This is a genomic window from Amycolatopsis sp. cmx-11-51 (assembly GCF_047608665.1).
Taxonomy (GTDB): Bacteria; Actinomycetota; Actinomycetes; order Mycobacteriales; family Pseudonocardiaceae; genus Amycolatopsis.
Map to the genome: position 1 here is coordinate 1 of NZ_JADNQO010000016.1, position 56,218 is coordinate 56,218.

Here is a 56,218-nt window from a genome sequence, read left to right on the forward strand (position 1 = left end):
CCGGAACACACGGCTGGAAAGTGGCACTCAACACACTGATCAACATCTTTCCCGGACGCATACTTTTCTGATAACCTACAAACGTAAGCAATCACCTCTGGCTTACACAAAAAACGTGACAGGCTCCGAGCACCGCCGTCGCGACCAGGGAACGGACGTTCAAGTTCGACCTCCTCATTGACATTTCCTCATGCGGACCCGGCCGACAGGGCAAGCCGGTCTCATTTCCTTGTTGTCATGGCCTCACCCGGAGGGAACCACGCATGATTCCGGCTCGTGACGAAGACGCGGAGCCACACATTTGCGGGTGATCGACCGGAATAGCGGCAGCTCGTGCGCTTCCCCGAAAGCGCACCAGGATTAGAAAATCCCTAGCGACGCCCGACGGCCGGGCAGTCACTTCATACTGGGTGGTGTCCTATTACCGAACCATCCGCCGTTCGAGTGGAGCAGGAACCTGGCAACCACGAGGAGTGCGTGACTTGCCACGTCCTCGTCCAGGGAGATTGTTCCCACCGCCGTTCGCCGAGTTGTCCTGACCTACGTGGCGGATACGGGGCCCATACGCGGTCACGGGCTCAGGCCGGACGGTGCCGCTACCGCCGGTCAGCCATCGAGGGGCGGCACCCAGGGCCTCCCCGCATGGGGACCGGAGCAGACGCTGACGCCGCGATAGCAGGCAAAGTACTCGAGGCCGTCGTCGGGGTTTCCGCTGGTCATCCAGACATCGACCCCGGTGGCTCCGCCTGCGACGTCGGTGAAGAGGGGAAGGGACGCGGGCCCGGATTTGTTGTACCAGGTGCTGGAACCCCGCCAGCCCAGCCAGGTTGTGCCTGCCCACGCCTGCGCGTAGATCCGTCGGTACCCGCTGGCCTTGAACGCTCCGTCGACGCCGACCGACCGGTTGTACCAAGTGACCGTGCCTTTGTAGTAACTCGCGCCGACCACGATCGAGAAGGTACTGGTGGGATAGGCGGCGTTGGCGGGTGTCGCCGCGAAGACCATCCCGCCAACCGACGCGACCGCGGCCACGGCCGCACCGACCTTTCTCATCCGGTTCTTCGCCTTCGTTGTGTCCTTCGGTCTCACCATGACGATCACTTCCAGGTTCATCGGGTAAGGGGGCACGTTGTTCGGCGACACCACTCAACCGCGTGTGGGCCTAGCGCCGGAAAGCATTCGAGCCCGTTCAAATCCACCACGGCAGCTGCTACCGTCGGCGCGGTGCTCACGTTGCGTGTAGACGCCGACACGGTGTCCAGGACGCGGTGGTCGCCTTCCCCCGCATCGGAGTCCATGGCGTGGCTGAAACTCGCCGCCGCGTCGGGACGGCACCCGGTGTTCGGAGACCCCGGACCACTTGCCCGCGCGTCACTCGCCCATCCGGACGTCGCCCTGCTCGCGGACCTGTTGCCGCAGAACGGCGACACCTACACGCCCGACCTGCTCACCCCGCAACCAAAAACGGACGCCCGGCGCCGTGACCTGCTCGGTGAGCAGATCGCGCAGATCGAGGCGGCAACGCAGGACGACCTCGAAAACCAGGTCTTCACCTACACCCGGACCCACTGGAACAGACCACTGAGGGCCACGACCCGCCGGATCGCGGAGTCGGGGCGGATGCAGCGACGTCTCGCCAACGGTCTCGCGCGGTTCTGGCGGGATACCCTCTCCGATGGCTGGCCCGAATTGCGCTCGATCATCGATCAGGACATCGCCCACCGTGCGACGGCCATCGCCACCCAGGGCGTCGGCCGGACGCTCGGAGCACTCCACCCCGACATCGGTTGGGCCGGCGACGCGGTCACCATCGCCAAGCCTTGGCACGGCGAAATCGATGTCACCGGCCGGGACCTGGTCCTCGCCCCCAGTGTGCTCAGCTGGCCCGACGTCATCATCCAGGTCGACACCCCCGGGCAGTTCGTCCTCTACTACCCCGCCCAGCGGATCGGAACCAGCCAGGACCGCAGATCCGGAAACATCGCGCAAGTCGTCGGCAACGCCCGCGCGGCCCTGCTGACGGACCTCGAAACCGCCCGATCCACCACTGAACTCGCCATGCGGAACGGATACACCCCAGGCACCGTCTCCTACCACCTCAGCGCACTGCACCGCGCGGGCCTCGTCACCAAAGTCAGAGCCGGGCGCTACGTGCTGTACCAGCGGACCACACAGGCGGCAGGTCTGCTGGAAGAAGCCCGTGACTAGCCTGGGCCTGTGAACCGCCAGGCCGCCCTTCCCTGCTGTTCGAGCCGGTTGAAGCAGCGTTGCACGATGTTGCGTTGTTTGAAGACCGCTGCGCCGACTCAGGGTGGCGCGCGGATCGCGTAGCCGGAGGTGGCTTCATGACGAGCGAGTCCGAGGAACAACCGACCTGTCCGCGGGGGCAAGCTGGCCGGGCCGGTCGAGGCGGTGCCTGACGAGTTCACGTTCCCGGCGGTCGTACAGATCAACACCGACGTCTCGTCGACCAAAACAGTCGAGGCCCGCTGGAAAGCGGCGCGGTGACCGGGCGAGAACGGCGACGAGCCGCCATTGACCGAAAGGCACGCCGTGAGAACAACGGCGGCTGTAACGAACACGACAAACCGCGCGATCGCCGGCTCGTTTGACGACCGGTGCGAGGTGTGCCGCGGGATGTTTGCGGCACACCTGGCGGTTTAGTCGGTGGTGGGGAGTGTGTGGTTTTGGTGTTGTGCGTCGTGGAGTTGGTCTTCGAGGGTGATGATGCGGCAGGCGGCGTCGAGGCCGGTGCCGTTGTCGACTAGTTCTCGTACGCGTGCGGCGAGGCGGAGTTGGTGGCGGGAGTAGCGGCGGTGTCCGCCTGCTGAGCGTTGTGGTTGGAGGAATCCGGTTTCGTCGAGGCTGCGTAGGAAGTTTTGGGTTGTGCCGAGCATGTCTGCTGCTCGGCCCATGGTGTAGGCGGGGTATTGGTCGTCGTCGAATTTGTCGGTCCCACTGGGTGTGGGGGTCTCGCGTTGGTCTGGAATCATTCCACCTCCGCATCGCAAGGGACCCCGGATGCCGTGAGGCGTCCGGGGTCCCTGGGGTTAGGTTTCACCATTGTCAGTCGGCTGTGAGGCTGACTTCGTGTATCCACGGTGTCCGTCCGAGAGGCGGACGATGTGGAGATCGCTGAGTCGTAACCGAGAACCACCTACCAATCTGATGGGACTGCGGTACCCGCGCGGCAGTGCTGCCCAGCCGCGGCGGGCGATCCAATGATGTTCCCTGTCCCTTCTTTCCGGTGTTTCTTTCTTGCTGGGTACTTCCTGTGCTGCGTTTGTCGTGGACGTCACCGGCTGGAACCCTTTCACTGATCGGCCCCAGCACGCGTCACGCCGCTGGTCACTGCCCGGAGCCCTGTCCGAAATCGGCTCCGGCCACCTGACCGGTCCTGCACTGACCAACTTACGTACTGCTAACTGTCGTGCAACTGCGTACTGCTTGTGCTGCTAACTGTCGTGCAACTGCGTACTGCTAACTATCTTGTAACTGCGTACTGCTTGTACTGCGACTGCATTGCTTCGCCGGGATCGGCCTTGCCCTGTGCGTCTTTACTTCTCGATCCCGGAATACTGCTCCGGCCACCAGTCGAAACCTGTTCACAGATTGGCTTCGTCCTGCCTGGCCGCCTTGTCTCACTTCGCGGGTAGTTCCGTCATCTCCCGCGCCTGCTTGACGTTGTCTCTCTCGGTACGAGAAGAACACTACACGCACCCAAGCTTGAGAGTCTACCCTCGCCATCATAAGTTTGTTCGTGTTCCGGCGGGAAGCTCCTTCGGAAGCCCGGAACCGCGGGTCAGCGGCGAGGGGCATACGGCCAAGGACACTCGGAAGGGTGACGAGGGGAATGAGTGACTCGATCGCGCGGCAGGATCCGTTCGACCTCAGCGGAGTGCGCGACCACCGGGAGTACGCCCGCGCTCTCGCGGGGCTGGTCGACCAGGGCCGTCGGGAACGCTGCGTCGCGCTGCTGTCGGAGATCGAGGCATATGTGGTGGCCGAGTTGCTCGGTCAGTACGCCCAGGTCGACCCCACCTCGGAGCTCAACCAGCTGGCCGCGACCCTCGGCAGCCGTCTCTACAGCCGACTCGGGGTTTGATCTCCTCGCCTGATCGCGCGGACCAGCCCGTCGTTGCCCGGGAACGAAGTGTCCGGGCAATCACCTTCAGAGCTGTCGCTTGTCGAAGAGCGTCAGGCGTGTCCTCAGTGAAGGCGGACACCACTTGGATTCGCGTGTCCCAGGATCACGCGTGGCGTTGTCACCGTCGACCAGGGGTCAGGCGTTCCCGAGGAGTATTCGAGCGCTGCCGTCGACACGAGAGATCATCGTGAACGGTGCGCTTGCCGAGCCGGTCATGCTTGGGGCAAAGCGCCCCTCAAGCCGGCCTGGACGTCATGGGTGGCGACGGCGGAGTGAGCTGTCCGACGCGGTCGTCGTCCGCACGCAAGGCGCTGACGAAATGCGCGACCCGGGCCGGTGGCGGGGTGGCGGTGGTCCCGCCGAGATAACGGAGGACGATGAGGTCCTCGCCGGAATGGGTCTCGATCGCCGCGGCCCAGCCGTGCATTTCGTCCCACAGCAGGGCGACGTCACGCCCGGGGTGGCGGGGGAGCCGCTCGTCGAGGGCGACGTAGGCCGAGACCGGGCTGTCGTGGTCGACGGTGCAGGATTCGAGGCCGATTCCCAGGGCGGCGGTGACTTCGGCGAGATAGCCCCACACATCGTCGCGGGTGTGGGAGTGGCGGGCAGGCATGACGAGTGTCGTGGTCAACGAGGATTCCCCTTCTTCCCCGGTCTGGTCCGGTGCGGGGCCCGCGGACCCCGCACCGGACCAGACACTCAGGCCTGGATCTTCCTGCGGTCGGACTCGGTGCCGGTGATCTCGATGCGCCGTGGTTTGGCCCTTTCGGCGACCGGGACACGCAGCGTCAGGACCCCGGCTTCGTAGTCGGCCGCGATGCGGTCCGTGTCGAGGGCGTCGCCGAGGAACAGCTGACGGGAGAAGACGCCCAATGGACGTTCGGAAACCTGCATCTGCACGTCTTTGCCGGGGATCGGCCGCCGTTCCGCCTTGACCGTCAGGACGTTGCGTTCGATGTCCAGTTCGATCGCGTCGGCGGCGACGCCGGGAAGGTCGAAGCTGACGACGAACTCGTCGCCGTCGCGATAGGCGTCCATCGGCATCGTGGCCGGTTTGGACCAGGTTCCCGGGTTCGCGGCGCCGGACATCTGCTGGGTGAGGCGATCCAGCTCACGGAACGGGTCTGTGCGCATCAACATCGGGTTCCACCTCCTGGGTTCGTTGTCTCTGGTGTCAACACGCCCCACTGTTCTAACATGTCATCGGAAAGATGACAACTGTTGAGTCGTCGATGGGATGACAATGAGGGACGCAGACCCGGCGCGGATGATCCGGACCGTGCATGACGTCGTGGCCGAGGCCCGGTCCGGCGCGGCGGAACCGGACCGGCTTTTGACGGCCTTGGCCGCGCTGAGGGCGGTGCGTGAAGAACTGGCCGCGTGGGAGCCGGAGCTGATCGCGGCGGCCCGGGCGGGCGGTACCAGCTGGACCTCGCTCGCTCCGGCGCTGGGGGTCGCGAGCCGTCAGGCGGCGGAGCGGCGGTTCCTGCGGTTGCGGCCGTCCGTCACCGGCGAGAACACGGGGGAGGCGCGGGTCGACGCGGAACGCGAGCGGCGGGCGGGGGATCGCGCCGTGGCGGACTGGGCCCGGCGCAATTCGGCGATCTTGCGGCAGCTGGCCGGGCAGGCAGGGGCGCTGGACGGGCTGGACGCCCAGGCGCGGGAAAGCGCGGACCGGCTCAGTACCGCGCTGGGCGAGAACGACGTCACCGGTCTGCTGGCGCCGCTTGCCGACCTGCGCGTCCACCTTCCGCGCGAGCACACCGGTTTCGCCGAACGGCTCGGGGAGATCGGGGCGCACACCGATCAGGTCCGGCGGGACGCCGTCGATCATCGCCGGGATCGCACTGCCTGATTTGACCCGGGCGGAGGGACGGGTGTCACACGATGGGGTCGTGACGATCTTCTCGGACCCGGGTCTTAGTGGTGTGGAAGTAAGGATGGACTCCGTGATCTTCCGCTGAGACCACAGGAACCGAGCAGAGGAGAAGTCATGACGAATTCGACTGCCACCCAGGCTCCGAGCAAGTCGACCGCGGTCGAGAAGACCGGCACGGGCGCGTTGGAGTCGAGCAAGGGTGCCACCACCATCGCCGACACTGTCGTGGCGAAGGTCGCCGGCTTGGCCACCCGTGAGATCTCCGGTGTGTACGACCTCGGGGGTGGCGCCGCCAGGGCCTTCAGTGCGATCCGTGAACGCATCCCCGGAGCCACGGCCTCGGCGAGCCAGGGCGTGTCGGTCGAGGTCGGCGAGAAACAAGCCGCGGTCGACCTGCAAATCCTCGTCGAATACGGCGTGTCCATCGCCGACCTGTCACGCGCGATCCGGAAGAACGTCATCGGCGCGGTCGAGCAGATCACCGGGCTCGAGGTCGTCGAGGTCAACATCAACGTCTCCGACGTGCACATCCCCGGTGACGACGAGGACGAGGACACCAAAACCGACACCGGCCGCGTCCAGTGAGCCCCGGCGTCGAGATCGACGCCGACCGCATCGCCACCGCTGTGCAGGCCCGGCCCCACATCGCGGGTCTGCACAGCGGCCGGTTCGGCGAGATCGCCACCCTGCTGCGTGGACGCCGGATCCCGGGGATCCGCATCCGCGACGACGAGATCACCATCGGCGTCACCGGCCGCTACCCGGCGACCGCCGTCGAGATCGGCGACGACGTCCGCACCGCGGTGGGGCCGATCGATCGCCCGGTACATGTCCGGATCGGCGACATCGCCTCGCCGGCCGATGAACCGGAGACGGTGCCCGACGCGTCCCTTTCCTGATCCACGCCAAGGAGAACCCATGAATTCCACGCATCTCGGCCTGCTCACCGGTCTCGCCCTCGGGCTCGCGGCCGCTTTCGGCGGGTTCGGCGCGTTCCTCGTCGTCCTGGTCCTCGGCGCCCTCGGGTTGCTGGCAGGCCGCGTCCTCGACGGCAAGCTCGACCTGTCGCAGCTCACCGGCCGCGACAGGGGCTGACCGCCATGACCGCCACTCTGCCGAGCCCCCCACCTATGACGGCTCCAGCCGACACCGCGGACCGGGGCGTTCTCACCATCTCAGACAGCACCGTGGAACGGATCGCGGCTCATGCGGTGACCGAGGTCGACGGCGTCGGCGGCGCCGCGAGCCGTGTGCTCGGTGTCGCCGTCGGCGGCGAAGACCTCGACAACAGCGCCAAGGTCACCGCGAAAGTCGCCGGTGGTACGGCCACCCTCGACGTCCGGATCTCTGTCAGCTATCCGATGTCGGTCGCTCGCGCCACGGGAAACGCCCGACGGCATCTGATGCGCCGCATCGAAGAGTTCACCGGTCTCACCGTGTCGCAGGTGGACATCACCGTGACCGCGCTGCACACCGCCACCGCCGAAACCAGGAGGGTTCAGTGAAACGCCGCCCACGCCGTAGCATCCCCGCGACCCTCACCGCGATCGTCCTGCTCGCGGCCTGCGCCCTCGTCGCGGTCGTCGCGATCCAGATGCTCCTCGGTGAAACTCCCTGGATTCGCTACGACACAGTCGCCGGTGCGTTGCACGACACGCGCTGGAGCGACGTCATACCGGCCATCGTCGGCGCCGGCGTGGTTCTGCTCGGGCTGATCCTGATCTTGGCGGCGGCACTGCCGGGCAAGCCCACCGTCCTGCCGCTGCGGGGTGATCTGGACTCCGGAGCTTCGCGCCGAAGCTATCGCTCCACCCTTCGCGCCGCGGCCGCCGCGGTGGACGGTGTGTCCGGCGCGACGGTGAAACTCAAATCCCGCACGGTCGCCGCGAAAGTGAGTACCGGGCGGACGACCACCGATGGGCTCGCGGATGCCGTCCGCGGCGCGATCGCGCACCGGCTCGACCAGATCGATCCCGCCCTCCGCCCGGCCGTCAAGGTCAGGGTCCGTTCCGCCAGGAGTGCGTCATGACCAGTCTCAACCGGCCCGCCCGCCTCAATCGCACTTTGCTCGCCTTCTTCGGACTTGTGCTGATCGCGGCCGGCGCCTTCACCCTGCTGACCCATTTCGGCACGCTCACCGTCCTGAAACCGGAATCCGCGCTGGTACCAGGAACGGGACAGCCACCTACCTGGGCGCTCTATGTCACCACCGCGGTCGCGGTGGCGCTGGGCCTGCTCGTGCTGCGATGGCTCATCGCGCAGCTGACCCGCAAACCCAAGACCCACACCTGGCGCTGTGAAACCGACCCCGCCTTCGGCCGCACGGAGCTGGCCGCGAGCACCGCGATCGAGCCGTTCACCACCGAGGTGACGGACTATCCCGGCGTCCACGCCGCGCACGCGACGCTCGCGGGTACCCGCGACACACCGGCTGTCGCGCTGGTGATCAGTGCCGAGCAGGACGGCGACGTCACCGAGATCCGTCGTCGGATCGACACCGACGGCTTGCCCCGATTACGGCAAGCACTCGATCTCGACACGCTGCCGGCGACCGTCGAGTTCCGCTTTTCCGCCAAGACGGGCGCCCGCGCGCTCTAGCCGATCACAGCTGGAAATGAACGCGCATGGTCGTGCCGTGAACGTCAGTGTGGAGGCGTACGAGGTCGGCCATGTGGTTGACCAGCAGAAGGCCGCGGTTGCGCAGTTGGCCGGGCGCTGCGGGGCGTCGTCCGGCCAAGGGGTCCGTCATGGCGCCGTGGTCGTTGACCTCGCAGACGAGATGCCGGTCGGTCGTCCAGATCCGCAGCCGACCCAATCCGCCGCCGTGGTCGACGCTGTTGGCGATCAGCTCGGTGACGACCAGTTCCATGTCTGCCGCCTGATCATCGGACAGGCCGGCATGGTCGGCGTGGGTGCGCGCGAGGGCGCGGGCTCGGGCGAGGTTGGTGGCATCGACGGCGAGTTCGGTGGCGTCGGCCGGTTCGGGCAGCGGCCGGTTGTAGTCGGCGATGACACGCACGGGGTCATAGGCCGCGCTGGTCCGCCGTCCGGCGCCGTCGATGAGAAGCGGATGGGTCGCTTCGGCGTCGGTCAGCACCGCCGGTGCCAGGTTCTGCGTGTCGTAGGGGCACAGGATGGTGAGGTCCCGGCCGGTGAAAGCAAGGTTGATCAGGGCTTCGTGCTGGACGCAGGCTGGGTATTCCTGGTCGGTGCGACCCGGCCAGATGGGTTCGCCGATGATGCGGACGTGCTGCCCGGCATGGGCGTCGGCGAACGCGCGAAGGACACCAGGGATGATCCGTCCGGGGTTTCGCCCGGCGATGGTCATATCCAGAAACCGCACTCGTTCGGCGTCAGGGCCGAGTTCGGCCCGTAGCAGGACGAGGTTGTCTTCCGGCACTGCTACGGTGACGGGTTCCTCAGCGGCAATCCCGGCCAGGACGAAGGGGACAGTGCCGGCCAGGTACTCCTCGGGTCCTCGGTAGAACAGGGCGGGGTGAACGAACGACTCGGCGCCGGGTGCGCAGGCGAGTTTGCTCATGATGCCCTTTTTTCCTCGCCGATCACCTGCAGGCCTCTCTGGCCGGGAACCGGACCACATGGAGCTGGCTGGTGTGTGAGGAACTCACAAACGCAGCGTACGCCGGTCGGCCACGGCCGTGAGGCCAGTACTCTCTGTGCTCGCACTATCGACCGTCGGTACGTGGTCGGCTTGCGGTCGTTGAAGGACTTCGATGCTTTCGGGCTCCGGCTGCCACCATTCCCGGTGCTCGACGTGCCAGGCGTCGTCGTCACAGGTCAGCCACGTGCGCCGCTCCAGCCAGCGAGGCGGCCCGGCGCGAACCGAGCGTACGCGCAGGCCGTGACCATCGCCACGGCCCTGGGCACCGCGGAGCGTGGGACACCGGTGTACGCCGAGTGGCCGGTACCGTTCACTCCGGGCGAGGCCACTGACGACTACCGCGAGGAAGCCACATGGCTCGCGACGGTCGCCACCGCCTACAGCACGTCCACCACCGTCGCTGAGATCCTGAAGGAGACCAGCAGCCATGCCGCCGACCCCGTCCACTGAGTCCGCGACCAGCGAGACCCGGAAGCGCGCGGCACGCATCGCCACCGAAGTCCTCGCGCCCTGGGTCTGGGTCCTCGGCCTGCCGCTCGTCGTCGCGTGGAAAGTCACCGGCTACCACCTCGGCGAGACGCTGTTGTGGGGCTCATCGTCGGTGTCACCGGTTCGCTGATCCCGATGGCCGTCATCGTGCGCGGCGCCAAGCAAGGGAAATGGGACAGCCACCACGTCACCAACCGTGCCGGGCGCCTCATCCCGTTCGCCGCGTGCATCGGCTCCCTCGCGTTCGGTTTTGTCGTCCTGATCGTCGGCAACGCGCCGCACGAGATGACTGCACTCGCGGCCGCCGAACTCGCGTGCCTCCTGGTCGCGCTCGCGGTTACGTTCGGATTGAAGTTCAAGATCTCGATGCACGCCATCGTCGCGGCCGATGCCACTGTGATGCTTATGAGCGTCTACGGCCCCTGGCTCGCCCTGCTGTTCCTCGGCGTCGCCTGGGTCTGCTGGTCACGCGTCGAACTCAAAGACCACACCACCGCCGAAGTCAGCTTCGGTACGGTCGTGGGTCTTCTCGTCGGCGGTGGCAGCTACATCACTCTTGCCGCCGCACTGGCATAGCAGAGGTGGGGGCGCTGCTGTTACCAGTGCCCCCACCCTGGTCAGGACTTCTTCTCGTTCTGCTGCTCGTCTTCCTTGCGAATGTCCTCGAACTCGTCTTCGGCGTTGGGGTTCGTGGATTCGGTCTTCCACCAATCGTTGGGGACATACACGAGAGACGAGTCGGACGCGACCTCGATGGGGTCGCTCAGTTCCCGCTCGGTCTTTATGCGGTACGGGAGCGCGGCTACGAACTCTTCGAGGGTGATCATTCGTCGTCGTCCGCGCTCTTCGAGCTGCCGATCAATTCGCTGACGTCAACAATGTCCTCTCCATCGTCCCCGTCGGAAAGCCACCAACGAATTTCGAAGCGGGATAGCACGCGATCTCCTAACCTGATGAATCGAATTTCTTGCAACTAGAATGCCAGGACGCGATGTCCTGGACTGATTTTGGCAAGCTGGAACATTGGGCGTGAATCACATTCGCGCCCAATGTGCCCTCTATGGCCATTTTGATGATGTTGACGCAGGTAAATTGTGGAATGCACTGGATCAGTGTTCTTCTGCCCACTCGCTGCTGAGAATCGAGTAGAGGACAGAATCGCGCCACGATCCGTTGGTGAAGACGTGATCGCGGAGAACGCCCTCCCGTTTGAACCCGAGTCGGCCTACAACCCTCTGAGAGGCATGGTTGTCCGGGCCGATCGCTGCGGTAACCCTGTGCAGTTCCAGATTCGTGAATGCGAACTCAAGCATGGTCGAGACTGCATCCGATGCGAACCCTCGGTTCCAGCAGTCTGCGGCCACGGCGTATCCGAGCTTCGCGGCCTGCGCTCCTGATAGGGCGAGTCGGCAGAATCCGATCAGGGTGTCGTCGTCCCTGCGTGTGATCGCGAGGTAGTACTCGTTCCGAGGTTGAGATCGCGCACGCTGGACCGCGCCGTCGACCATGGCTTGTGCTGCTTTTTCATCGCGGCTGTCGAATGAGAGGAAATGCGTCACCCGATCATCACCGACGATTCGGTGCGCGGCAGGCCCGTCGGACTCCCGGAACTCCCGAAGCTGGGTCCTGGCGCCGATCGGTTGAACGCCCGTCCACGCTTCCTCTGTGCTCTTTGCGGTCACTGGGACAGCGCCAGTCGCTGAGAGGTGAACGCACGCATTGAATCACCCAACTCATTGAGGGTGCGGCCTTCGGCTTCGATCGTCGCGAGGCAGCGCTGTACGTACCCGACGGCTGTAACGACGCCGTGCGTTCGCTGGCCAATGGGCAACTCCAGGACCCCCGTCATTGCGTCGGCGGCCCCATCGAACTCGGTTCCGGCGATCCTCGCGATGGCGAGGGCGCACCGTGTTCCTGCCTCGTCGCCGAACGCCCGATCGCCGGCCGGAGCCGCTTCATAAGCGGCGATCGCTTCGAGCGCAAATCGCTCGGTCGCCGCGGCAGCGTCGTTCCCCGCCCAGGCCAACGCTTCCGCGGCGTAGTAAAGCTGGCGCGGCCGATTGAACGTGCAAAAGCCGCCCAGGTCGTCCAGATCATCGCTGCGAGCGAGTTCGCGCGCCTCGGTCGCTCTATCGACTGCCTGGCGGGCGTCGTCGAACTGGCCGAGTGCTGCTAGCGACCGAGCTTCCCCAGACGCGAGCCACACGGCGGACGTGTTCCTGCTTCGCTCCGCGAACTCGGTGCCTTGGCGCGCGTACTTGAGCGAATCGGAGTAGCGGCCAGCCCAATAAGCGATGAGTGACTGCAACCCCTTGGCCCAAGCCTTCAATCCGTCGTGCCTGGCATTGTCTGCGGCTGTAAAAGGTGCTCGCGCATGGACCATTGCTTCGTCCGACGCGCCGATATCGTGTGAAGCACGCGCCATGAGCCCGGATGCGACACCAGCGAGAAGATGGAGATCCCGACTTTGCTTCGGGCGTTGTCGACCTTCAAGTAGACCGAAGACCTGGTTCTGCGTTTCGCTCATGTCGCCCAGTAAGGTTTCCAATGGCTTCTGCTGGTAGGCCACTGTCAACTGGCGAACGTCGTCGGTCAGTTGGTCCAAGGTCTCTGCTCCCACGTTCGATACCTCCGTCCTGCTCAGGAACTCGCGTGCCCGCGTTGCGCTCCTCGCGATTACCTGTCGTTGCCAGTCGTACCGCTCGTGGTCAGGCGGTAAACCGCTTGATTCCATCGGGCTTGCCTGGAGGACGAGACCGCTCCCTACGGCCGGACCCAAGTGCCGAGAAGCGGCTTCACCGAAGATCTGTTCGAGTGCGGCTTGAGCGTGGGCGTAGGGCCGCTTCTTCAGGTCGCCGTTGACCCACCGGTACGCCTGGCGCTCCGACATCTCAGTTCCCGTGATCTCCCGAAACCGGTCCATCAGATCTCTGAGCGTCATGCGCTTCTGCTTCATCAGCTGGTCAAGGCGGGTACGCGGCAACTCACTGTCCACCATCACGCCCTCCTCTGCCCCGATGGCTTCAGATTAGGGCGAGTGCCCTCGTCGGGGCGAGCCCAGCTGGCAGAAGGCAGAAGAAGGCAGAAGAAGTCAGGGATCACGGCATTCCGAAGTCAGAGTCCTGCGCGCCAACCTGGAGGTATCCAACACGCTGCGTTACCAGCGGTGATAGGCGAACGACCAGGAGCAGCACATGTCTCAGCTGCAGGATCAGAAGCACGGCGCCGCCACAGGCCACGTCGCCGAAGACGTCGTGGCGTGCGACCGGGGCGACCTCGGACTGCGGCAGGGAGCCCGACGTGGGAACGGCTGGGACTCACAGTGACCCGAGACGGGATGCACGGACTCTGGCTCGACCAGTCGGATAGCTCGACCCACTGGAACCTGCCTGACGTTCCGGCCGCTCGGTAGCGGATGGGGGTGGAGTGGCTCCACCCCCATCACACCGGCTTCAAAGCCTGAATGCCGCCATGCTGCGAGACCAGCCTAAGTGCCTCTGAACTGCGGTTATGTGGGGAACGCTTGAGGTGTCAGTGCCAACTTGACTTTGGGGACGCTCAACGCCGCCAATGTCACATTGGGGGCATCGAACGAGTCACCGGTACGCCACCTTCGCCTTACCGCGCCTCGAAATGAGTCACCTTGGGAAGAGCGTCAGCTCTGAACCAGGCTGTCGTCGCGACCGCGGAACTGCCCGCCACGCACGTACCGGGTGCTGTTTTCGCCGAGTTGCACGGCGCCGTAATCTTCTGCCTCGACTGGTTTGGGCCGAACCCCGGGTTCGGACGGCGCGACCGGTATCGCGCCGGCGGCCGTCGACCTTGGTTGACCAGGGCCTGTGGGGGAGCGGCCATGGTGAGGCGACGATCTTCGTGATCACCTGTGTTTCATGAGGGAGCGCGCGTCCGGAAGCGGTGTGCCGCGGGCTGTTGCGGCACACCTGGCGGTTTAGTCGGTGGTGGGGAGTGTGTGGTTTTGGTGTTGTGCGTCGTGGAGTTGGTCTTCGAGGGTGATGATGCGGCAGGCGGCGTCGAGGCCGGTGCCGTTGTCGACTAGTTCTCGTACGCGTGCGGCGAGGCGGAGTTGGTGGCGGGAGTAGCGGCGGTGTCCGCCTGCTGAGCGTTGTGGTTGGAGGAATCCGGTTTCGTCGAGGCTGCGTAGGAAGTTTTGGGTTGTGCCGAGCATGTCTGCTGCTCGGCCCATGGTGTAGGCGGGGTATTGGTCGTCGTCGAATTTGTCGGTCCCACTGGGTGTGGGGGTCTCGCGTTGGTCTGGAATCATTCCACCTCCGCATCGCAAGGGACCCCGGATGCCGTGAGGCGTCCGGGGTCCCTGGGGTTAGGTTTCACCATTGTCAGTCGGCTGTGAGGCTGACTTCGTGTATCCACGGTGTCCGTCCGAGAGGCGGACGATGTGGAGATCGCTGAGTCGTAACCGAGAACCACCTACCAATCTGATGGGACTGCGGTACCCGCGCGGCAGTGCTGCCCAGCCGCGGCGGGCGATCCAATGATGTTCCCTGTCCCTTCTTTCCGGTGTTTCTTTCTTGCTGGGTACTTCCTGTGCTGCGTTTGTCGTGGACGTCACCGGCTGGAACCCTTTCACTGATCGGCCCCAGCACGCGTCACGCCGCTGGTCACTGCCCGGAGCCCTGTCCGAAATCGGCTCCGGCCACCTGACCGGTCCTGCACTGACCAACTTACGTACTGCTAACTGTCGTGCAACTGCGTACTGCTTGTGCTGCTAACTGTCGTGCAACTGCGTACTGCTAACTATCTTGTAACTGCGTACTGCTTGTACTGCGACTGCATTGCTTCGCCGGGATCGGCCTTGCCCTGTGCGTCTTTACTTCTCGATCCCGGAATACTGCTCCGGCCACCAGTCGAAACCTGTTCACAGATTGGCTTCGTCCTGCCTGGCCGCCTTGTCTCACTTCGCGGGTAGTTCCGTCATCTCCCGCGCCTGCTTGACGTTGTCTCTCTCGGTACGAGAAGAACACTACACACACCCAAGCTTGAATGTCTACCCCCGCCGCCACAGATTTGCTCATGGCTTCGCGTGGAAGAACCTCCTCGCCGCAGATCCGCAGGTCAACGCGGGGTGCTGCCAGATGACATCACTCGAAAGAGCAGGACCGGGTAACCGACTCGACCGCGCGGCGGGACCCGCACGGCTTCACCGGCGTGCGCGACCACCAGGAGCACGCCGACGCCTGCTGGGTCAGGGCCGTCGCGAGCGGTGTGTCGCGCCGCTGCCGGAAACCGAGGCACAGGTCGTGGCGGAACTGCCGGGTCAATACGCCCCTCTCAAGCCGCCCTTCTCAAGCCCACCGCGCAGCTCGGTCAGCTCGCGGCCACTCTCGCCGGACGGCTCTACAGCCGGCTCGGCACGTGCGCACCTGGTCGGGGGTGTCGCCGTTTCTCAGCCGATCCGGCAACGGATGCGAGGCCCGATCCGGCGTCGTATCGTCGGAGACAGCCCGCAAGGTTCAGCCCTGGGTGCCCTGCGGGTCAGTGGTGACCATCCCGGACTGCAGCCGGGACTCCCCGCGTGACGGAGGAGCGGGCTCCGGACCCGGGCCCGCTCCACCTCCATGGTTGTCATCAGGTCGAGCAGTGAGATCGATGAAGGGACGAGCCCGAGGCGTCGGCGGGCTCATCGGTCAGCTCGCCCTGGACCGCTGGATCGTCGCGTACGCCGCGCTCATTACCGGTACGGAGTGCTGCCGATCCGCGCGTGAGGTTCATTCGCGCATCGCCGAAGTTCCGACGCATCGGATACGAATCCGCCATCAGCTTCCGGACGGCGTACGGGAGTGAGTGTTCAGCTTGCCTGCTGACGGTAAAGCCGGTCCCCAGGAAGCGTTGCGCTGGCCTGAGTCCTCCCTCGGAGTAGCTGCGCGAGTTCAATCCTGAGCGGGTAACCGAGGGCATCAGGACACGCAGTCATCCGAAGTGGAAGCCAACCAAACTGAGTGCCCTTGGCACGCACCAGTTTTTCCATCAGCTGGCTTACGCGTGGCAGCGGCTTCGCGTCGCCTGGCCTGTGGGCAGCGGGACAGGTGGTCCGATACCATCCGGCGTCCGGGGGGCTTGTGGTGGAGTTCTTGTTCGTGCCGTATCAGGCGCATGGGCATGTGGCGCCGATGCTCGCTGTGGCGTCGAGGCTTGCCGCTCGTGGCGTGCGGGTGCGGATGGTGGCGGGCAGGCAGTTCGCCGCCTCGGTGCGCTCGGCCGGGGTCGTGCCGGTGGACGTCCATTCTGCTTTCGAGGTTCGTGTGCTGGCTGGATGGGGTTGCCGTGATGTCGCCGAACGGCACCGGTTGTGGCTTTCGCGGCGTCGGTTGGCATCGGATATGGCCGCTGTTTGCCACGGCGAGATCGCTCGTATGGGGGCAGGCGTGGTCGTGGTTGATCCGCATATGGCGTGGACCCGGAACCTCCGGCTCCCGGAGCGTGTTCGGATGGCCTGGGTGTGTACGACGTCGGGGCGACGGATTCCGCGAGGGGCGAGTTCGGTCCTGGTCAACGGAGTGGCGGAGCTCCTCGGCGATGCCGTGGTGGGTGATCGCGTCCGGTTCATCGGTCCTTTGCTGGGTGCTCTGTCCGTCCCGGATCCCGGCATTCCCTGGGATCGTGTGCGGGGGACGAGAGTTCTTGTCGCCGCCGCGGGAACCGTGTTCACCCAATCCGTTGAACAGCTGCGAAGCCTGGTGGCCGCTTTCGCCGACTCGGAATGGACGGTCGTCCTGGCGACTGGCCGGATTCCGGCGGCGGCATTGGGGCGCCTCCCGAACAATGTGTTGGCCTATTCGTGGATACCTCAGGCTGAGGTGCTCGGTCACGCGGATATGTTCCTGACCCACGGTGGGATGAACTCCGTGCTGGAAGCGATGGCGTGCGGTGTGCCGATGGTGGTGCATCCAAGAATCGCGGAGCAGCGCAGGAGCGCGGTGAGACTCGAGAAGCTCGGAGTCGCCAAGGTGGTCTCGTTCAGGGCGGGGCTGCGTGAGCGGATCGAGCAGGTCGCTGATGACAGGCAGATCCGGATGTCCGTGAGCCGGCTTCGGCAGAAAATACTGGAAGCGCCCACGGCGGACCGGGCCGCCGACGAGCTGTTGGCACTTGCCTGGGTCGTCTGAAGTGTCGAAGCTGTCACTCTGTGCCGCGAAAACCGGTAGGGTCGCCGACGGTGTGACAACGGAGGGGAGCCGTGGTGACCGATCGGCCATCGAGTCCGATGAACCTGCCGAAAAAGCCCCGGTTGATCAACCGGCTCGTCGAGGTGGACGAGGTCGCGGCCCTGCGAGCGACGGCGCTGGCGGAGGGCGAGCCGCTCTTGGTGCTGCTGACCGGGCCGCAGGGCATCGGCAAGACGGTCCTCGCGGTCAGTCTCGGCTATCGGTTGGCAGGCGACTTCCCCGACGGGGTCCTGTATTGCGAGGCACGGGGTTCGGACCTGCGTGACGCCGCCAGCGCTGACGAACTGGCCCGGCGGCTGCTCGTCCTGCTGGGCATTCCCTGGACCGAGGTCCCGGCCGCTGCCGTCGACCGGATCCAGGCCCTGCGCACCGCCATGTCCGGTAAACGGCTGCTGTTCATCTTCGACGATGTCGCGGTCGCCGCGCAGATCGAGCCGTTGCTGGGGGACGTATCCCGCGCCGCGGTGATCGTGACCAGCCGGAACAGGTTGAAGAGCCTGGAAATCAACCACCAGTTCGTCCAGGTCCGGTTACCGGCCTTCGACCAGGCCGCGTCGCTACAACTCATGGATTCCATCGCCGGCGACGCCGTCCGAGGTGTGCCTGAATCAGTGCTGGCCCGAATGTGCTCGATCTGCGGAGGGCTGCCCCTGGCTCTCGCGGTCACCGCGGGCAGGCTCGTCGACGGTGACGAAACCCTCGCCGATGTCGTCGACCAGCTCACCCGCAATGCCATGGAAGCACTCGACATCAACGGCGACTTCGTGGTGAAGGGCGTTTTCGACCAGGTCTACCGCGAACTGCGTTCCGACGACCGGCGGGCGTACCGGCAGCTGAGTCTGTTACCCGGGCCCCATTTCGGACCCGCGGCGGCGGCCGCGGTATTGGACATTCCGGAACACGCGGCGAAACGGCTGCTCGCCCGATTCGTCAGCTCGAATGTTCTGGAAGACGCGGGTGCGGCGCGGTATCGCTATCACTTCCTGATGCGCGAGCACGCGCTGGGGATAGCTCGTGACGCTGGTGTCGAAGGTGTCGAAGACAACGGCGACGCCGACGAGGAAATCGCGGCCGTCACCAAGGCGGACCGCTGGTACATCCGCCGCGCGGCCGCACTCGATCGGTCGTTCGCCGCACGCCCCGTGCCGCAAGGCTCGGCGGAGCTCTACGCGACGGTCGACCCGGCGTTCTCCGGTGCGGGGCAAGCCGCCTCGGCGGCGACGGAATTCGACGTGGAATGGCCGAACCTGCTCGCGGCCACTCGCCGGTGTGCCGACTACGGGGACTACAGCTCGGCCACGATCATGGCCACCGCCCTGTGTTCGTACGCCTACCAGTCGGGACGCTGCACCGAGGTGATCGACGTCTATCGCCGAGTCCTCGATCTGGTGACCGCCGAGCCGGTGCGGTGGCAGGTCTACCGTGACCTGGCCCAGCTTCACGAACGACTCGGCGAGTACGAGCAGGTCGAGCAGTACGCGTCACTGGCGGAGGAAATCCACCCACCAGGCCGCGCCAGCGCGATCGAATGGCGGGCACTGTCCTACGAGAGCCGTGGACTGCTGGCTGAGGCCCAGGAGGCGTTCCGCGTGGCCGCTGACGCTGTCCCTCTGATGGGTGATCCGGCGCAACAGGAACGGGCGAGTGCTCTGCTGCTGATGCATCGCGGACGGGCCGGGGTCAAACGAGGCGTTTTCGACGATGCGTTACCCCTGGTGAGTGCGGCGCTGCGATTCTTCGGCCGGTCGGGGAGGGACGGGTCGAACGTGGCTCGCTGCGAGGCTCTGGTCGGTGACGTCGCCTGGGCGCGCGACGACTTCGCCGAGGCCGAACAGCGCTGGACCAACGCGGCCGATACCTTCGCCGCACATCACGTCAGGGCCGACGCGGTCAAGACGTACGACAAGCTCGCCGCGTTGGCCGAGAAGCTGAACAGGCAGGCCGATGCCGCTGCCTACGGTGCGAAAGCCCGCGAAATCGAGAATGGCGGTGGCGTCTAGCTCGCCACCGACACGTCGTGGACTTCTCCGCCGAGTCCGAGGGAGAACCCGGGCTCGAGCGACCGTGCGGGGAGCCCCGCGGCATGCCACAGGTAGACGGCCGACGCCAGGATTTCACCCGGCACTCCAGCTGCTCTGAGGGTGATCAACGCGCCGTCTCGTGTTCGGACCTGGGTGTTCCTGTCGCCCGGAACCGAGGCCACGACGCAGGTCGGGTGCCGTAGCCAGAACTCGCGCCACCAGTGCTGGGGAGCTGGGCCGGGATCTGTCTCGCGGGCGGTCAGGACCGCGGCGTTGGCCACCAGTGACCGCGCCGGGTGGTCGATGGAGCAGTGCACATGCTGCTCGTCATCACCGGTCGGCCGGGGGCCGGCGCCTGGCCGGAGGGTCTCAGCAGGTCGGCGCTCCAGCTCGATCAGGCGTGAATCCGCGTCGACGTGCCCGGTGACCAGGTCCGCGAACACGTCCGGCTCCGATGGCTCCATCGACAAAGCCGGAATGGCCTCGATGGTCACCTCGGAGTCCGGTTCGCCGAGTTCGAGCAGCCGGTAGAACAGGCTCCGGAGTGTTGTCAGGGAACGTCCCGGCAACGACGTCACCCGATCGGCGACCGAAGCGAAACGGTCAGGCTCGTGCTCCTCGATCGCCGCCAGGAGATGAGACATGAACGGCCCGCGCGACGGCAGGCGGCGGGCTGTGTCGCCCAATGCTGAGATCGGTGTACCCGGTGGAACATCGTCGAAGGTGGCGAGGAGTGTCGGCTTGCCGAGTGCGGCGGCGTATCCGGTGACCGAGCCGTGGTCCCCGAGCACGACGTCCGCGGCGATGAGCCCGGCGCGCCACCCGTCGAATTCGGGCAGGAGCAGCATCCCTGCCCGGAGACAGTCCGCGTACCATCGCCGCACCTGGTCTGGTCCGTGCTCGTGCTGAACATTGGGATGCACCGCCGCGGCGACCGACCAGGAATCTCGTGGGAGCTCGCTCAACAATTCCCGAAGCAAGTGCGGGCGAGAACCGAGAAGTGATGAGCCGGACCACGTTGAGGACACCAAGACCAGCCGACGGCGACCGACATTCAGCGCGGCGCGATAACGGTTCCTCAGCAGGGAACTCGCGACGATCCGGTCGTAGCAGGGATCGCCGACCACGCAGGAATTCGGCAGAGCGGCAGGAGCGTTCTCGGCCACCGACTCGAGCTGGTCTTCATGAGAAAGACAGAATGCTTCCGCCCGCGGTTTTCCATGCTGGAGCAGCCATTCAGTGGAAAGGCCAAAAGCTGCCCGCTGCCCGCTGCCCGCTGCCCGCTGCCCGCTGCCCGCTGCCCGCTGCCCGCTGCCCGCTGCGGCGAGTATTTAGTATAGCCAATACCGTGTGAAAGGACCACGCGCGGAGCATTGACGCTGTCGAGTGCTCCGTGGTGGCTCGCTGAAATCGCCAGGTCGAATGATTGCCCTTTTGCTTCTTTCCAGGGAAGGATCAAAGCGCCGGCGTTTGTCATCGCTTCGTTCAGGCCGTGACGGAACGGGTCGCCTGCCAGGTGGGTGAAGAACAGTTGCACTCGTTCGTCGTTGTCGAAAGCCGGTATCACGTCGAGTAGCCGGGTCAATGTGGTCACGTTGTGTGCGGCAACGAGCACCTTCCGCGTGTATTTGAAGGTCGTCCAGCGGTGGGCGCCGGGCCTGGTGGGACCGTCGACTCCGTTCTCGCTGCTCATCGTGCTGTGCTCACCCTCGACTTCCTGTCTTCCCCGCTTGACCGTAGCCGATGGGTTTCGAGGGCGATCGGATCGCGGGCGGGATTCGCTCGCCGAGTGGCGCATGTAACGGATGCGGGGGCCCTGTGCGCCCCGTGCGGAACTTTCCTGTCGAAGGTGCAGGTGTGCGACTCGTGGGCGGCCGGCCCCGGACTACGTATCAACTGTCACTTTGCGGGGTGATGGGCCGCCCGGCGAACGATGTGAGAGAGACGACCTTGGTATCAACGACTTGGTCCTCGTCGATCTCTTGGCAGGATGAAGTTTCCTCTCATTTCTGTTCCAGCTGCCGGACTGCCTGATCGAGGATTCGAGCTCGTTCCTTGTTGTCTCGCACGCTCCACGCTGTGGTCTCCTCGCCGACTCGCTTTCCTTCCTGGAACCCGCGCTCGTGCTGACGAAGTCCCCGTCGCCGGACCTGCGCGACCGTTAGGAGCGCACCAGTCGCGCGATCGCTTCGGAGGCTTCTCGGATCTTCCTGTCCGCCTCGGGGCCGCCTTTCGCGGCTGCGTCGATCACGCAGCTCGCCAGGTGCTGTTCGAGGAGTTCGAGGGAGAACGACTGCAGGGCCCGGGTCGCCGCGGAGACCTGAGTGAGGACGTCGATGCAGTACTGGTCCTCTTCGAGCATTTTCTGCAGTCCGCGGACCTGTCCTTCGACGCGTCGTAGACGCTTGAGCTGACTTTGCCTGCCGGCGCTGTGCTCAACCACGCTCACTCCTCGAGTCCCGATTCCGCGTACGCCTCGATCATGCCCGCTGGGAGGCGGTGCGTCGAAGGTGGCGGTCGGGGAAGCCGAGCGTGGCATACGTCACCGGGGTACGCGGGTTGCCCTACCCCCCTAGGGTATGTAACGTCAGGGTCAGGAGGACAGAGGATGTACGGATACACGCGAGGCAGAGACGAATACCTGACCCGGCTGCGGCGGGTCGAAGGACAGCTTCGGGGCCTGCAGCGGATGGTCGAAGAGGACAAGTACTGCATCGACATCCTGACGCAGGTTTCGGCGGCCACGAAGGCGCTGCAGTCGGTGTCGCTGGGGTTGATGGACGAACATCTCGGGCACTGCGTGTCCGACGCCATCGCCAAGGGTGGCGACGGGGCCGACGAGAAGATCCAGGAGGCGAGCGACGTCATCGCCCGCCTTGTCCGTTCTTGAAGCAGTGCAACGAAATCGGAGGAGAACCACGATGCGCGAGACCACCTACACCGTCACCGGCATGACCTGCGGCCACTGCGTCAGCTCGGTCACCGAAGAGGTCGGCAAGGTCGAGGGTGTCACCACCGTCCGGGTGGATCTGCCCACCGGTGCGGTGACCGTGACCAGCTCTCAGGAACCCGAGGTCGCGGATGTGCGTGCGGCCGTCGAAGAAGCCGGATACGAGCTGACCGCCTGATTCACGGTTCGCTCCCGAACGCGGGGACCACCCTGCACTAAGGACTTCACGATGAACACAGCAGCGAAGCTCTCCGCCTACGGTGTGGCGCTTGCCCTGGTCGCCGGTGGCGCCTGGGCCGCAGGCACCGCTGTCGGTCCTTTCGCCGGCGCTGCCGGCCTGCCCGGTGGCGAGGACGCCGGGCACGGGGACGCTCACAGCGGCACCGTCGCGGAGGCGGCGCAGAGCGACGAGCCCGGCGGGCTCGCGTCGTCCAGGGGCGGCTACACCCTCACGCCCACCATCACGACGCTCACGCCGGGGACCGATCAACCCTTCTCCTTCAAGGTCCTCGGACCCGACGGCATGCCGATCACCGGCTACGACGTCGAACACGAGAAGCGGATGCACCTCATCGTCGTCCGCCGCGACACGGCCGGTTTCCAGCACGTGCATCCCGAACTCGCGTCCGACGGCGTGTGGAGTGTTCCGCTGGCACTGCCTCAGGCAGGCAGCTACCGGGTCTTCGCCGATTTCAAGCCGACGGGCGGCTCAGCCACGACGCTGGGTGTGGACGTGGCCGTGGCAGGGGAGTTCAAGCCCGTCGAGTATCAGCCGTCGCGCGTCGCGGACGTCGATGGCTACCAGATCCACCTGGACGGTGAACTGACCCCGGGCAAGTCGTCGAAGGTGACCTTGACGGTGACCAAGGACGGCCGCGACGTGACCGATCTCCAGCCGTATCTGGGCGCCTACGGACACTTGGTGGCGCTGCGCGGTGGCGACCTCGCCTACCTGCACGTCCACCCGGACGGTGAGCCCGGTGACGGCCGCACCGCACCCGGTCCCACGGTGACCTTCTTCGCCGAAGTCCCCTCAGCAGGGACGTATCGCCTGTTCCTGGACTTCCGGCACCGGGGGAAGGTCCGCACCGCGGAGTTCACCGTCGCCACCACGGGCACGCCCGTTGCGACCCCGGCTCCCTCGGCGACCCCGAACCAAGCCCCACCCCCGGCGGCCGATGACGGTCACGGCGGACACGGCTGACCGCGGAAGTTCGAAGGGAGTGAGCACGATGACAGCCGACGTGGACCAGACCCGGACAACCGAACTCGAACTCGCGATCACTGGGATGACCTGCGCGTCCTGTGCCATGCGCATCGAGAAGAAGCTGAACAAACTCGACGGCGTCACCGCGACCGTCAACTACGCCACCGAAAAGGCCAAGATCACCTACCCGGTCGACGTCGAGCCGCAGCGGTTGATCGAGCAGGTGGAGGCGGCAGGCTACTCGGCCGCCGTGCCAGCCCCGGCGAAGACGACCGGCCCGGACGACTCTCGTGAAGAGGCCGATCCGATCGCGCCGTTGCGGCGGCGGCTGATCGGTTCGACGGTGCTGTCGGTGCCGGTGATCCTGCTGGCGATGGTACCCGCGCTCCAGTTCACCTACTGGCAGTGGATCTCCTTGACGTTGGCCGCGCCGGTGCTGGTGTGGGCGGCGTGGCCGTTCCACAAGGCGGCGTTGGCGAATCTGCGCCACGGTGCGGCCACAATGGACACGCTGATCTCGATGGGCACACTGGCGGCGTTCCTGTGGTCGTTGTACGCCTTGCTGTTCGGCGGTGCGGGAACGCCGGGGATGACGCACGCCTTCGAGTTGACTGTGCGGCGGATGGCCGGTGACGGCAACATCTACCTCGAGGTCGCCGCCGGAGTCACGACCTTCATCCTCGCCGGGCGGTACTTCGAGGCGCGGTCCAAGCGCCGGGCCGGTGCCGCGCTGCGCGCGTTGCTGGAGTTGGGCGCGAAGGACGTCGCGGTCCTCCGGAACGGCAAGGAAGAACGTATCCCCGTCGACCAGCTGGTCGTGGGTGACCGGTTCGTGGCCCGGCCAGGGGAGAAGATCGCGACCGACGGCGTCATCGCCGAAGGCGGTTCCGCCGTCGACGCGAGCATGCTGACCGGCGAGAGCGTCCCGGTCGAGGTCGGACCCGGTGACGCCGTGGTCGGTGCGACGGTCAACGCGGGCGGACGGCTCGTCGTCCGTGCGACGCGGGTCGGCGCGGATACGCAGCTGGCGCGGATGGCGCAGCTGGTGGAGGACGCGCAGACCGGAAAGGCTCAGGTCCAGCGGCTTGCCGACCGGGTCTCGGGCGTCTTCGTGCCGATCGTGATCGCGCTCGCCGTCGGCACCCTGGCGTTTTGGCTGGGTGCGGGTGGCACGGCGTCGGCCGCGTTCACCGCGGCGGTGGCCGTGCTGATCATCGCCTGCCCGTGCGCGTTGGGTCTGGCGACTCCGACCGCGTTGCTCGTGGGCACCGGGCGGGGCGCGCAGCTCGGGATCCTGATCAAGGGACCGGAAGTGCTGGAGTCCACCCGGTCGGTCGACACGGTCGTCCTCGACAAGACCGGCACGGTGACCACGGGGCAGATGTCGCTGGTGGCGGTCCATGTCGCCGAAGGCGCCGACGAGGAGACGACACTGCGACTGGCCGGCGCGCTGGAGAACGCTTCCGAACACCCGATCGCACAGGCTGTCGCCAGGGCGGCACGTGAGCGGGTGGGCGAGCTGCCCGCTGTCGAGGAGTTCGCCAATGTCGAAGGCCTTGGTGTGCAAGGGATCGTCGATGGCAAGGCGGTGCTGGCCGGGCGCAGTGCGCTGCTGGAAGAGTGGGCGCACCACCTGCCGCAAGACCTCGCCGAGGCGAAGGCCGCCGAGGAGAAGGACGGTCGTACCGCGATCGTCGTCGGCTGGGACGGGAAGGCCCGTGCTGTTCTCGTCGTCGCCGACACGGTCAAGCCGACTTCCGCCGAGGCCATCACGCAGCTGCGGGCGCTCGGCCTGACCCCGGTCCTGCTCACCGGGGACAACGAGGCCGTGGCCCGCGCGGTGGCGGCGGAGGTGGGGATCACCGAAATGATCGCGGAGGTCTTGCCCAAGGACAAGGTCGACGTGGTCAAGCGGCTGCAGGCCGAGGGCAAGGTGGTCGCGATGGTCGGCGACGGCGTCAACGACGCGGCCGCGCTGGCACAGGCCGACCTCGGCCTGGCGATGGGCACCGGCACCGACGTCGCCATCGAGGCGTCGGATCTCACCCTCGTCCGCGGCGATCTGCGGGCCGCGGTGGACGCGATCCGGCTTTCCCGGCGGACCCTGCGCACCATCAAGGGCAATCTTTTCTGGGCCTTCGCCTACAACGTCGCGGCGCTGCCACTGGCGGCGGCTGGGCTGCTCAACCCGATGATCGCCGGCGCCGCGATGGCCTTCAGCTCGGTCTTCGTGGTCACGAACAGCCTGCGGCTCAAAGGATTCCGCAGCACCGCGAGCTGATCGTTTCCCCAGGCGCTCGCGCGGCACCACTCGGTGCCGCGCGGGCGCCTCATCGCTGTGCCCAGAACGCCGCCCGAATCGACTGTCCTCAGTGGGTTGATTCGGCAAGCCTGTTCGCGGCGTCGGATCCACCCGTGGCCGTGCCGATGTCCGCGTGCTCGAGGTACGTGAGGACTCTTTGCCGTGCAACGGGTTTGCGAGAAAACGCCGCCTGTGACGGTCACGACGTTGATACCCCCACAGGGTACTTGTGCGGCGATGCGAACCGGTCTACCTTCAACTCCGAAATACCCCCTAGGGGTAATGGAATCCTGAAAGGACACCTGTCATGGCGGAGACAATCCCGGACCCACGACGGTGGTGGGCGCTGGGACTCATCGCGTTGGCCCAGTTCATGGTCATCATGGACACCTCGATCATCGGCGTCGCACTGCCCGCGATGCGGCAGGACCTCGGGTTCTCACCTGGCGACCTGTCGTGGGTGTTCAACGCCTATGTCATCGCGCTCGCCGGGCTGCTGCTGCTCGGCGGGCGCCTCTCGGACCTGTTCGGCGCGCGGAAGACGTTCACCGCCGGATGGGTCGTCACCCTCGGCGGTTCCGTGGTCGCCGCGGTGGCGGGCACCGCGTGGGTCGAACTGCTCGGCCGAGTCCTGCAGGGGGCGGGAGCGGCCCTGATCGCGCCGTCCGCACTGACCCTGCTGATGATGCTGTTCGGCGCGCGTCCGCGTGAGCTGACCAAGGCACTCGCGCTCTATGGCGCGGCCGCTCCCGCCGGTGGTACCGCCGGGGTGTTCCTCGGCGGCGTGATCACCGAATGGCTGTCCTGGCCGTGGATCTTCTGGCTCTACGTCCCGATTTCGCTGGTCGCGGTGCTGGCCACCGGGAAGCTGATGCCTTCCGCGCCCGCCCGGCGTGGTTCGGTCGACCTCGCCGGCGCCGTCGCGGCGACTGCGGGCCTCGGCCTGACCGTGTTCGGCGTCGTCCGCGCGCCGGAAGCGGGCTGGGGCTCGGCGGGTACCTGGGGCGCGTTGACGGGAGGCATCGCCCTGCTCGCGGTGTTCGTGGCGATCCAGCGCGGGCGTGAGGTCCCGTTGGTACGGCTGGGCATTTTCCGGACGCCGAACCTCGGCGGCGCGAACCTCGCCCAGTTCCTGCTCGGCGCGGCGTGGATCCCGATGTGGTACTTCCTCAACCTGTACCTGCAGCAGGTCCTGGGATACGGGGCCTTCGCCAGTGGCGCCGCGTTGCTGCCGATGACCGTGTTGATCGTCGTGCTGATGGTCGCCGTCGCGCCCCGGCTCATCGGCCGGTTCGGGCCGAAGAAGATGATCATCGGTGGTCTGTGGGCGCTCGCCGCGGGGCTGGGGTGGCTGTCGTTCGTCAGTCCGACAGGCAACTTCGTCGTCGACGTCCTGCCTGCCTCACTGATCGCGGCACTCGGTCAGGCGCTCGCGTTCATCCCGTCGCTCGGCACCGCCATTTCCAGCGCGAAACCGGAGGAAGGCGGACTCGCGTCAGGAATCGTGAACACCTCGTACCAGATCGGATCGGCACTCGGTCTCGCCGCGATGACCGCGGTCGGTGTGTCGTTCGGCGCTGGACAGGCCGGTGACCCGGTCGCGCTGGCCGGCGGGTACTCGGCCGCGTTCCTCGGCGCGGCGGGGATCGCGATCGCCGGTGGCCTCCTGACCATGGCCACCCTGCGCACTCCCCAAGGCGGGCAGGCGAAGGAACTGAGCGACGTCACCGGAGGTGGCCGGGCGGTGCCGCGATGACCGGCGTGGCGGCCCCTGAGGCTGTGCGATCATGCGGGACCGGTCATCGCCACCGAACCAACGTTCTAGGCGACATCTCATCGGTGATGACCGTTGATCGGCGGGAAGATGCTTCGGTGCCCGGAGAAGTCACTGCCGAGATCCGGGCAGGGTGAACTGCCCGAAGTGGAAGTCGAAGTGTTGTGCGCCGGACGGTATCCGCTGTTCTGGATGTCAGCACCGTGAGGGGCGGATATTTTCCGTGAGCCGGGCGGGCCGGTCGGCCAGCGGTCCACCGGAGCGCAGCAGGCTCTCCAGTGTTTCCAGCGGTGAGGCGACGATCCTGTACCAGCTCCACGTCCCGCGCCGTTCCCGTTCGAGGATACCCGCGGTGACGAGGACGCGCAGGTGATGGCTCAACGATGGCTGTGGCATGTCGAACTCTTCGGCGAGGTCGCAGAAGCAGGCCTCGCCGCCAGGGGAGTAGCGCACCATCGAGAGCAAACGAATCCGTACGGGGTCCGACAGGGCTTTGAACAGCTTCGCGGCTGCCTGGGCGTCGGCCGGGTCGACGACCGCGGCGGGTTCGGCCATGAGCAGCGTGACGGCGACCGGTTTCCGGGTGCGACTCTTCTCGCTCGCCACGTGCACTCCTTCGCGCCAGGTGCTGTCGGAGTCCATCGTACCGGCTGAATTGACAAAGCTCGATGCACGCTCTTCAATTGCATTGATAGAAGTCGATCCAGCGGCTCGTGAGGAGCTGTCCGCGGGACTTGGGACGACATCGGCCGCCACGTCCGGCACCTGCTCGACGAACTCGCCGACTGACCCCTCCAGAGAAAGGAACCGGGCATGACCCGCACGCCTGAAGTGCTGTTCGTCTGCGTCCACAACGCGGGCCGGTCGCAGATGGCCGCCGCGCTGGTGCAGCACTACTCGCTCGGCCGCATCACCGTCCGGTCCGCGGGCTCGGAGCCCGCCGAGAAGGTGAACCCAGCCGCCGCCGCGGCGCTCGCGGAATGGGGACTGGACATCACGGCCGAGGTGCCCAGCAAGCTGTCCACCGAGGACGTCGAAGCCTCGGACGTGGTGATCACCATGGGCTGTGGTGACACCTGCCCGGTGTTCCCCGGCAAGCGCTACCTCGACTGGCCCCTGGAAGACCCGGCCGGACAAGGCGTGGACGCCGTCCGGCCGATCCGCGACGAGATCGACCGCCGCGTCCGCGGCCTGGTCGCCGAAATCCTCGACGCCTAACCCCTCGACTTCCCTTCGCGAGACTCAGGAGAACCAGCACCGTGACTCACACCGCCGACAAGGCCGGTGGCCCGGCCGACGCCGACGTCCTGCACAAACTGTCCTTTCTGGACCGCTTCCTTCCCGTCTGGATCATCGTCGCGATGGGGGCCGGGCTTCTGCTGGGCAGCGTGATTCCCGGTCTGCAGGGTGTGCTGGACGCGGTGAAGATCGGGCAGGTGTCCCTGCCGATCGCGCTCGGGCTGTTGCTGATGATGTATCCGGTGCTGGCGAAGGTCCGCTACGACAAGCTCGACACGGTGACCAAGGACAAGCGCACGATGGTGCTTTCCTTGGTGCTCAACTGGATTCTCGGCCCGGCCTTGATGTTCGCATTGGCGTGGCTGATGCTGCCGGACCTGCCGGAGTACCGGACCGGGCTGATCATCGTCGGTCTCGCGCGCTGTATCGCGATGGTGATCATCTGGAACGACCTGGCCTGCGGTGACCGTGAGGCTGCGGCGGTGCTGGTCGCGCTGAACTCGGTCTTCCAGGTGATCATGTTCGGCGTGCTCGGCTGGTTCTACCTCGACCTGCTGCCCGGTTGGCTGGGGCTGGACGCGACGACGCTGGACTTCTCGCCGTGGGAGATCGCGCTCAGCGTGATCATCTTCCTCGGTATCCCGCTCGCCGCCGGTTATCTCTCGCGCCGCATCGGCGAGCGCAGCAAGGGCCGCGACTGGTACGAGGGGCAGTTCCTGCCGAAGATCGGCCCGATCGCCCTCTACGGTCTGCTGTTCACCATCGTGATCCTCTTCGCCCTGCAAGGCGACAACATCACCTCCCGCCCGCTCGACGTCGCCCGGATCGCACTGCCACTGCTGGTCTACTTCGCGATCATGTGGATCGGTGGCTATGCGCTGGGCAAAGCTTCCGGTCTGTCGTACGAGCGCACCACGACGCTGGCGTTCACCGCCGCGGGCAACAACTTCGAACTCGCGATCGCCGTCGCCATCGGCGTCTTCGGCGTCACCTCGGGGCAAGCCCTCGCCGGGGTCGTCGGGCCCCTGATCGAAGTGCCCGTGCTGGTCGCCCTGGTCTACGTCAGCCTGTGGCTGCGCAAACGCTGGACCGCCAAGGTTCCCGCCGAATAAGCGATTCCGCGCAGGTAGTGGTCATCGACGGCGGCAGCGGGCTACCACCTGCGACGCGCCGGTGGTCGGCGGTCGCCCGGTATGTGATGCGCTGCCCGCAGCGAACAGTGCTGACCAGTCTGAACTCGGCAAGGCGCAGTGACGTCGTCGTCGATCGACCACGTACCGCCGGGGGTATCGACGCCCAGGCGCTACGGAATCTGCTCGGTCCGGCACTACGGATGGCCGGGGCGGTGCCGGTGGACCTGTCGGCGGTGACGTATCCCTCAGGCCCCGGCCGTCGGATCCTGAGGGATCGTACTAAGCCGGGTGGGCCGGAGCCGGCGCGGCAGACGGGTGCTGAGGCCGTACGGTTGCTCACCGAGCAGGAGGACCCGGCAGGGTGTGGGTCTACCCCCGCGGGGGTAGACATTGGTCATGGATTCTCACGAGGAGCAGCGGCAGCGCGATGACGAGCCGGGCGGGTGGGACGGTGACATGGTGACGATCACTCCGTGTGTGAACGGCCCATTGCTGGTGCGCGGAACGGTCGCGTTGCGCACCCAGGCCGGGGAAGTGATCGAAGCGGGCCGGGACACCATCGCGTTGTGCCGGTGCGGCCGCTCGGCGATCAAGCCTTTCTGCGACGGCACCCACAAGGTCGCGAAGTTCCAGGCCGCCAGCGGCCCCACCCGCGACCCGCTGCGCCCCGACGCCGGCTGATCCGTACGGCGTCGTCACGAACATCCGGCGGCGCGGCGCGGGTGCGGGGGTCAGGCGGCGTCGGACGGCGCCCAGGCCTGCGTGCGCAAGGAGCTGTGCCCGGCTTGCCAGCTGGTGAGCACATGCTCGGCCATGGCGTTGTCCACGGCCAGCGCGCACGCGGCGCCGAAGAGGAGGTCGCCGGTGGTGGAGGGGTAGTCGGCCGCGTAGCCGCCACACAGATCGTGGGCTGCGATCTGTTCGTGCACCGCGTCGGCCTCGACGTGCTCGTCGTAGAACAACGTGGTCGCGGCGTCGTAGCCCAAACGGCGCAGGCCGTTGCCGTAGCGGCGGTTCGGCAACGACGAGGTCATCTCGAACACCGCCAGATGACCCAGCAGCGCCGGTGTCCAGCGGCGGTGCAGGCCGAACAGCGACATCGTGTTGCTCACGGCCAGTGTCACCCCGGGCACCTGGTCGAGAAACGCGCCGTAGGTGTCGTCGAGCCCGAGGTCGCGCATCATCGAACCGAACAACTGGGAATGCATTCGCTCGAACCGGCCGCCGCCATACTCGTCGGCCTGGATCTCCACCAGCGCCGCTTTCGCCCGCCCGCCGACGCGCGGGATCGCCCAGCTATGCGGATCGGCCTCCTTGAGGTGGTAGATCGAGCGATGCGCGACGAACTCGCCGAACTGCTCGGCCGTGGCCTCACGCTGCAGATACGTCGCCAGCGGCGGGCCGTTGTCGGCGTCGATGAGAGCGGTGAGCGCCGCCGGGACCGCCTCGGGCGCGACCCGTTCCCGAGGCGCGTCCGCCGTGACGTGCTCCAACGCCGCCAGCAACCGGCGCTCGAGGACACGGCGCAGCGCCAGTAGCGAGGGTTCGGTTTCCCACGCGTGGTCGACGTCGTCGAAACCGCGATAGCTCAGCTCGTAGCAGACCCACAGACTCAGCTGCAGATCTTCCTCACCCAGAGCCGCCCCCGCGTCCCCAGTACGCGATTGCCGCGCGGCGTGTTCCACGGCGGGTGGCAACGCGTGTGGCGGGCGGGTGAGATGGGCCAGCAGGGTGGTGCTGACCGGACCACGAGGGCGGGGTGTCCGCATGGCGTCAGGTCCTTTCTCGACTGTTCCGACTGCCTGGTGATACCCCGGTAACCGATCTTCCACGCGCGTTGTAGCTGCGAGTCACACGTGGGGGCGACCACTCCGAGTCGAAGGCCCACTCGCCACGGAAGAACTTCCGCGACCTGAACGAGGTTCTTCCGCACTCGGACTGCGCGGCGGGGACTTCCCGTTGCAGACTTGCCGGAGCTGACAGCGCTAGCGAATGGGACAAAGAGCGATGTTCGAAGGGTTCGAGCTCGAAAACGTCGATGTCGGCGACGTGACCCTCAGGGTCCGCCACGGCGGGTCAGGGCCGCCTCTCGTTCTCCTGCACGGTCACCCCCGCACCCACACCACCTGGTACGACGTCGCTCCCCGGCTCGCGGACGTCTTCACCGTCGTCTGCCCGGATCTCCCCGGCTACGGCCAGTCCTCGAAACCCGAGACCACCGAAGACCACTCCGCCCACTCCAAACGCGCGATGGCCCGGCACATCGTCGCGCTCATGCGGCACCTCGGCCACGAACGGTTCGCCGTCGCAGGCCACGACCGGGGCAGCTCGGTCGCCTACCGGCTCGCCCTGGACCATGCCGAGGCCGTCACGAAACTCGCAGTTCTCGACGGCCTCCCCATCGGCGAGCACCTTTCCCGCGCCGATGCGGCCTTCGCTCAGGCCTGGTGGCATTGGTTCTTCTTCGGCCAGCTCGCGAAACCCGCTGAGCGGGTGATCAACGCGGATCCGGACGCCTGGTACGGCGGCGATCCCGAAGCGATGGGTGCCGAGAACCACGCCGACTTCCTGCGCGCGATCCACGATCCCGAGACCGTCCACGCGATGCTCGAGGACTACCGCGCGGGCCTCGGTCCTGACCGCGACGCCGATGACGCAGACAAAGCGGCCGGGAACAAGATCACCTGCCCCGTCCTCGTGCTGTGGTCCAGCCGCGACGACCTCGAAGACCTCTACGGTAGTCCGGTCACCGTCTGGCAGGAGTGGGCCGGGGACGTCCGCGGGCATGCCGTCGATTCCGGCCACCACATGGCCGAGGACAACCCCGCCGACCTCGCCGCAGCGCTCCGCGCATTCTTCGGATGAGCAGCGTTCGGGCGAGCCGACAGCGGCCCGTTGGGAAGTCGCCGCGCACGATCTACGGCGGTCGCGAGAGCGTTGGATGGGGGGATGACCACGCTTCCGATTCGTGATCGTGCCGGCAATGTCTTGCTCGGCGTTCGTTTCCTCGGGGAAGAGGCGTTGGCGGTCTCTGCCGAGCGGGCGGTCATGCCCGCGTCGCTGGTCGTTGTCGTTCACGCGGGCTCTGTCCTGACGATGTTCGACAGCCGGCGCAGGCAGTGGGAACTGCCGGGCGGCATGCGAGAGCCCGGAGAGGCCCCGCGTCAAGCCGCTGTGCGGGAACTACGCGAGGAGACAGGCATCGACGGGGTCGACTTGACCTTCGTAGCGGTTGCCGAGTTCGCTCTCGTGGAGCCGGCGCGTCGGGAACTGCTGGCCGTCTACCGGGGTGAGCTCCAGGTGGTGCCTCGGCTCGTTGTGAACGACGAGGCACTGGGCTTCCGGTGGTGGCGGCCAGCGGAACCGGTGAGCGAAGAGATGAGTCCGCTGGACGCGGAAATCGCCAGGCGCGTGTTTCTTCGCGACCAAGACGGTGAGGGTGGCCCGTTCGTTCAGGAGACCGAGTAGCGGTGGCTGTGCTCGAGCGGATTTCGGCGATGCTGATCTGAACGATCCGGTCGGCGCCCAGGTCCCGCGGCCGTTCCTGGTGGTCGCCGAGATCTTTGAAGGCGAGGCTCTCGTCGCGAGCGTAGGCGGAAGGGGTGGCGAGGGCGCCTGTCAGTGTCGTTGTCGTTCTCGTCATCCTTGTGTCGCGTTCAGTTCGGCTCGACCGGCGAATTCCTCTTCGCGGGCAGGCGAGGGGCAGGGAAAGACCAGGCAGGAGACCGCCGCGATGGCGGCGAGTACGGCGATGGTGACCGCCATCGCGGTATGTCCGTCGCCCATGCCGACGAGCGGTGAGACGACGGCCGCGAGTCCGAACTGCGCCGCGCCCAGTACGGCCGATCCGGTTCCCGCTGCTCCGGGCACCGCGTCCAGGGCGATCGCGGTGGCGGGTCCGAGGATGAATCCCAACGACGAGACCGCGAAGAAGATCGGTACAGGCAGCCAAGCGACGCTGATCGGCAGCAGTGACATGACGAGCAACACGGCCGAAGCACCGGCGAGCCAGCTGACGCCGACGGTGAGGACGCGGCGCGGTTCGGTGCGCCGCAGTGACCGCGCCGCCGCCGCGCTGCTCAGCACCAGGCCGAGTGCGTTGAGTGCGAACATCAGCCCGTAGCCGACGGCGCTCATGCCGATGACCGTCTGATACAGGAAAGGTGACGCCGAGATGTAGGCCATCAGCACGGCGAAGGAAAAGACGAGCGTGACCGTGGCGGACAGGTACGCACGACTACGCAGTGCTCGGAGCCCGCCACTATCAGAGCGCCCTCTTCTTTCCTTCGGAAGGCTCTCTCGCACCATCACCGCGGACCCGGCGAGCATCGCGACGGCCAGCCCCGCCAGGACACCGAGGATTCCGCGCCAGTGGATCGCTTCGATCAGCAGGCTGCCCAGCAGCGGCGCGACCACCGGCGCCACCCCGCCGACGATCATCATCAGGCTGAACGCGCGGGCGGCGGCGCGGCCGGTGGCCAGGTCGGCGATGACCGCGCGGCCGATGACCATACCCGCCGCGGCGCTCAGTCCCTGCAGGAGTCGCGCCGCCAGCAGAACGGCGATCGTGGGTGCGATCACCGCGAGGACGCTCGCGACGACGAACACCGCCGAGCCGACGAGTAGCGGTCCTCGCCTGCCCCAGCGGTCGGATACGGGGCCGAAGATCAGTTGCCCCGCCGCGAGTCCGAGCAGGAACGTCGTGAGGGTCAGTTGGATCGCCGTGTCGCTGGTCCCCAGGTCCACGGCCATCCGCGGGAACGCCGACAGGTAGAGGTCGATGCCGAACGGGGCGACGCTGGCCAGCAGGGCGAGCACGAGGAGCAAGGGGACCGGGATGGTGTCGCGGGACGAAGCGTCCACCAGTTCTCCTATCAGATGATAGCTATCAACTGACAGGAAATGTACCATTGCCTGGTGGACGAGGAGCAAACGTCGCGGCTGTTCGAACTCGCCGACCTGATCCTGGCGGTGGGCCGTCAGATCCACGCGTCCAAGGAGTTCGCGAACAGGGAGTTCGCTTCCGAGTCGTGGACGCCGCTGGAGAGCGCCGTGATGCGGTTCATCGACCGGAACCCTGGCACGTCGGCGCGCGCCGCGGCGGAGGCCACCCAGCTGATCTCCAGCAACTTCAGCAGGGCGGTGCGAGGACTGGAGAAGAAGGGTCTCGTGCACCGCGAAACCGATCAGGACGACGCCCGGCGAATCCGTCTCTACCCCACCGCCCGCGCCCACGAGAACCTGCGGCAGCTCCGCGAGATCTGGAGCGGGCTGCTCGACGGGATCGTGTCCGATCCGGACGAAGTCGACGCCGTCACCTCGGTTCTCCGGCGGGTCGAAATCCAGCTCACCGCGAAAGCCGCCGCCACGGACATCCCCGGGAAATCCGGATAGCCACGGCCGCCGCGAATCTTTCCGGAAAATGACGGGATCGCGAAGAGCGTTGCCCTCGCGGATCGCCGGTGTTCCGATTCCCTCCGACATCGACAGCTGGAGGGAACCCATGGAAATCGGTAAGCCGTCGGCACGTTCGAAGCCGCGACGCAAGGTCTTCGCCTTGGCGCTTTTCGCGCCTCTCGTAGCTCTCGTCGCGGTGCCCGGCGCGGCGGCCGCCGAGACGGCGGTCGACCGTACGATCAAGGTCGTCACGTACAACGCGGGAGACGCGAGTGGTCTCAAGGCCGACCTCGTCCGTCTCATCGAGACCGAACGCCCCGCCGTCCTCGGCCTGCAGGAGGTCGCCGACCGCGAGGACGTGGTGAAGGAGGCGGCGGCCGCGACAGGGTATGTCGCCATTTACGAGGCCGACCGCCGAGCGGTCAAGCACAACGCCATCCTCGTGCGCGGAAACCTGACCATCGCCGGCCATGGCGCGCGCGAGATCTCGCCCGCGTCCAAAGTGGACCCCGCCACACCTGGTACCGGGCCCGCGGAGCCCGGTGACTGTGGCTGCTGGGTACCGCCGAAGTACGTCAACTGGGTACGGGTCGGAGGAGCGGGCTTCGAGTGGGTCGTCGGCGTCGTGCACCTCACCCCGTCCGCGCAGCGGTTCGACCTCAACCGCGAACTGCACAACCGGCAGGTCCGCGAAAGCGCGGACTGGTTCTCCTCTCGCGCGGCCGAGCCGGTGCTCATGGGTGACTTCAACGCCGAACCGCGCTCGGATCTGATGGCGGGGCTGCGGCGCGTGGCCGAACCCTCCAGCGCTCCGAGCCATGACACCAAGTCCATCGATCACGTGTGGGCGAAGAAGGACTCGACCGGATCCGAGACCGATGCCCTCCCCGGCTACGGAAGCGATCACCGCCCTGTCCGTGTCCGTGTGACGGTGACCCGATGAGGCGCGCCCTGTTCACCGTCGCGGTCGTCGCGGCCCTGCTGGCGGCCGTACCGAGCGCGACGGCGGCCCCGGCCGAAGCCGGGCCGCGCGACGAGTCACTGGACTTCCGATTCCCGGCGGCGGATCTGATGCGAGTGCCGGAGACGAACACCTACCTGGCGATCGGTGCGAGCATCCCCGGCGTCAAGCTGCCCTACGCGATGGTCGAGTTCGGCAAGGGGGCCTTCCAGCGCCGCGGTGCGATCGACGGCGACGCGTGGGACGGTGTCACGTTCCCCGCCGGTTACTGGGCAAGGCCGGACTCTCCACTGTGGACACCGGCGATGCTCGCGCGTCAGGAGGACGGCAGGGTCGTCTACTACGTGTTCTACAGCGCGGCACTACCCGGCCCCGAGCCCGCCGGCCAGGCGAAGCACTGCATCGGCTACGCGACGTCGTTACGCGCCACGGGCGAGTTCCTCGCCAATGCCGATCCGCTGTTCTGCCCGGAGCGCGGGTGGGCGATCGACGCCGACGTGAGCAGGGGACAGGGTGAGGTCTGGCTGACCCTGCGCAACGGGGCGTGGACGCGGGACCGGGTCACCGCCCTGGGTGCCGCCAAACTGGACTTCGACCGCTCCCGCCACGTGCGGCGGTTGTCGGAAGCCGATGCGAAGAAGCTCCTCGACAACGCGAATCTCGAGTGGACGTGGCACAACAGCCCGCCGGACGACGTCCTCACGATCGAGAATCCCAACGCCGTCCGCATCGACGGGGAGTGGTACCTCTTCTATTCGGGGAACAACTGGTACGCGAACCGCTACGCCACCGGCGTCGCCTACTGCGGTACGGCGTTGACCGACAACCGGTGCACGCCGATGTCCGAGCAGCGCGCGTACTTCTCCTACGAGCCCGACCCGGACGGCGAACCGCGGTTCCGGCCGGGCCTGCCGGACAAGTACCACAAGAAGAACCTGCCGGGTAACAAGCGAGGGCCCGGCGCGTTCAACGCGTTCCAGGCGCCGGACGGCTCTTGGTGGGCCGCATGGAACTACATCACCGACGCGAGTCCGCTCCCGGGGGAAGACCCGTCTCCGGAACGACGGAGCAGAATCGCGCGGCTGACCAAAACCGGCGGTGGGGCCACCGCCGAGTTCACCGTGACCTGGTGACCGGAGACCTCGGCCGCCTGCTCGCGCGGAGCAGGCGGCCGAGGTCCTCTCCACCTGACGCCGAGGAGACCGTCGCGGCACCGTGAATCAGGCGATCCGGTAACTCGATGTCGTCGTCCGGGTGCGGCGCGTCCGGCCCAGTCCACTTTGGACGAGGGCGACCGGCGCCCGCGCGGTCCGTGCGCCCCTCTGCCGGTCTGTGTGCCGGGGTGTGGCTGACAGACTGCGGGGGTGATCGTCGGATATGTGCTCGCGTTGCTGGCGGCGTTGGCCTCGGGTAGTGGCTCGGTGCTGGAGTCGGTCGGTGTCCGCCGCGCCGGCGCCTTTGGTGGTAGTGCGCTGGACCTGGTGCGCCTGCGACGGCAGTGGATCTACTTCCTGGGTATCGGCGTCGACCTGGTCGGGTTCGCCTGTGCGGCGGCGGCGTTGCATCGGCTGCCGCTGTTCCTCGTGCAGTCGGTGCTGGCGTTCAGTATCGGGGTGACGGCCGCCATTTCGGCGTTCATGGGCACCCGGTTGGCGGCGGGGGGCTGGGTGGCGCTCGGTGTCGGGGCGGTGGGCCTGGTGCTGCTGGGAATGTCGGCGCAGCCGGGTCCGGCGAAGGTGCTGCCGGCGGCGTGGCGGTGGGTGCTGCCCGCGATGGCGCTGGTCGTGGGGGCGATCGCTTGGTATGTCCGGCGGTTCGACCGTCCGTGGACCGCGCAGGTGCTGGGTTTCGCGACGGGTGTCGGCTTCAGCGTGGTCGGTGTGTCGGCGCGCACTTTCGCGGCTCCGTCGTCGGGCTGGGCGGTGCTGGTGGAACCGGCCGTGTGGGGGATGGTCCTCAACGGCCTCGCGGCGGCGGTGGCGTTCGCACTGGCGCTGCAGAAGGGTGGTGCGACGGCGGTCAACGCGATCATGTTCACCACGAACACGGCGTTGTCCTCGGTCATCGGCCTGGTCTTCCTCGACGACCGTATCCGTGACGGCTTCGCCGCCTTCACGGTCGCGGGACTGATCCTGGCCATGTCGGGCGCGATCGTCACCGCCCATTACGCCACCCACGCCAAGGAACCCTTCCGCGCGGCCCCAAAGGGTGCGTGAGCGACGTCATAAGCCGGAAACCGACCTTCCGGTTGGTAAGGTTTTACGTGACCAACTCGCGTGAGCGCATCCTCGACAGCGCGGTGCGGCTCCTACGGTCCGGCAGCACGCTGTCGCTCGAATCGGTGGCCGTCGAGGCGGGCCTGATGCACCATCACCGCACCAAACAGGCGCTCCGCTCGAGGTGAGGGGAGTCCGTGAAACGGGAGTTGGCGGTCGCGGCCTTCCCCGTGTCACCGCGGATCACCTCGGCGGGTGGAGGCCGCGTTCTTCACCGGAGAATTGTTTCCCGCGACGCCGGCTCCAGCTGCACGCGGAAAGGAGCGAGGTGGCGGCGACCGCCCCGCCCACCATGAGAACCGGAATCGGGTTGCGTCAGGGAGCCGGCGGTGCGGAGAGTTGCTCGATGGTTCGATCCGCCCTGCCCCCCCACGGGCACGATCTCGGCCCGCTTCGCAACCCTGCTCGGACAAACCGCTGACCGAGGTCGCCGCGGTGAGACAGAGCCGGTGTGCCGGCAGGGCGAGCCCCGACGGCACACCGGCGACCGCGTGGATCGCGCCGCGACCGGTTACGGAATGACGCGGTTGCGCAGATTGTTCGGGTACGGCCCTTCGCCGTGAATGTTCAGCTCGTTGCCCACCTCGAAACTGTAGAACGGGTGCGAGTTGAAGTAGCTGTCCAGATTGGTTCCGCCGAAGCAGATCAGATCCGCGCCACCGCCCGAATTGGGGCCGTTGCACAGGCTCAGCGTCGGATACCGGAACGAGTCCAGCGGCCGGAAACCGGCGCCGCCGGGGCCGGGTACGGGCAGGTGCCCGATCAGTCCGCCGGGGTCGCCCGGCCAGTTCGACTCGACGGGCTGCCGCCGACCGTCGGCGAACAGCACACCCTGGACGTTCCGTCCGGGCGGCTCGGTCTCCAGCACGGTGCCCGCGACGAGGGCGCCGAGGCTGAACCCGACGATGTACACCTTGGTGTCGAGGTCACAGCCGTAGGTGACGTAGAGGTTGTAAAGAGCGGTCCTGAGGTTGGCGACGCCCGCGTCGACGTCGGCGTACAGGTTGATGTCCCCGGCGCCGTTCGGGTACGGGATGCGCACCGGGTTGGCGCCACCCGGCGCGAGCGCCGGGTCCAGCAGTTTCTGGGCGCCGCCGTCCTGGTATCCGGGCACGACGAACATGACCGGCCCGCACGCGCCGTCCGGCTTTGCGGCGGCCGCCTGCGCCGCCCCCGAACCGGCGACCGCGCTTGCCAGGGTGATGACGGACAGGACGGCGGTCGCGAGCAAACGCGCTCCGACTCTTCTCATCGGTTTCTCCCCACTGTCGAATTCCCATGACGAACGGTAATGAGCGCCGATGAAATATCGATGAAATGCCAGGCCCCGCTGAATGTGTCATCGAAATTCCAGAGTGGCCATGCCGGGCTTCGTGACGCACATTCCGGTGGCTACGGGAGGGCTCATACGGGATGGGGTGTCGACGCGATCATCGAGCCGGTGGTGGGCATCGCGACCAAGTTCCTGGCGGAGACATCGGACCCTGCTGAGCAACGCGGAGGCGACCGCGAAGTCGCACCAGAGTTGAGCCTCCGCCGCGACGGCGGTCTCGTGCCGGCGTTCCGGGCGATGCGTAGTCAGCCCATCGTGGCTCTGCGGCGCTAGCCGGCCGCGAGGTGTCAGGTTTCTCGATCGGGTAACCGGCGGCTGTTTACGGTTCGTTCACCAGTGAATCGACGCCTCGGAGGTTCGTCCCTTGCCGGAGAGGTCTGACACGGCGGCCACGCTCACCCATCAGGCGGCCAGACTCGGTGAGTCGGATCCGGCGCGCGCCCGCGAACTGCTGGGCGCCGCGCTCGCGAACGATTACGACTACGAGCCCGCCTGGCGCTGGCTCGCCGAGCTGGTCACCGACGACGGCGAGCGGCGGTTCTGCCTCGACCGTGCCTACGCGATCAAGGTCGATGCGGCGACCGCCCGTGCCCGCAAGGCGCTGGCGGCCGTGCCGTCGACGCCACCCGCCGAAGTCGCCGACCTGATCGACCCGCCGCCGCCCGCCACGGCCACGGCCGTGCCCGGCCGCCCTCGAAAGACGCGGTGGGTCGCGGTGGGCGTGGCCGTGGCCGTCCTGCTCTCGGTGCTCGGGATGTGGGCGGCGTCGGGGGACGAGCGGGGCGAGCCGGTCCACGTGGCGCTCGTGGCGGGGATGACCGGTGACAACGCGGTGGCCGCGTCGCAGATGGAACGCGCGGTACGGATGCACCTCGACACGGTGAACGCCGAGGGCGGTGTCCACGGGCACCCGGTGGAACTGCTCGTTTACGACGACGAGGACACCGTGGCCGCGGCTGTCGGCATCGCCCAGCGGATCGTCCGCGAGAACAAGGTGATGTACGTGATCGGGCACGCCGGCAGCGACACCACGCTCGCGGCGGCACCGATCTACCAGCGGGCCAGGATCCCGGCCATCACCCCGTCGGCGGGCGCGTCGATGATCACCGACGGCAGCGACTGGTACTTCCGCAGCATGTTCGGCGACCGGACGCAGAGCGACTTCCTCTCCGTCTACATCTCGCGTGTCCTGGGTTCGGCCACCGCGGCCGTCGTCCATGAGGAGGACGAGGACGGCCGGTCCGGCCGGGAGACGTTCCTGGAGTCGTTCGGCGAGTTCGGCCGCGTGACCGCCGATCTGCCGATCGCCATGGGCCCGGGAGCACACGCGGCGTCGGTCCAGGCCGCGGTCACCGAGCTCGGGACACACGACCCGCGTGAGCCGATCCTGCTCGCCGTCAAGAAGAAGAGCGGCCTGGAGCTGATCGAGGGGCTGCGTTCGGCAGGTGTCACGGCGCCCATCGTCGGTGTCTCGGCGCTGAGCTCGCGGGCCTTCCACGCCTCACTGGTCGACGCCGAACGGAAGCGGAGCCTGCCGGGCTCGCTCACCGGGGACCTGTTCATGGGGACGCCGATGGCCCACGACTCGCTGTCCGGGACCGCCCAAGTCTGGGCCGACGCCTACGAGCGGCGCTACGGGGAACGTCCGCAGTGGCAGGCCGCGACGGCCCGGCAGGCCGTCAACGTCGGCCTGCACGCGATGCGGGCCGGAGGTCTCGACTTCGGTGAGGACCACCTCGGACAGGACCGCGAACGGGTGCGCGACACGATGGCGTCGTTGAAGGACAAGAAGAACTCCTTCCCGGCACTACTGGGGCCGCTGTACTTCACCGCGAACGGGTCGGCGCAGATGGCGGTGTCCGTAGTGACCAGTGACGGGGCCCGGTTCGTCTCGGCGCCGACCCAGTTCACGATCCACGAGCCGCTGACCGAGGAAGCCCTGAGGGCCGATGTGGCGGACGGGAACGTCATCGCGGTCAAGAACCGGTACCTCAGCCGCCGTCAGGTCGTGGCCACCGGGATCAACATCAACGAGATCCGCGAACTGGACACCGCGGCGGGCACCTACTTCGTCGACTTCTTCGTCTGGTTGAAGTACACCGGCGACCACGTCGCGGCCGACGTGCAGTTCGTCAACGCGGTCCGCCCCGATCTGACGCTCGGGGAGCCGCTGCGCGACGTCACCAAGAATGGGCACACCTACCGCCTCTACCGGGTGGCCGACCGGTTCAAGAGCGCACTGGAGTTCCGTGACTTCCCGTTCGACCGTCAGCGGCTCACCGTGCTGCTGCAGAACCGGACCCAGACCGCCGACCAGGTGTCGTACGTGACCGACAAGGAGATCCTCGACCAGGACCCCCGGGTCTACCTGCGCAGCGGCGCCGACGCCACCGCCGACATCAACCAGGTGCCGAACTGGGTCGCCTCGTCGGTCCGGTTCTACCGGCAGACCGTCGGCAGCAGCGACGCCCTTGGCGACGGCCAGGCCACCGGGACCACGACCGGTATCCACTACAGCCAGTACGCGGGCGAGGTAGAGCTCAAGCGGGACACCCTGCCGTTCCTGATCAAGAACCTGCTGCCGCTGGTGCTGCTGATCGGCGTCACGTTCCTGTGCCTGTTCTTCAAACCGGACGACGACCGGGGCGCCGTGTCGATGGGCGTCACCGCGATATTGAGCACCGCGGTCCTGCTCAACAACGTGACCTCCCAGCTCCCTTCGGTCAGCTACATCGTGGCCTTGGAATGGGGCTACTACTCGTTCATCCTGCTCGCCGGCATCTGTGTCCTGATCACCATGGTGCGCAAACGCCTCGCCGTGACGAAACGCGACCACGCCGAACAAGTCCTGAGCAGAACCGCCCGTATCGGCTACCCCGTCTACCTTCTCGCGGTCGTGGCCTGGTTCGCGCTCGTCTACGCGTGAGACTCGACCCGTGCGGTCCTGTGGGCTTGACATTTCTGGTGCCTGCGAGGCCGAGTGGGGAAGATTTGGGACGTTGAATGTCCGAAATCCTCCCCGCTCGGGCGTGTGCCAGGGTTCTTGGGCATGTCCCTGAACCCCTGTCGATCAAGCTTCGCAACCGGTGTGACTCCGCGACGATGTAGGAGTTGGAACATTCAACGTCCGAATTCCTACATCGTCGGCAGCGACGACAACCGCCTGACCTGCAAGGAAGCCTTCACACGGTTGCTGAGGCTGCAGTCAGGTGTTCCGAGTCCGTACTCATCCACCCCAACCGCCTCCAACACTCACGACACCAGCTCGGGACTCGCTAGCCTCCGTAGCCGGTGGCGACCGCCGTGGCGCGGTCCCGCAGGGAGGTGCGCAACCAGTGCGGGGCAAGGGCTTCCGCGTTGGTGGCGAGCTGCCACAGTGCCCATTCGGCGTGTCTCGAGTCCTGGAAGGTCAGCTCCAGCCGTAGCCAGCCGTCCGCGTCGGCATCTTCGGCGAGGACGGCCAGCGCGGTGCCCACCAGGTCCTCCCGTCGCGCCGGGTTCACCCGCACCCGCACGGCGACCTGGTCGCCACCGGTCCGAAACCGCGTGCTGCGTTCCTGCCAGGCCCGGTCCAGGTTGACCAGGTCGGCTCGTTCGGCGGGTTCGGGGAGTTCCTCGGCGGCCGACACCCGGGACAGCCGGTAGGTGCGGTCCTCGCCGGACCTCGTGGCCAGCAGGTAGCCCTGCTCGCGGACGGTGACCAGGCCGATCGGGTCCACCGTGCGCCATTGCGGTTTCCCGCCCGTTGCCGCGTAGTGGATGCGCAGCTTGTGGCCGGCGAACACCGCGCGCCGGATCTCGGCCACGATCGCGTCGGGCACCTCCTCGACGGCCACTCGGCGCGCGAGGAGGTCGGTCTCCGGGTCGATGAGCAGGCGCTGGGCCGCGCCCGCCGCGGTGTCGCGATGGCCTTCGGGCAGCGCGTCGACCACCTTGAGCATGGCGGAAGCGAGCGCCGAGCCGAGTCCGAACACCTGCGCGCCGCGCCGCGATCCGGCGACCAGCAGGGCGAGTGCCTCGTCGTGGTTCAGCCCGGTGAGCTCTGTCTGGAAACCGGGCAGCAACGCGAAACCGCCGTGCCTGCCGCGTTCGGCGTAGACCGGGACCCCGGCCGCGGACAGCGCCTCGATGTCCCGCAGCACGGTGCGGGTGGACACCTCCAGCTCGCGGGCCAGCGTGGCCGCGGACAACCGGCCGCGGTGGCGCAGCAGCAACACCAGCGAGACCAACCGGTCGGCGCGCATGCCGAAAACTCTAGCGGAATACACGACACAGGATGTCGTGATTCGCTGAGAGGCTCCTCCCATGACAAGCAAGACCGTGGCCACTGAGCCGAACGACCTGGGCAAGTACTTCATCGAACGTGGCAACGCGGGCGATGTCGAGGGGCTGGTGGCGTTGTACGAGCCGGACGCCGTGCTGGCGTTCCCGCCGGGCTCGCTCGCGACAGGACACGCGGAGATCCGCAAAGTGTACGAGCAGTTCGTGGCGGCCGCGCCGGTGCTCGAGCCGGGCAGGCAGCATCCGGCGCTGGTGGCCGGCGACCTGGCGCTCACGGTGGTCACGCTGACCACCGGTGAGCTGACCGTCGAGATCGCCCGTCGCCAGCCGGACGGTTCGTGGCTCTGGGTGCTGGACCAGCCGATGCTCGTGCCGTAGTGGAGCGGCGGTTCGCGACGATCGGCGTCTACGGCTTCACGGCAGGCGCTTTCGTCGAGAGGCTCGTCGGCGAGGGCGTGGGGTTGCTGCTCGACCTCCGCCAGCGCCGCGGCGTCCGGGGCCCTGACTACTCCTGGGCGAACTCGGTGCGGCTCCAAAGCGCGCTCGCCGCGGCGGACATCGGCTACCGGCACGTGAAGGAACTCGCGCCGACGACCGAGCTACGCCGGCTCCAGTATCGCGAGGACGACCGCCAGGGCGTGGGCAAGCGCGACCGTGTCGCGCTGGCGCCCGAGTACGCCGAGCGCTACACCCGGGAGATTCTCGACCCGTTCGATCTCGGCGCGCTGGTGGCGGGGATTTCCGGCGACTCGGTGACCGTGCTCCTCTGTGTCGAGCGTGATCCGGAGGCATGCCACCGTTCGCTCGTGGCCGCTCGCGTCCGCGCCGAACAGCGTTCGCCGGTCACGGACCTCCGCCCTCACTGAGATCGGATCGCACCCGCCCGTTCTTCCTGGCGGGTGCGATCCGAGGAATTCTCGTCAGGTCGAGCAGTTCTTGGCCGAACCCGTGTTCACCTTGGCCCCGGTGAACTCCTCGAGTATCGCGATGTTTTCCGGGGCGTAGTTCTTGGCGACGATCTTGTCCACGTCCGGGCTGCCGAGTTTGCCGGCATAAGACGCGGATTGATCGAGCCAATACGCCGCACGGAGAAACTCGACGAGTACCAGTTCACGCAGTTCGGGCTGAGCCTTGGCCTTGGCCCAGTAGGCGGGATATTTGGCTTTGGCGACGCGCAGGTAGAGCAGAAGGTACCGAATATTCGTGGCGACGATGTCCCTGGAGTTGCTGGCTCCCACGCCTTGGATGTACTCGGCGACCACCGTCGCCGCGGGCAGTCCCATGAGTCCCGCGTTGAGTTCCGCCATGACGCCCTGCATGCGATACGACCCTTGCTGCTGGTCTCGCAGGTAGATGCCGTCCATCGAGTCGGTGAGCTTGTCCGTGATCAGCGGCAGTATTTCGCGCCGGGCGAATCCACCGTGGAGTGGTACCTTCATCGCCTTGCGGGAATTGTTGATCCACGCGGACATGTACACGTCCCAAGAGGTTCTCGAGGGATCCAGATCCCACATATGGGTCTCTTCGTGGATCGCCACCATCAGGGATTCGGCGAGCCCGTTGAAGCTGGTCTTGGTGACGAACTGGCTGAAATACTTGTCCTTCGCTTGAGCGATCGCCAGGCCCTCGCCGCTGGGCCACCGCCGCTTGTACACGGCCTGGATCGTCTGCAACCACTTCGAAGACTGGAAACCGGCTTTGATGTCACTGACATCGGCCTTCGGCTGCACGGGCTCTTCGTAGCAGAAGGGGGCACGTACGCCGGTCGTACCGACGTCTTGAGCCGCGGCGGTCGCCGGAATCGAGGTGAGGGACAGAGCGAGGCATACGGTCAGCACGGAAATGGGATATTTTCGACGCATAAGGACCTCGGTTCACGGTAGGGATTTTCCGTGGGTCAGGTCGGCAGTGTCCCCTACTCCGCACCGTTACTTCAATGATCTCGCTCCGACTGCGGCTGTACAGGCTAGGAATTATGGCGGCGAACGGGCGAGCCGGTGATCCTCAGCTTCGCGCCAATCGGGACCTGCGCATGCCGTACCCGAAGTAGATCAGCAGTCCGAGCGCCATCCAGCCGCCGAAGACGACCCAGGTGGCGCCGTCGAGGCTGAGCATCATGTAACCGCAGCACAGCACCCCGAGGATCGGCGTGACGGGGGAGAACGGCACGCGGAACGAGCGCGGCGCCTCCGGTTCCCGTCGCCGCAACAGTAGGACGGCGACGTTCACCAACCCGAAGGCGAAGAGCGTGCCGATGCTGGTGGCGTCGGCCAGCTTCCCGAGCGGGATGAACGCGGCCAGTGTCGCGACGAAACCGGAGACAACCAAGGTGTTGATCCGCGGCGAGCCGGTCTTGGGGTCCACTTTGGACAACGCGGCCGGCACCAGGCCGTCGCGGGACATCGAGAACAGGATGCGGGTCTGTCCGTAGAGGACGGTCAGTACGACGCTGGAGATCGCGACGATCGCGCCGACGGCGAGCAGCGCGGCCCACAGCGGGTTGTCGGACACGGCGCCGAGCACGTGCGAGAGCGCGGCTTCCTGGCCGTCGAACTGCTGCCACGGCAGCGCGCCGACCGCGGCCACGGCGACAAGGCAGTACAACACGGTGACGATGGCGAGCGAGAGCAGGATCGCCCTCGGCAGGTCGCGCTGAGGGTTTTTCGCCTCCTCGCCCGCCGTCGACGCCGCGTCGAAGCCGATGTAGGAGAAGAACAGTTTGGCGCCACCGGCACTGAGCCCCGCCAGGCCGAGCGGCAGGAACGGGGTGAAGTTCGCCGCCCGCACGGCGGAGAACGCGATCGCGCAGAACAGTACCAGCGTGCCGATCTTGACCACGACCATGATGGTGTTGACCCGCGCGCTCTCCTTCGCGCCGGACAGCAACAGGACCATGGCGAGCAGCACGACGACGATGGCCGGGACATTGACGATCCCGCCCGAGCCCGGTGGCCGGCTCAGCGCGTCCGGGATGGCGACCCCGAGGGTCAGCCGCAGCAGCTCGTTGACGTACTGCCCCCAGCCGACGGCCACCGACGCCACGGAGACGCCGTACTCGAGCACCAGGCACCAGCCGCAGACCCACGCGACCAGCTCGCCGAGAGTGGCGTAAGTGTACGAATAGGACGAACCCGACAACGGGATCATGCCGGCGAGTTCGGCGTAAGAGAGCGCGGAGAACAGCGCGGTGATACCGGCGAGCGCGAACGACAGCACGACCGCGGGACCTGCGACGGGCACCGCTTCGCCGAGTACGACGAAGATCCCGCTGCCCAGCGTCGCGCCGATGCTGAGCGTGGTCAGCTGCCCGAGGGTGAGGGTTCGCTTCAGCGTGCCATGATCACTCTCGGTGATCAGGTCGGCGACCGGTTTCCGCCGCACCATCGCGGCTCGCAGATTCATGCCGACGACCGTATCTGCCGCCTCCAGCGTGCTGAACACGAGATCGTTGCGTCGTTAGCTGAATTACAGATGATCAGGCGGCGATCTCGCGTGATCAGGCGGCGATCTCGCGTGATCAGGCGGCGATCTCGCGTGTCCAGGCACATGTGTCACGCCTTGGACGCGCTCACCGCAGCCCGGAAAGGAACTCCGCGACTCTCCGGAGGCGCGACGGCCTGGGACCGGGATCGGCCGTCCGCAGCACCTACGGTCCCTCGTTCCCTGCGGGACGGCGCACTGCGGACCGTGCTCCCTGGCTTCGATCTTGGTGTCCACGTGGAACGGCGGTCAAGCGAAAGCCGTTGGCATCGAAGGGAAAGTGACCGGAATACCACGGTATTCCCGGCGGGCGTGGTTCGAGGGGACAGTGATCTCTGTGCGAACAGGCAGTCGTCGTGCCGGACCGGAAGAACGCCCCGGTCGTCACTTCTGCCGGTTCTTCCTCATGGTCGCCGAGGGGGTCCGAAGGTGGAATTGAGCCCATCGAAGCCGTCGATCACCGGGAGGTCAGCGTGGCGAGCAACCGTGTCACCGGGGTGACCGCACTGGCGGGCCGGGCACCGTCGCCGTCCGACGGCAACGCCTTCCTCGCGTCCTTGCACGCGGAGCACCGCGAGCACCTGCTGCGGTTCACCCGCCGCCTGCTGCCCACCGACCCGCACCGGGCCGAGGACGTCGTGCAGGAATGCCTGTTCCGTGCCTGGCGGAACAGCGAGACCCTCGCCGGGAAGGGAAGTTCGGTCCGAGGCTGGCTTTTCACGGTGGCCCGCAACCTCATCGTCGACTGGTCCCGCCGCGACAACGCCCGCCCGGTCGTGTTCGGCGACGACGACTTCGATCTGCTGCCGGGCGGTACCGACTTCGCCGACGAGGTCGTGGAACGGTGCGTCCTCGAAGAAGGACTGGCCCAGCTGACGCCGACGCAGCGGGAAGCCCTCGAACAGATCTACCGGCACGACCGCACCCGGCAACGCGCGGCCGTGAGTATCGGGGTGCCGGTCGGCACGGTCAAATCGCGGGTGCACCACGCGCGGATCGCGATGACGGAGGTGCTGGCCTGCAACGGGGTCACGGCCGCGGGCTGGTGACCCGCCCGGTCTCAGGCCGATTCCCGGACGGCGACGCCGAGCGTGCCAGCCAGTTTCCGGGCCATGCTCCTGGCGAGAGGGGTCTCGTACCGGGCGCATTCGGCGAGGGCACGCACCCGGTGCCGCCGGGCTTCCTCCGGTTCGCCGACGGCGTCGGCGATCTCGGCCAGCTCGACCATGATCTCGATCTTCGTTTCGGACTGGCGTTCTTCGGCGAGGGCGGACCGCAGTTGTTCTTCGGCTTCCCTCAGCCGTCCGGCCCTGGACAGCACCCGCCCGCGCAGGTGCTGCGTCCGCGCCACCCCGAACATCGCGTCGTGCTCGCGGAACAACGACTCGGCCTCCGCGAGCAGTTCCAGCGCGGTGGCGACGTCCCCGCTCGCCGCCAGGCTGTCGGCGAGTCTGGTCAGGACCATGGACAGCAGTTCGTCGTTGCCCGGCGCGGTGGCCGAACCCCGGTAGTAGGCCACGCTCCGCCGTTGCACGGCCACGGCTTCGTCGAACTCGCCGAGGGTGTGCAACATGCCGCCCAGCAAGGACAACGCGAGATGGTGACCGTTCGGATAACCGGCATGTTCGAACAGCTCCACCGCCCGCCTGCTGATTCGCGCGGCCTCACGGGGCGAACCGAGGCGCCGGGTGATGGCCGACCCGTAGTACAGCGACCACGCCTCCGTCACGACGTCTCCCGCGTCACCCGCCGCCACCACCGCGAGCTTGTGCGCGGCCAGTGCTTCACGCGGTTCCCCGCAAAGCGCGTAGAGCGCCCATGACACGTAGTTCAGCTGCTCGGCCGCGGATTTGACGTCACCCAAGGCCCGCGCCGCCGCCGCGCCTCCCCGGAACACCTCGAGCCACAGATCGCCGGTACCGCGCAGATCCGAGTACCAGTGCATCGCCTCGGCCAGATCGAGGACGCGGCGGTGTTCACCCCGACCCACGGCCGCGCGCAGGGCGCCGCGCCAGTGCGTCTGCTCCCGCGCCAGCCACCGGGCCGCGGAATCCCGGTCGTGCACGGGATCGGGCCCGTCGACGGCGGCCGTCACCTCCGGCCGGTCGTGGTCGAAGAACTGCGCGGCCTTCGTCGCCACCGTCAGCAGCCACTTCCGGACGCGCTCACCGGCGGCGTGCACGTCCTCGGCCCGTTCGGCGGTTTCGAGCCGCTCCATGGCGTAGACGCGCAGCAGGTCGTGGCTGGTGTAGCGGCCGGGTGTGCCGCTGAAACCGAGAAGGCTGGCTTCGGCCAGTTTCTCCAGCGCCGCTTCGACCTCGTCCGCCGGTTGCCCGGAGGCCACCGCGGCGAGTTCGACGGAGGTGTCCGAACCGGGCACCAGCGCCAGCAGACGGAACACCTTCGCGACGTCGGGAGTCAAGTGGCGGTAGGAAAGTTCGAAGGCGGCGCGGACCTGGAGGTCGCCTGCGGTGAGCACGGACAGCCGCCGCCGTTCGTTCTCCAGCTGGTCGGCGAGATGCGCGATCGTCCACTGAGGACGGCTGGCCAGCCGGTTTCCCGCGATGAGCAACGCGAGCGGCACGCCGCCGCAGAGCTTCGCCACCCGCCGCGCCGCGTCCGGTTCGCCGGTCAGCCGTCGCTTCCCGGCGATCACGCCGAGCAGTTCCGCAGACTCGTCTCCCGACAGTGAACCGAGCGAGATCCGGTGCCGCGCGTCCAGTCCGGCGAGGGTGTTCCGGCTCGTCACCAGCACCATGGAGCCGGGACTGGTGGTCAGCAGCGGCCGCACCTGGGCCTCGTTGGCGGCGTTGTCGAGGATGAGCAGCACCTCGCGGTCGCGCACCAGGGAGCGATAGAGGGCCAGCCGGTCTTCGGGATCGTTGGGGAGCCCGCGTTCGTCCACGCCGAATCCGCGCAGGAGCCGGTGCACGGCGCGTTCCGGGCTGAGCGGCTGGAGATCCATGCCGCGCAGGTCGAGGAACAGGCAGCCGTCGCCGAAATGCCGGGCGAGCCGATGCCCGGCGTCCACGGCGAGCGCGGTCTTGCCCGCGCCCGGCAGGCCGTGGATCACCGCGACCTGCAGGCGTGCCGAGGATCCGGCGTCCCGCGCGACGTCGTCGAGGATCCGCTGTTCGGCTTCCCGTCCGGTCAGTTCGGTGAGGTCGGGCGGGAGGGCGGCGACAAAGGACCTCGGCGCTTCGGGTTCGCTCTCCGGTGCCGGGGTCTCCGACGGCGCGGGCGACCGGCGTCCGGATCGGGCCAGATCGCCGAAGTCACCGGCTTCCTTGCCCGCCAGGCCGAGTCCTTCGATAAGCAGTTCCGCGGTACGCCGCTGAGGACTTCGGACGCGTCCGCGTTCCATGTCGCTGATGCTGCGCACGCTGATCCCGGTCCGCTCCGCGAGCTTTTCCTGGGTCATGGGGATGCGCAGCCGGTAGAAGCGCAGGAAGTCACCGAACGCGGTCGTAGCCACGCAGTAGAGCCCCTTTCAGCGACGCCGTGCCGATGGCGGCCATCCTGCCATGGCGCGGCGTCGCCGAAAGAGGGGTCAGGGGAGGTCGGCGGGGGACAACAGCCGCAGGTCGGCGACGGTGGGGGCACCCGTGGTGCTGAGCCGCCCGGCCTGACGGGTCATCATGATCTCCATCACTTGACGGGCGTAACGGGCGTTGCCGAACGCTTCGCCGCGTTCCACGTCCGCGAAATGCCGCCGCAGCGCGATGACCGTCTCCGGGGCGCACTCGTAACCGTTGGTCGTCGCCATCCGGTGCACGATGGTCACCAGGTCGTCGGTGCTGTAGTTCTCGAACTCGATGTGCCGGGAGAACCGGGAGGCGAGACCGGTGTTGGAGGAGAGGAACTTCCGCATCTCCGCGGAGTAACCGGCGACGATGACCACCGTGTCGTCCCGATGGTCTTCCATCAGTTTGACCAGGGTGTCCACGGCTTCCTGCCCGAAGTCACCGCCCGTGGCGCCTTCCGGTGTGAGGGCGTACGCCTCGTCGATGAACAGCACGCCACCACGCGCGCTTTCGAACGCCTCCCTGGTCAGGTGCGCGGTGTGCCCGACGTAGCGACCGACGAGGTCGGCCCGCGCGACCTCGACCAGATGACCTTTGCGCAGCACGCCCAGCGCGGCGAGCAGTTCGCCGTAGAGCCTCGCCACGGTGGTCTTGCCGGTACCGGGTGCCCCGGCGAACACCAGGTGATTGCTGATCGCGGGGACCGGCAGACCGGCCTGACGCCGCTGCCGGGCGGTCGCGATCAGGTTCACCAGATCGTTGATCGCGTCCTTCACCCCGGCCAGGCCGATCATCGAGTCCAGCCGCGTCCGCAACGCCGTCAGCGCGCCGTCGTCACCGGCCCCCGCGCCGGCCGCCACACCACCGGGCACGTCGGCGGGGAGCAGGAGCGACAGGCTCTGGTCGTCCGCGTCCTCTTCGCTCGCGAGACGGAACGCCTGCAGGTCCACCATCTCCTCGAACACCTTGCGCGCGGCCCGCCCGTTGCCGAAGTCGTCACCGCGTTCCATCCGTCCGAAGTGGACGGACAGGGCGTTCCTGGTGTCCTCGGGTACCTGGTACTGGTGTGCGGTGCACATGCGCTCGACGATCGTCACCAGTTCGTCGGTGGCGTAGTTCTCGAACTCGATGGTCCGGGTGAACCGGGACGCGAGGCCGGGGTTGGACTGCAGGAACGCGGTCATCTCCGGCGAGTAGCCCGCGGCGACCACCACGAGGTCGTCACGGTGGTCCTCCATCAGCTTGACCAGGGTGTCGACGGCTTCCCTGCCGAAGTCCGGCCCGCTGCCCTTGCTCTGCGCCGTCAGGGTGTACGCCTCGTCGATGAACAGCACACCGCCCAGCGCTTTGGTGAAGGTCTCGGTGGTCTTGATCGCCGTCCCGCCGACGATCTGGGCGACCAGGTCGGCCCTGGCGACCTCGACCAGGTGGCCGTCGCGCAGCACGCCGAGTTCGGCGAGGATGCTGCCGTAGAGCCGGGCGACGGTCGTCTTCCCGGTACCGGGCGGTCCGGCGAAGATGAGATGCCTGCTGGTCGGCGGCGCGACGAGGCCGGCCTGCTCGCGTCGGCGAGCCATCTTGTTGAGGTTCACCAGCGTCTTCACCTGATGTTTGACGCCACTGAGGCCGACAAGGGCCTCCAGTTTCGCGAGCGGCGCGTCCTCGTCTTCCGCCTGCCGCGGTGCCGCGTCCGTCGCGCCGGTGTCCGCGACCTCCACCGTGCTCGCCGTGCCGCCGTCGGTGTCCGGGCCGCCGTTGCCGTTGCTGGTCAGGTTCTCCACCGACAGCCGGGCGCTGGGCACGGTGACCCGCAGGCCGCCCCCGGTGTTGTCGGACGCGGTGCAGTCCACCAAGCTCACCGCGTCGGACGACTCGATCCGCACGCCGTCGCGGCGGTTGCCGCTGACGTCGTCGGCCGTCAGCTTCGCCCGCGCGCCGGCGTCCACCCGCACACCGTGGCCACGGGAGCGCCGGACCGTGGACCGGGACAGCGTCAGTTCGCCGCCGTCGTGCACCACTACTCCGTCTTCGCCCGCTTCGACGATCTCGCAGTCCCGGAGCGAGCCGACGCCGCCCGGTCCGATCAGGACACCGGACTGTCCCGGCTGGAACACCCGGAGTGTGCTGATGTAAGGACTTCCGCCCTCGGAGACGCTCAGACCGGCCTTCTTGGCGTCGCGGACCTCGCAGTCCTCCAGCCTGCCGCGGCCGTTCCCCGTGACCTCGATGCCGTTGCCGCGGCAGCCGTTCAGCGTCGCCCGGCGAAGAAGCGGGTTGGCCGCCGCCTCCACCAGCACGCCGTCGCCCGCGACGTCATGGACCTCCAGCCGGTCGAACTCGGCCGTCGCGCCGTCGGTGAGCAGCAGGCCCGCCGACGAGCCGCCGCGGACGGCCGTGCGATGGAACGAGGGGCCGCTCGCTTCGTCGACATGGATGCCCGCGCCGGTCGCGTCGGCGACCTCGCAGTCCTCGAAGGTGCCGCGGGATCGTCCGGTGACCCGGACCCCGACACCGCCGGTCTTGGCCGTGCGGCAGCGGCGCAGCAGGGGGTCGGCGCCGTCGGCGACGGTGATCCCGTCGCCGGTGGTGTTGGTGACGCGGCATTCTTCGAGCACCGGTGAGGAATGGGTGCTGACGAAGACACCGCTCGTGCTGTCCCGGACGGTGGTGTCGAGCACCTTCGTCGCACTGTCCTCTTCGAGGGCGATCCCCGGCCGCTCGGTGGCGGAGATGTCGCAGTGCTGGATGGTGCCCTGTGCCTGTCCGTTCGCGCAGACGCCGTTGCCCTTGGCGTGCCTCAGGGTGCAGTCGCGGACCGTCGGGTTGCCGCGTTCGGCGATCACCACGGCGGACGTCTGGACGTGTTCGACGACGCAGTCCTCGATCGTGCTGGGAGCGGGTGAGGTGACCACGATCCCCGCGCCGGCGGGGTTGGTCACCCGGCAGCCGCGCATCGCCAGCGAGCCCGAATTGCGGGCCAGCACGGCGGTCCAGGCGGCGCCGATGATCTCGCAGTCCTCCACCGCGGCCTGGCCACGCGCGACGTCGACGGCGGGCAGTTCCTCGTGCTGACCACGCAGCACCAGACCGGTGAGTTTCACCGCTTCGGCGGCGAGTTGCAGCACGCTGCCGTTGCGCGCCACGATCTCCACACTGCCGCGCACGTCACTGGCCGCGATGGTGACCACCTTCGTCACCACCAGCGCTTCGTCGTAGCGGCCGGGAAGCACGGAGATCACCGTGCCGTTGCGCGCGTCCTGCAGCGCGGCCGAAATGGTGCGATACCCCTGATCGCGGTCCACCGTGAGCACGTGCCGTGACACGAGCGCTCCCCTCGTCGTTCTGCGGGCTCCACCGTGGACAACGCGGTGGAGGCCCGGCACGGTTCACCTGGCGGGGAAACTGCCGGTCCTTCTTCGTGTTCGGCGCCCGCCCCGCGTGCTGGACTGGGACGATGAGGCGACAGCTGACCGTGGCGTGCGCGACGCTCGCCCTTCTGGCGAACGGTGGCCTCGCGGCCGCGCAGGACAGGGAACTCCCGCAGATCCCGCAGACCCTGCGTGCCGGGCAGCCGTGCACCGCCCCGTCGGGCAAGAAGATCCCTTCCGCGCCGTGGCAGCTTCCGTACCTCGGCGCGGAACGGCTCTGGTCGCTCTCGACCGGTACGGGCGTGACCGTGGCGGTGGTGGACACCGGTGTCGACACGTCGATACTGCCCGCGGACGCCATCGGTGAGGCCGGTACGGACTGTGTCGGGCACGGCACCGTCGTCGCGAGCCTGATCGCCGCGCCCCCGTCGTCCGACGCCGGGGTCTCCGGGCTCGCGCCGGGCGCGCGGGTGCTGTCCGTGCGGGGTACCGACAAATTCGGGGCCGCGACCGCGTCGGGCATCGCCGGCGCGCTCGACGCGGCCGTCGGCGCGGGGGTACGGATCATCTGCGTCGCGACGGCCGTCACGGAGGCGGATCCGGTGTTGCGGCAGGCCGTCGACCGGGCGATCGCCGCGGGTGCGCTGATCGTGGCCGCGGCGGGACGGGACCTCACCACGGCACATGACGTCCCACCCGGCCCGTACTACCCGGCGGCGTTCCCCGGGGTGCTCGCGGTGACCGCCATCGGCCCGGACGGAAAGGCCACGCCGGTTCAGGGAGCCCTCGCCGCACCGGGAAACCTGGTGGTGGGCAGGGGACCCGGCGGTGGCCAGGTCGTCGGCGCGGGCCCCGCGTTCGCCGCCGCGCACGTGGCCGCCGCGGCGGCGCTGATCCGGGCGTACCGGGGCGAGGTGACGGGCGCCGACCTCGCCCGGCGGCTGCGGGACACCGCCTCGCCGCAGGCCGGTGTCACCGTGCTCGACCCGCTAGCGGCCCTGACCTCGGTCGCGACGGCCGACGTCGGCGGGGCGGTGCGCCGCGAGCCGGTGACGTTGGTGCCGCCGCCCGACGTCGCGCCTGTCCGGCAGTCGGCTTTCGCTGTGGTGGCTGGGGTTATGGTGGCGGTGTGCCTGCTGGGGGCGGCGGCCGTGGTGGTGCCGCGGGGGCGGCGGCGAGGGTGGCGCGCCGGTCGTTAGCGGCTTTGGGGACACGCGAGGCGGCGTGTCGCGAAAGCCACTTTCGCGACGCTCAAGGTCTCGAAAGTGGCTTTCGCGACACGTTCCAGGGCGCTTTCGGCGAGCAGAAGCGCACCTCCGGTGGATGTCTCCGATGCCGCATTGGGGACATCGACCTCGAAGCAGTTGCGCGAGAACCGGGCGCACACCAGGGATCACGTCGGCAGTCCGTGCAGGACTCCTGCACGGAGCGCTCGACTCCGGCGGCTGGGCCCGCCGCCGGGTGGCCCTCCCTCGCCGCCGGGGGTGGTCGCGGCGAGGGAGGGCGAGCCGGTCATTTCGTGACGAGTTCCGCTTCGTGGGCCGAGAGCGCGGTCTGCACCACGGTCGTGCCGCGCCGCGTGACGTACTGCGCCCGGCCAGGGGTCAGCACCCGCGGCCGGACCTCGCCGAAC

General features: G+C 67.5%; 56 protein-coding genes and 1 pseudogene (1 of these 57 cut by a window edge). 35 read left to right on the top strand and 22 right to left on the bottom strand.

Translation table 11 applies throughout. The annotated features are described in order from the left end of the window. Positions 1-606: 606 nt before the first annotated feature. A complete protein-coding gene (locus ACM6LU_RS33240; protein ID WP_414941786.1) occupies positions 607-1,053 on the bottom strand; it encodes a hypothetical protein in 447 nt (148 codons plus the stop codon). 171 nt (positions 1,054-1,224) lie between these two features. Between ACM6LU_RS33240 and ACM6LU_RS33245 the strand changes: the two genes are divergently transcribed. Beyond that, a complete protein-coding gene (locus ACM6LU_RS33245) occupies positions 1,225-2,208 on the top strand; it encodes a DUF5937 family protein (RefSeq protein WP_414941787.1) in 984 nt (327 codons plus the stop codon). A 452-nt stretch (positions 2,209-2,660) separates the two neighbouring features. Here the strand turns inward: ACM6LU_RS33245 and ACM6LU_RS33250 are convergent, their stop codons facing one another. Beyond that, positions 2,661-2,993 carry a MerR family transcriptional regulator gene (locus tag ACM6LU_RS33250; protein WP_414941788.1) on the bottom strand — a complete coding sequence of 111 codons (333 nt, stop codon included), beginning with the start codon at positions 2,991-2,993 and terminating at the stop codon, positions 2,661-2,663. Between the two features lie 860 nt (positions 2,994-3,853). Here ACM6LU_RS33250 and ACM6LU_RS33255 point away from each other — a divergent pair. Continuing rightward, positions 3,854-4,105: a hypothetical protein gene (locus ACM6LU_RS33255; protein WP_414941789.1), complete on the top strand. Its 252-nt coding sequence runs from the start codon at positions 3,854-3,856 to the stop codon at positions 4,103-4,105. 277 nt (positions 4,106-4,382) lie between these two features. Here the strand turns inward: ACM6LU_RS33255 and ACM6LU_RS33260 are convergent, their stop codons facing one another. Further along, positions 4,383-4,760: a DUF6292 family protein gene (locus ACM6LU_RS33260; protein WP_414941900.1), complete on the bottom strand. Its 378-nt coding sequence runs from the start codon at positions 4,758-4,760 to the stop codon at positions 4,383-4,385. Positions 4,761-4,846: 86 nt separating this feature from the next. Continuing rightward, positions 4,847-5,287, bottom strand: a complete 441-nt coding sequence (locus tag ACM6LU_RS33265; RefSeq protein ID WP_414941790.1) for an Hsp20/alpha crystallin family protein — start codon at positions 5,285-5,287, stop codon at positions 4,847-4,849. A 103-nt stretch (positions 5,288-5,390) separates the two neighbouring features. Between ACM6LU_RS33265 and ACM6LU_RS33270 the strand changes: the two genes are divergently transcribed. The 7 genes from ACM6LU_RS33270 to ACM6LU_RS33300 all read left to right on the top strand — a co-directional run bounded on the left by ACM6LU_RS33270 (position 5,391) and on the right by ACM6LU_RS33300 (position 8,624). Next, positions 5,391-6,002 carry an HSP18 transcriptional regulator gene (locus ACM6LU_RS33270; protein ID WP_414941791.1) on the top strand — a complete coding sequence of 204 codons (612 nt, stop codon included), beginning with the start codon at positions 5,391-5,393 and terminating at the stop codon, positions 6,000-6,002. Between the two features lie 138 nt (positions 6,003-6,140). Further along, complete coding sequence (locus tag ACM6LU_RS33275) at positions 6,141-6,611, top strand: Asp23/Gls24 family envelope stress response protein (RefSeq protein ID WP_414941792.1); 471 nt, start codon at positions 6,141-6,143, stop codon at positions 6,609-6,611. Then, positions 6,608-6,925 (top strand): hypothetical protein, encoded by a 318-nt coding sequence (locus ACM6LU_RS33280; protein ID WP_414941793.1) that lies wholly within the window; start codon positions 6,608-6,610, stop codon positions 6,923-6,925. The genes ACM6LU_RS33275 and ACM6LU_RS33280 overlap by 4 nt, the downstream gene beginning before the upstream one ends. Positions 6,926-6,944: 19 nt before the next feature. After that, the gene (locus tag ACM6LU_RS33285; protein ID WP_414941794.1) at positions 6,945-7,121 is read left to right on the top strand and encodes a hypothetical protein; all 177 of its coding nucleotides are present in this window, start codon (positions 6,945-6,947) and stop codon (positions 7,119-7,121) included. Positions 7,122-7,156: 35 nt separating this feature from the next. Then, complete coding sequence (locus ACM6LU_RS33290) at positions 7,157-7,531, top strand: Asp23/Gls24 family envelope stress response protein (RefSeq protein WP_414941795.1); 375 nt, start codon at positions 7,157-7,159, stop codon at positions 7,529-7,531. Next, entirely contained in the window at positions 7,528-8,055 is a 528-nt protein-coding gene (locus ACM6LU_RS33295) for a DUF6286 domain-containing protein (RefSeq protein ID WP_414941796.1), read from the top strand. The genes ACM6LU_RS33290 and ACM6LU_RS33295 overlap by 4 nt, the downstream gene beginning before the upstream one ends. Then, positions 8,052-8,624 carry an alkaline shock response membrane anchor protein AmaP gene (locus tag ACM6LU_RS33300; protein WP_414941797.1) on the top strand — a complete coding sequence of 191 codons (573 nt, stop codon included), beginning with the start codon at positions 8,052-8,054 and terminating at the stop codon, positions 8,622-8,624. The genes ACM6LU_RS33295 and ACM6LU_RS33300 overlap by 4 nt, the downstream gene beginning before the upstream one ends. 4 nt (positions 8,625-8,628) lie before the next feature. Here the strand turns inward: ACM6LU_RS33300 and ACM6LU_RS33305 are convergent, their stop codons facing one another. After that, a complete protein-coding gene (locus ACM6LU_RS33305) occupies positions 8,629-9,567 on the bottom strand; it encodes an anti-sigma factor RsbA family regulatory protein (RefSeq protein ID WP_414941798.1) in 939 nt (312 codons plus the stop codon). Positions 9,568-9,801: 234 nt separating this feature from the next. Here ACM6LU_RS33305 and ACM6LU_RS33310 point away from each other — a divergent pair, with 234 nt between their 5' ends. Both ACM6LU_RS33310 and ACM6LU_RS33315 read left to right on the top strand, forming a co-directional pair. Beyond that, complete coding sequence (locus ACM6LU_RS33310; protein ID WP_414941902.1) at positions 9,802-10,098, top strand: DUF6545 domain-containing protein; 297 nt, start codon at positions 9,802-9,804, stop codon at positions 10,096-10,098. Continuing rightward, positions 10,076-10,713, top strand: a pseudogene (locus ACM6LU_RS33315) (hypothetical protein). Before ACM6LU_RS33310 ends, ACM6LU_RS33315 begins: the two are co-directional and overlap by 23 nt. A gap of 41 nt (positions 10,714-10,754) precedes the next feature. Here the strand turns inward: ACM6LU_RS33315 and ACM6LU_RS33320 are convergent. The 3 genes from ACM6LU_RS33320 to ACM6LU_RS33330 form a co-directional block, all read right to left on the bottom strand. Then, a complete protein-coding gene (locus tag ACM6LU_RS33320; protein ID WP_414941799.1) occupies positions 10,755-10,964 on the bottom strand; it encodes a hypothetical protein in 210 nt (69 codons plus the stop codon). Between the two features lie 282 nt (positions 10,965-11,246). Next, positions 11,247-11,819: a GNAT family N-acetyltransferase gene (locus ACM6LU_RS33325; RefSeq protein WP_414941800.1), complete on the bottom strand. Its 573-nt coding sequence runs from the start codon at positions 11,817-11,819 to the stop codon at positions 11,247-11,249. After that, positions 11,816-13,135 (bottom strand): helix-turn-helix domain-containing protein, encoded by a 1,320-nt coding sequence (locus tag ACM6LU_RS33330; RefSeq protein ID WP_414941801.1) that lies wholly within the window; start codon positions 13,133-13,135, stop codon positions 11,816-11,818. The genes ACM6LU_RS33325 and ACM6LU_RS33330 overlap by 4 nt, the downstream gene beginning before the upstream one ends. Before the next feature lie 196 nt (positions 13,136-13,331). Here ACM6LU_RS33330 and ACM6LU_RS33335 point away from each other — a divergent pair, with 196 nt between their 5' ends. Next, the gene (locus ACM6LU_RS33335) at positions 13,332-13,463 is read left to right on the top strand and encodes a hypothetical protein (RefSeq protein ID WP_414941802.1); all 132 of its coding nucleotides are present in this window, start codon (positions 13,332-13,334) and stop codon (positions 13,461-13,463) included. 623 nt (positions 13,464-14,086) lie between these two features. On the opposite strand, the gene ACM6LU_RS33340 is transcribed toward ACM6LU_RS33335, so the two are convergent. Beyond that, positions 14,087-14,419, bottom strand: coding sequence for a MerR family transcriptional regulator (locus tag ACM6LU_RS33340; RefSeq protein WP_414941788.1), 333 nt, complete (start codon positions 14,417-14,419; stop codon positions 14,087-14,089). Positions 14,420-16,235: 1,816 nt separating this feature from the next. Here ACM6LU_RS33340 and ACM6LU_RS33345 point away from each other — a divergent pair. After that, positions 16,236-17,279, top strand: coding sequence for a nucleotide disphospho-sugar-binding domain-containing protein (locus ACM6LU_RS33345; protein WP_414941803.1), 1,044 nt, complete (start codon positions 16,236-16,238; stop codon positions 17,277-17,279). 74 nt (positions 17,280-17,353) lie between these two features. Further along, positions 17,354-19,339, top strand: a complete 1,986-nt coding sequence (locus ACM6LU_RS33350) for an NB-ARC domain-containing protein (protein ID WP_414941804.1) — start codon at positions 17,354-17,356, stop codon at positions 19,337-19,339. Here the strand turns inward: ACM6LU_RS33350 and ACM6LU_RS33355 are convergent. The 3 genes from ACM6LU_RS33355 to ACM6LU_RS33365 all read right to left on the bottom strand — a co-directional run bounded on the left by ACM6LU_RS33355 (position 19,336) and on the right by ACM6LU_RS33365 (position 21,803). Further along, positions 19,336-20,244 (bottom strand): hypothetical protein, encoded by a 909-nt coding sequence (locus tag ACM6LU_RS33355; protein ID WP_414941805.1) that lies wholly within the window; start codon positions 20,242-20,244, stop codon positions 19,336-19,338. The two genes, ACM6LU_RS33350 and ACM6LU_RS33355, sit on opposite strands and share 4 nt — an antisense overlap. Positions 20,245-20,438: 194 nt before the next feature. Next, positions 20,439-21,053 carry a hypothetical protein gene (locus ACM6LU_RS33360; protein ID WP_414941806.1) on the bottom strand — a complete coding sequence of 205 codons (615 nt, stop codon included), beginning with the start codon at positions 21,051-21,053 and terminating at the stop codon, positions 20,439-20,441. A 468-nt stretch (positions 21,054-21,521) separates the two neighbouring features. After that, the gene (locus tag ACM6LU_RS33365) at positions 21,522-21,803 is read right to left on the bottom strand and encodes a metal-sensitive transcriptional regulator (RefSeq protein WP_414941807.1); all 282 of its coding nucleotides are present in this window, start codon (positions 21,801-21,803) and stop codon (positions 21,522-21,524) included. A gap of 165 nt (positions 21,804-21,968) precedes the next feature. On the opposite strand from ACM6LU_RS33365, the gene ACM6LU_RS33370 reads away from it, so the two are divergent. The 5 genes from ACM6LU_RS33370 (at position 21,969) to ACM6LU_RS33390 (ending at position 27,575) form a co-directional block, all read left to right on the top strand. Beyond that, on the top strand, positions 21,969-22,250 hold the full coding sequence (locus ACM6LU_RS33370; protein ID WP_414941808.1) for a metal-sensitive transcriptional regulator: 282 nt from the start codon (positions 21,969-21,971) through the stop codon (positions 22,248-22,250). A gap of 31 nt (positions 22,251-22,281) precedes the next feature. Continuing rightward, entirely contained in the window at positions 22,282-22,488 is a 207-nt protein-coding gene (locus ACM6LU_RS33375) for a heavy-metal-associated domain-containing protein (RefSeq protein ID WP_414941809.1), read from the top strand. Positions 22,489-22,539: 51 nt separating this feature from the next. Next, complete coding sequence (locus ACM6LU_RS33380) at positions 22,540-23,514, top strand: hypothetical protein (RefSeq protein ID WP_414941810.1); 975 nt, start codon at positions 22,540-22,542, stop codon at positions 23,512-23,514. A gap of 28 nt (positions 23,515-23,542) precedes the next feature. Beyond that, entirely contained in the window at positions 23,543-25,798 is a 2,256-nt protein-coding gene (locus ACM6LU_RS33385) for a heavy metal translocating P-type ATPase (RefSeq protein ID WP_414941811.1), read from the top strand. Between the two features lie 328 nt (positions 25,799-26,126). Next, entirely contained in the window at positions 26,127-27,575 is a 1,449-nt protein-coding gene (locus ACM6LU_RS33390; protein ID WP_414941812.1) for an MFS transporter, read from the top strand. Positions 27,576-27,788: 213 nt separating this feature from the next. Here the strand turns inward: ACM6LU_RS33390 and ACM6LU_RS33395 are convergent, their stop codons facing one another. Then, entirely contained in the window at positions 27,789-28,199 is a 411-nt protein-coding gene (locus ACM6LU_RS33395) for an ArsR/SmtB family transcription factor (protein ID WP_414941813.1), read from the bottom strand. Between the two features lie 207 nt (positions 28,200-28,406). Here ACM6LU_RS33395 and ACM6LU_RS33400 point away from each other — a divergent pair, with 207 nt between their 5' ends. From ACM6LU_RS33400 to ACM6LU_RS33410, 3 genes are all read left to right on the top strand, one after another. Then, complete coding sequence (locus ACM6LU_RS33400) at positions 28,407-28,811, top strand: arsenate reductase ArsC (RefSeq protein WP_414941814.1); 405 nt, start codon at positions 28,407-28,409, stop codon at positions 28,809-28,811. Positions 28,812-28,852: 41 nt separating this feature from the next. Beyond that, positions 28,853-29,944, top strand: coding sequence for an ACR3 family arsenite efflux transporter (gene arsB, locus ACM6LU_RS33405; RefSeq protein ID WP_414941815.1), 1,092 nt, complete (start codon positions 28,853-28,855; stop codon positions 29,942-29,944). A gap of 417 nt (positions 29,945-30,361) precedes the next feature. Further along, entirely contained in the window at positions 30,362-30,646 is a 285-nt protein-coding gene (locus ACM6LU_RS33410) for a CDGSH iron-sulfur domain-containing protein (protein WP_414941816.1), read from the top strand. Positions 30,647-30,696: 50 nt separating this feature from the next. Here ACM6LU_RS33410 and ACM6LU_RS33415 read toward each other — a convergent pair whose 3' ends face one another. Further along, on the bottom strand, positions 30,697-31,734 hold the full coding sequence (locus ACM6LU_RS33415) for an iron-containing redox enzyme family protein (protein WP_414941817.1): 1,038 nt from the start codon (positions 31,732-31,734) through the stop codon (positions 30,697-30,699). A 238-nt stretch (positions 31,735-31,972) separates the two neighbouring features. On the opposite strand from ACM6LU_RS33415, the gene ACM6LU_RS33420 reads away from it, so the two are divergent. Further along, positions 31,973-32,830 carry an alpha/beta fold hydrolase gene (locus tag ACM6LU_RS33420; protein ID WP_414941818.1) on the top strand — a complete coding sequence of 286 codons (858 nt, stop codon included), beginning with the start codon at positions 31,973-31,975 and terminating at the stop codon, positions 32,828-32,830. A gap of 84 nt (positions 32,831-32,914) precedes the next feature. Next, positions 32,915-33,433: an NUDIX hydrolase gene (locus ACM6LU_RS33425; RefSeq protein WP_414941819.1), complete on the top strand. Its 519-nt coding sequence runs from the start codon at positions 32,915-32,917 to the stop codon at positions 33,431-33,433. Positions 33,434-33,604: 171 nt separating this feature from the next. Here the strand turns inward: ACM6LU_RS33425 and ACM6LU_RS33430 are convergent, their stop codons facing one another. Beyond that, the gene (locus ACM6LU_RS33430) at positions 33,605-34,828 is read right to left on the bottom strand and encodes a multidrug effflux MFS transporter (RefSeq protein WP_414941820.1); all 1,224 of its coding nucleotides are present in this window, start codon (positions 34,826-34,828) and stop codon (positions 33,605-33,607) included. Positions 34,829-34,882: 54 nt separating this feature from the next. Here ACM6LU_RS33430 and ACM6LU_RS33435 point away from each other — a divergent pair, with 54 nt between their 5' ends. From ACM6LU_RS33435 to ACM6LU_RS33455, 5 genes are all read left to right on the top strand, one after another. Next, positions 34,883-35,359 carry a MarR family winged helix-turn-helix transcriptional regulator gene (locus ACM6LU_RS33435; protein WP_414941821.1) on the top strand — a complete coding sequence of 159 codons (477 nt, stop codon included), beginning with the start codon at positions 34,883-34,885 and terminating at the stop codon, positions 35,357-35,359. A 109-nt stretch (positions 35,360-35,468) separates the two neighbouring features. Beyond that, positions 35,469-36,305 carry an endonuclease/exonuclease/phosphatase family protein gene (locus tag ACM6LU_RS33440; protein WP_414941823.1) on the top strand — a complete coding sequence of 279 codons (837 nt, stop codon included), beginning with the start codon at positions 35,469-35,471 and terminating at the stop codon, positions 36,303-36,305. Beyond that, complete coding sequence (locus ACM6LU_RS33445; RefSeq protein WP_414941824.1) at positions 36,302-37,456, top strand: family 43 glycosylhydrolase; 1,155 nt, start codon at positions 36,302-36,304, stop codon at positions 37,454-37,456. Before ACM6LU_RS33440 ends, ACM6LU_RS33445 begins: the two co-directional genes overlap by 4 nt. 231 nt (positions 37,457-37,687) lie before the next feature. Next, entirely contained in the window at positions 37,688-38,539 is an 852-nt protein-coding gene (locus ACM6LU_RS33450) for a hypothetical protein (protein WP_414941825.1), read from the top strand. Positions 38,540-38,586: 47 nt separating this feature from the next. Then, a complete protein-coding gene (locus ACM6LU_RS33455; RefSeq protein ID WP_414941826.1) occupies positions 38,587-38,727 on the top strand; it encodes a hypothetical protein in 141 nt (46 codons plus the stop codon). A 383-nt stretch (positions 38,728-39,110) separates the two neighbouring features. Here ACM6LU_RS33455 and ACM6LU_RS33460 read toward each other — a convergent pair whose 3' ends face one another. After that, a complete protein-coding gene (locus ACM6LU_RS33460; protein WP_414941827.1) occupies positions 39,111-39,851 on the bottom strand; it encodes a hypothetical protein in 741 nt (246 codons plus the stop codon). 39 nt (positions 39,852-39,890) lie between these two features. On the opposite strand from ACM6LU_RS33460, the gene ACM6LU_RS33465 reads away from it, so the two are divergent. Both ACM6LU_RS33465 and ACM6LU_RS33470 read left to right on the top strand, forming a co-directional pair. After that, positions 39,891-40,205 carry a hypothetical protein gene (locus tag ACM6LU_RS33465; RefSeq protein ID WP_414941828.1) on the top strand — a complete coding sequence of 105 codons (315 nt, stop codon included), beginning with the start codon at positions 39,891-39,893 and terminating at the stop codon, positions 40,203-40,205. A gap of 91 nt (positions 40,206-40,296) precedes the next feature. After that, positions 40,297-42,858, top strand: coding sequence for an ABC transporter substrate-binding protein (locus ACM6LU_RS33470; protein WP_414941829.1), 2,562 nt, complete (start codon positions 40,297-40,299; stop codon positions 42,856-42,858). Positions 42,859-43,207: 349 nt separating this feature from the next. Here the strand turns inward: ACM6LU_RS33470 and ACM6LU_RS33475 are convergent, their stop codons facing one another. Continuing rightward, positions 43,208-44,176: a helix-turn-helix transcriptional regulator gene (locus tag ACM6LU_RS33475; RefSeq protein WP_414941830.1), complete on the bottom strand. Its 969-nt coding sequence runs from the start codon at positions 44,174-44,176 to the stop codon at positions 43,208-43,210. Between the two features lie 76 nt (positions 44,177-44,252). Here ACM6LU_RS33475 and ACM6LU_RS33480 point away from each other — a divergent pair, with 76 nt between their 5' ends. Both ACM6LU_RS33480 and ACM6LU_RS33485 read left to right on the top strand, forming a co-directional pair. Further along, entirely contained in the window at positions 44,253-44,591 is a 339-nt protein-coding gene (locus ACM6LU_RS33480; RefSeq protein WP_414941903.1) for a YybH family protein, read from the top strand. After that, the gene (locus tag ACM6LU_RS33485) at positions 44,591-45,079 is read left to right on the top strand and encodes a DUF488 family protein (RefSeq protein WP_414941831.1); all 489 of its coding nucleotides are present in this window, start codon (positions 44,591-44,593) and stop codon (positions 45,077-45,079) included. The genes ACM6LU_RS33480 and ACM6LU_RS33485 overlap by 1 nt, the downstream gene beginning before the upstream one ends. A gap of 54 nt (positions 45,080-45,133) precedes the next feature. On the opposite strand, the gene ACM6LU_RS33490 is transcribed toward ACM6LU_RS33485, so the two are convergent. Both ACM6LU_RS33490 and ACM6LU_RS33495 read right to left on the bottom strand, forming a co-directional pair. Then, a complete protein-coding gene (locus ACM6LU_RS33490; RefSeq protein WP_414941832.1) occupies positions 45,134-46,051 on the bottom strand; it encodes a hypothetical protein in 918 nt (305 codons plus the stop codon). A gap of 166 nt (positions 46,052-46,217) precedes the next feature. Further along, positions 46,218-47,615, bottom strand: coding sequence for an amino acid permease (locus ACM6LU_RS33495; protein WP_414941833.1), 1,398 nt, complete (start codon positions 47,613-47,615; stop codon positions 46,218-46,220). 551 nt (positions 47,616-48,166) lie between these two features. Between ACM6LU_RS33495 and ACM6LU_RS33500 the strand changes: the two genes are divergently transcribed. Further along, the gene (locus tag ACM6LU_RS33500) at positions 48,167-48,742 is read left to right on the top strand and encodes a sigma-70 family RNA polymerase sigma factor (RefSeq protein WP_396565522.1); all 576 of its coding nucleotides are present in this window, start codon (positions 48,167-48,169) and stop codon (positions 48,740-48,742) included. Positions 48,743-48,753: 11 nt separating this feature from the next. Here the strand turns inward: ACM6LU_RS33500 and ACM6LU_RS33505 are convergent, their stop codons facing one another. Together ACM6LU_RS33505 and ACM6LU_RS33510 are read right to left on the bottom strand one after the other, a co-directional pair. Continuing rightward, positions 48,754-51,168, bottom strand: a complete 2,415-nt coding sequence (locus tag ACM6LU_RS33505) for an NB-ARC domain-containing protein (protein ID WP_414941834.1) — start codon at positions 51,166-51,168, stop codon at positions 48,754-48,756. 75 nt (positions 51,169-51,243) lie between these two features. Further along, complete coding sequence (locus ACM6LU_RS33510; RefSeq protein ID WP_414941835.1) at positions 51,244-54,540, bottom strand: right-handed parallel beta-helix repeat-containing protein; 3,297 nt, start codon at positions 54,538-54,540, stop codon at positions 51,244-51,246. A 131-nt stretch (positions 54,541-54,671) separates the two neighbouring features. On the opposite strand from ACM6LU_RS33510, the gene ACM6LU_RS33515 reads away from it, so the two are divergent. Further along, the gene (locus ACM6LU_RS33515) at positions 54,672-55,784 is read left to right on the top strand and encodes a S8 family serine peptidase (RefSeq protein ID WP_414941836.1); all 1,113 of its coding nucleotides are present in this window, start codon (positions 54,672-54,674) and stop codon (positions 55,782-55,784) included. A 313-nt stretch (positions 55,785-56,097) separates the two neighbouring features. On the opposite strand, the gene eccCa is transcribed toward ACM6LU_RS33515, so the two are convergent. After that, positions 56,098-56,218 carry the end of a type VII secretion protein EccCa gene (eccCa, locus tag ACM6LU_RS33520; RefSeq protein WP_414941838.1) on the bottom strand. 3,851 nt of this gene lie beyond the right edge of the window, so 121 of the gene's 3,972 nt are visible here — the last part of the coding sequence; its start codon lies beyond the right edge, outside the window; the stop codon is at positions 56,098-56,100.

Coding starts and splice junctions, on each gene's coding strand:
- ACM6LU_RS33240 (WP_414941786.1), bottom strand. CDS start 1,053: ATGAGAAAGGTCGGTGCGGCCGTGGCCGCGGTCGCGTCGGTTGGCGGG.
- ACM6LU_RS33250 (WP_414941788.1), bottom strand. CDS start 2,993: ATGATTCCAGACCAACGCGAGACCCCCACACCCAGTGGGACCGACAAA.
- ACM6LU_RS33255 (WP_414941789.1), top strand. CDS start 3,854: ATGAGTGACTCGATCGCGCGGCAGGATCCGTTCGACCTCAGCGGAGTG.
- ACM6LU_RS33260 (WP_414941900.1), bottom strand. CDS start 4,760: ATGCCTGCCCGCCACTCCCACACCCGCGACGATGTGTGGGGCTATCTC.
- ACM6LU_RS33265 (WP_414941790.1), bottom strand. CDS start 5,287: ATGTTGATGCGCACAGACCCGTTCCGTGAGCTGGATCGCCTCACCCAG.
- ACM6LU_RS33270 (WP_414941791.1), top strand. CDS start 5,391: ATGAGGGACGCAGACCCGGCGCGGATGATCCGGACCGTGCATGACGTC.
- ACM6LU_RS33275 (WP_414941792.1), top strand. CDS start 6,141: ATGACGAATTCGACTGCCACCCAGGCTCCGAGCAAGTCGACCGCGGTC.
- ACM6LU_RS33285 (WP_414941794.1), top strand. CDS start 6,945: ATGAATTCCACGCATCTCGGCCTGCTCACCGGTCTCGCCCTCGGGCTC.
- ACM6LU_RS33290 (WP_414941795.1), top strand. CDS start 7,157: ATGACGGCTCCAGCCGACACCGCGGACCGGGGCGTTCTCACCATCTCA.
- ACM6LU_RS33300 (WP_414941797.1), top strand. CDS start 8,052: ATGACCAGTCTCAACCGGCCCGCCCGCCTCAATCGCACTTTGCTCGCC.
- ACM6LU_RS33305 (WP_414941798.1), bottom strand. CDS start 9,567: ATGAGCAAACTCGCCTGCGCACCCGGCGCCGAGTCGTTCGTTCACCCC.
- ACM6LU_RS33320 (WP_414941799.1), bottom strand. CDS start 10,964: ATGATCACCCTCGAAGAGTTCGTAGCCGCGCTCCCGTACCGCATAAAG.
- ACM6LU_RS33330 (WP_414941801.1), bottom strand. CDS start 13,135: ATGGTGGACAGTGAGTTGCCGCGTACCCGCCTTGACCAGCTGATGAAG.
- ACM6LU_RS33335 (WP_414941802.1), top strand. CDS start 13,332: ATGTCTCAGCTGCAGGATCAGAAGCACGGCGCCGCCACAGGCCACGTC.
- ACM6LU_RS33340 (WP_414941788.1), bottom strand. CDS start 14,419: ATGATTCCAGACCAACGCGAGACCCCCACACCCAGTGGGACCGACAAA.
- ACM6LU_RS33360 (WP_414941806.1), bottom strand. CDS start 21,053: ATGAGCAGCGAGAACGGAGTCGACGGTCCCACCAGGCCCGGCGCCCAC.
- ACM6LU_RS33370 (WP_414941808.1), top strand. CDS start 21,969: ATGTACGGATACACGCGAGGCAGAGACGAATACCTGACCCGGCTGCGG.
- ACM6LU_RS33375 (WP_414941809.1), top strand. CDS start 22,282: ATGCGCGAGACCACCTACACCGTCACCGGCATGACCTGCGGCCACTGC.
- ACM6LU_RS33380 (WP_414941810.1), top strand. CDS start 22,540: ATGAACACAGCAGCGAAGCTCTCCGCCTACGGTGTGGCGCTTGCCCTG.
- ACM6LU_RS33385 (WP_414941811.1), top strand. CDS start 23,543: ATGACAGCCGACGTGGACCAGACCCGGACAACCGAACTCGAACTCGCG.
- ACM6LU_RS33390 (WP_414941812.1), top strand. CDS start 26,127: ATGGCGGAGACAATCCCGGACCCACGACGGTGGTGGGCGCTGGGACTC.
- ACM6LU_RS33400 (WP_414941814.1), top strand. CDS start 28,407: ATGACCCGCACGCCTGAAGTGCTGTTCGTCTGCGTCCACAACGCGGGC.
- ACM6LU_RS33410 (WP_414941816.1), top strand. CDS start 30,362: ATGGATTCTCACGAGGAGCAGCGGCAGCGCGATGACGAGCCGGGCGGG.
- ACM6LU_RS33415 (WP_414941817.1), bottom strand. CDS start 31,734: ATGCGGACACCCCGCCCTCGTGGTCCGGTCAGCACCACCCTGCTGGCC.
- ACM6LU_RS33420 (WP_414941818.1), top strand. CDS start 31,973: ATGTTCGAAGGGTTCGAGCTCGAAAACGTCGATGTCGGCGACGTGACC.
- ACM6LU_RS33425 (WP_414941819.1), top strand. CDS start 32,915: ATGACCACGCTTCCGATTCGTGATCGTGCCGGCAATGTCTTGCTCGGC.
- ACM6LU_RS33440 (WP_414941823.1), top strand. CDS start 35,469: ATGGAAATCGGTAAGCCGTCGGCACGTTCGAAGCCGCGACGCAAGGTC.
- ACM6LU_RS33445 (WP_414941824.1), top strand. CDS start 36,302: ATGAGGCGCGCCCTGTTCACCGTCGCGGTCGTCGCGGCCCTGCTGGCG.
- ACM6LU_RS33460 (WP_414941827.1), bottom strand. CDS start 39,851: ATGAGAAGAGTCGGAGCGCGTTTGCTCGCGACCGCCGTCCTGTCCGTC.
- ACM6LU_RS33465 (WP_414941828.1), top strand. CDS start 39,891: ATGAGCGCCGATGAAATATCGATGAAATGCCAGGCCCCGCTGAATGTG.
- ACM6LU_RS33475 (WP_414941830.1), bottom strand. CDS start 44,176: ATGCGCGCCGACCGGTTGGTCTCGCTGGTGTTGCTGCTGCGCCACCGC.
- ACM6LU_RS33495 (WP_414941833.1), bottom strand. CDS start 47,615: ATGAATCTGCGAGCCGCGATGGTGCGGCGGAAACCGGTCGCCGACCTG.
- ACM6LU_RS33515 (WP_414941836.1), top strand. CDS start 54,672: ATGAGGCGACAGCTGACCGTGGCGTGCGCGACGCTCGCCCTTCTGGCG.